The following is a 56,313-nucleotide window of genomic DNA, read 5'->3' as shown; positions in this document are numbered from 1 at the left end:
TGGCAAGGCAAAAATCGAGGAAAGCATTCATGAAATTGACCTGGTACGGCCACTCGGCGTTTCGCATCGAAACCGCTGACGCCAAGATCCTCATCGACCCCTATCTGATCGGCAATCCGTCCTGGACGGGCGGCTGGGAAGGGCCGGCCGAGGGCATCACGCATGTGCTGCTGACGCACGGTCACAGCGACCACATCAGCGGTGCGCTGGAAGTGCTGGGCAAAACCGGCGCCCAGTTGGTCGCCAATTTCGAAATCTGCATGTACCTGGTGGGCAAGGGCGCCAGCGACAAGAAGATCAACCCGGGCAACATCGGCGGCACCGTCGATTGCGGCGGTTTCACGACCACCTTTGTCCAGGCGCTGCACTCCTCATCGTTCCCGGGCGATGGCGGCCAGAACACCTATCTCGGCAATCCGGGCGGCCTCGTCCTGCATTTCCCGGAAGACCGAACGCTCTATCACATGGGTGACACCGACATCTTTTCCGACATGGCGCTGATCAACGAGTTGCATGAGCCGAAGATTGGCATCGTGCCGATTGGCGACCGCTTCACCATGGGCGGTGCGGTGGCCGCGCTCGCCTGCCGCCGCTTCTTCAAATTCGAAACCGTGGTTCCCTGTCACTTCGGCACGTTTCCGATGATCGATCCGACCGCCGATAAGTTCGAGGCGGGCCTTGAAGGATCCGGCGTGAAGGTGGCATTGCCGAAGATCGGTGAGACGATTACGATTTAGACGCAGCCAAAGCGGAATGAAACCATGGCCTTGAGGCAGTCTCTTTGCGTGTCCATGTTGGTGCGGCGTCACCCGCGCTCGCCGCTGACGATTTCATCGAAGGCGTCTACCTCCAATCCGAGGAGCTTTGCACACAGGCCAGGAAGGCTACGCTGCAGACGCTGATCGACGCTGGCAACATCGTGCTTTCGGCGCATGGCCTGCAAGGTGTCGAATACAATTGCGAGTTCGTACAGATCAGCAAGGCGACAGCCTCGCCAAGCTGGGCGGTGACGGCCATCTGCCAGGAACCGGGTTATGTGTTTCCCGACGTCCTTTCAGTGACCCAGATGAGCTCGACGCAGATCGATCTCGTCTCGGTCCGGCCGGCCGATGACGAAAGCGAGGCGAACGGCAACAGCGGCAGCTACTATCTGTGCGAGGGCGTTGCCCTGCCATAGACAGCATCTAGACGGTAGACCGATGACAGAAGAGCTGGGCCGACGCCTGGTGCTCTCGCACGATGCAGGTTGCGCCGCGCGCGCGGCGCCGCTATAGCCCGAACTGGTTTTCCCCGAGGCAAAACATGTCCGTTGACGTCAAGACAGTGAAGCGCGTCGCGCGTCTCGCCCGCATTGCGGTGAGCGAAGAAGATGCCGAACGCATGACCGGCGAGCTGAACGCCATCCTCGGCTTCGTCGAGCAGTTGAACGAGGTCGACGTTTCCGGGGTCGAGCCAATGACCTCGGTGACGCCTATGGACATGAAGAAGCGCCAAGACGTCGTCACCGACGGCAACAAGGCCGCCGATATCGTAGCCAACGCACCGGCGACCGAAGAGAATTTCTTCCTCGTGCCGAAGGTCGTGGAGTAGCGCGCCGATGGCTATCGAGATCGCCGTTGAAACGCCGCTGCAGGACGACGTGCGCGGTCTGGTCAACGAGCTCAACCAAACGCTGCTCGAACTGACGCCGCCGGAGCACTGCTACCACCTGACGGTTGAGCAGATGGCCGGTGAGGATACGACCGTTTTCATCGCCCGCGACAACCGCCTGGCCATCGGTTGCGGCGCGCTGAAGCGTCATGACGGCGCCATCGGCGAGGTCAAGCGCATGTACACGCGGCCTTCGCACCGCGGACGCAAGATCGGCGCAGGGATCGTCGAGCGGGTCGAGACGCTGGCGCGCAAGGAGGGGCTGAAACGTCTGGTGCTGGAGACGGGCGATCGTCATCCAGCCGCGTGGACCGTCTACGAACGCGCCGGGTTTTCGCGCTGCGGCCCGGTGCTGGATTATCCCGATTCCGAACGGTCGGTGTTTTACGAAAAGAGCCTTTGATGAGCGACCTGACCCAGCTGACGATTTCGCAGGCCCGCACCAAGTTGCGCGGCAAGGAAATCACCGCGACCGAAATCACCGAGGCCTATCTCGCGGCCATCGATCGCGCGAATCCGGTGCTCAATGCCTATGTGGCGGTGACCGGCGACAGAGCGCGGGACATGGCGAAGGCGTCCGACGCCAAACTGGCGAAGGGCGAGGGCGGTGCGCTGGAAGGCATCCCGCTCGGCATCAAGGACCTGTTCGGCACCGAAGGCGTCCATACCCAGGCCTGCAGCCATGTGCTCGACGGGTTCAAGCCGCGCTACGAATCGACCGTTACCACCAATTTATGGACCGACGGCGCGGTCATGCTGGGCAAGCTCAACATGGACGAGTTCGCCATGGGCTCGTCCAACGAGACGTCCTACTATGGCCCGGTCATCAACCCGTGGCGGCGTTCGCGCCTCGACACGGTGGTGATGCCGACCACGCATCAGGGCGACGGCGGCTTCGTATCGGCTGGCGGCACCAGGACCGCGCGCAGCCTGGACAATGCGCACCTGGTGCCTGGTGGTTCTTCCGGCGGTTCGGCAACCGCGGTCTCGGCTTTCCTGTGCGCCGGCGCGACGGCGACTGATACTGGCGGCTCGATTCGCCAGCCCGCGGCCTTCACCGGCACCGTCGGCATCAAGCCGACCTATGGCCGCTGCTCGCGCTGGGGCATCGTCGCCTTCGCCTCGTCGCTCGACCAGGCCGGACCGATCGCCCGCGATGTGCGCGATGCCGCGATCCTGTTGAGATCGATGGCCTCCGTCGACCCGAAGGACACGACCTCCGTCGACCGGCCGGTGCCGGACTATGAGGCGGCGATCGGCAAGCCGATCAAGGGCATGAAGGTCGGCATCCCCAAGGAGTACCGCGTCGACGGCATGCCCGAAGAGATCGAGGCGTTGTGGCAGAAGGGCATTGCCTGGCTGAAGGACGCCGGCGCCGAGATCGTCGATATTTCCTTGCCGCACACCAAATACGCGCTGCCGGCCTATTACATCGTGGCGCCCGCCGAGGCGTCATCCAACCTCGCGCGCTACGACGGCGTCCGCTACGGGCTGCGCGTGCCGGGCAAGGACATCGTCGATATGTATGAGAAGACCCGCGCCGCCGGTTTCGGCCGCGAGGTCAAGCGCCGCATCATGATCGGTACCTATGTGCTGTCGGCGGGCTATTACGACGCCTACTATCTGCAGGCGCAGAAGGTGCGCAATCTGATCAAGCGCGACTTCGAGAATGTCTTCGCCACCGGCGTCGATGTCATCCTGACCCCGGCGACACCATCCGCCGCCTTCGGCATCGCCGATGAGGACATGGCGGCCGATCCGGTCAAGATGTATCTGAACGACATCTTCACCGTCACCGTGAACATGGCCGGCCTGCCGGGCATCGCCGTGCCGGCGGGTCTGGACGCCAAGGGCCTGCCGCTGGGCCTGCAACTGATCGGCCGGCCGTTCGATGAGGAAACCCTGTTCCAGACCGCCGCCGTCATCGAGCAGGCGGCCGGCACATTCCAGCCGGAGAAGTGGTGGTAAGGATGTCGCTCGTCCAACGGGGTTGAGCGATGTTCTTCTATCTTTCCAAAGTCTTCTGGTTCTTCATCCAGCCGCTCAACCTGACGATCTTCCTTCTGCTGGCGGGATTGGTTGCCGCAAACATCGGCCGCCGGCGGCTTGCCGTCACCGGCAGCGTGCTGGCGTTTCTGATCCTTGGGCTGTCGGCCTGGACGTCGCTTGGTGCGATGATGCTCAACCCGCTGGAGGAGCGTTTCGCGCGCCCGCCACTGCCGGAAAAGGTCGACGGCATCGTCGTGCTCGGCGGCGGCTTCGAAGGTGCCATCAACCTGGTGCGCGGCGGCTATGAATTGAACAGCGGCGGCGACCGGATGGTCGAGACCGCGATTCTCGCCCGGCGCTTTCCAACCGCGAGGGTGGTCGTCTCCGGCGGCACTGGCGAACTGTTCCTCGAAGGCGAGGGCGACGCAGCCACGGCACCCCGATTGCTCACTGCACTTGGTGTGACGGCCGATCGCCTGATCCTCGAGAACAAGTCCCGCAACACCTATGAGAATGCCGTCTTCACCAAGGAGCTGGTAACACCGAAGCCCGGCGAAACCTGGCTGCTGGTGACCTCGGCCTTCCATATGCCGCGCGCCAAGGCGCTGTTCGACAAGGCCGGTTTTGCAACCATTCCCTGGCCGGTCGACTACCGCACCACGGGGCGGGAAGGCATCGGCCTGTTCCGCGACAATCCGGCCGATTCGCTGCAGGTCACCACAATGGCCATCCGTGAATGGATCGGGCTCTTCGCCTACTGGATATCGGGCCGGATCGATCAGCCTTTTCCCGCGCCCGGCGGCTGACCGATCACCGCGTGTCTGGCCGCCGAGAAGAACTGGCGCCGCACCAGCACGGCCAGGAGCAACAGCGTCGACAAAACGAACACCGTGGGATCGACGAACCAGCCGAGATAGCCGATCGAGAAGAACACGCCGCGCAGGCCGGAATTGAAATGCTTTCCGGCCAGCATGTTCATTTGCGTAGCACGCCAGACCGCTGTTTCGGTGACCGGGTTGCGTGACGCTTCACCATGCAGGATCGGCACGGCGCCGATCAGGATCGTGCAATAGTTGAACAGCCGGTACGCCCAGCCGAATTTGAAGAACGAAAACGCCAGGATCAGGACCAGTCCGAACACTTTTATCTGAAAGGCCGCGCGCGACGGGGCGTCGCCCAGGGGCAGGTCGCTCAGCACCTCAAGAACCCGGTCGGATGCGCCGAGCAAGGCAAAGCAACCGCCGATCGCGATCAATGAGCTGGAGGCGAAGAAGGCGGTTCCCTGTTGCAACCCGCTCATGATGGCGGTGTCGACGATGCGGATCTCGCGTTCGGCCATGGTGCGCATCCAGGCTTGCCGCTGCGTGTTCATCGCCGTTGTCAGCGACACGCGGCTGACCAGCTTGCCGTCGGAGGCAAGCGTGTGCAGCAGCCACGCGACGAGGAAGAAAGCCAGCGCCGCGAGATCGGCTGTCGAAAGATCGAGGGAATCGCCCATAGTCCGAATTTATCACATTCAGTGCGATCGCTTCGATGCCCGCCAGAGAGCGATCGAACCAATGTCGCTGCCGGAGCAAACAAGGTCGGCAGGCGATGCGCCGCGATTTCCAAAAGAGCGGAAACATCCTGGGAATTCCTATATATAGTCCTTGACGTGACTCCAGGAGACAGCGCCGCGTGTTCCTTTCGGTTTTCGACCTGTTCAAGATCGGCATAGGACCCTCGAGTTCGCACACGATGGGTCCTATGACCGCCGCAGCGCGGTTTCTCGACGAGGTCGCGGGAACTGACTGGCCGCGTCCGGCGGGCGTCAAGGTCGACCGTCTCGCCGCCAGCCTGCATGGCTCGCTCGCCTACACAGGCATCGGCCACGGCAGTGATCGCGCGGTCGTGCTCGGCCTTGCCGGCCTGACGCCGCAGACTGTCGATCCCGATCAGGCTGATGGCATTGCCAGCCGCATCACCGCGGAGAAGCGCATTTCGCCGCCCGGCCATCCGTCCTATCGTTTCGACCCGGCCACCGATCTGGTGCTGGACCGCAAGACGCCGCTCACCGGCCACGCCAACGGGATGGCGTTCTATGCCTATGATGCGGGCGACCGCCTGCTGCTCAAACGCATCTACTATTCGATCGGCGGCGGCTTCGTGGTTTCGGAAGAAGAGCTGCAGCGGATGAAGGCCAAGGGGTCGGTGACGACCGAAGGCAAGAAGGTGCCGTATCCCTTCAAGAATGCGGTCGAGATGCTGGCGATGGCTAGCAAAAGCGGCCTTTCCATCGCCGACATGAAGCGGATCAACGAAGAGACGCAGATGTCGCGCGAAAAGCTCGACGCCGGCCTCGACGGCATCTGGAGCGCCATGAAGGGCTGCATCGACCGTGGCCTGTCACAGGACGGCATCATGCCGGGCGGACTGAAGGTGCGCCGGCGCGCGCGGATGCTGCATGACAAGCTGCAGGAGCAGTGGCAGCAGAACAGACCCAATCCCTTGCTCGCCAACGACTGGCTGTCGATCTACGCGATGGCGGTCAACGAGGAGAACGCCGCCGGCGGCCGCGTCGTCACCGCGCCGACCAATGGTGCGGCCGGCACCCTGCCGGCGGTGCTGCGCTACTGGCTGCATTTCCATCCCGAGGCCGATCAGCCGAGCATCCGCGACTTCCTGCTGACGGCTGCCGCCGTTGGCGGCATCATCAAGACCAATGCCTCGATCTCCGGCGCAGAGGTCGGCTGCCAGGGCGAGGTCGGGTCGGCATCCGCGATGGCCGCGGCTGGCTTGTGCGCCGTCATGGGCGGCACGCCAGAACAGGTCGAAAATGCCGCCGAGATAGCGCTCGAACATCATCTCGGGATGACCTGCGATCCGGTCGGCGGGTTGGTCCAGGTGCCTTGCATCGAGCGCAATGCGCTGGGTGCGGTCAAGGCGGTGACGGCTGCGTCACTGGCGATCAAGGGCGACGGCATCCATTTCGTGCCGCTCGACGCGGCGATCGAGACGATGCGCCAGACCGGCCTCGACATGAACGAGAAGTACAAGGAAACCAGCCTTGGCGGGCTCGCCGTCAATGTCGTGGAGTGCTGAGAGGCCGTTTGGAAACCCACTCCGGCGGCCATCTGGCGGCGTTTTCTGCGCTTCCAGTGCTCACGGACCCAAATGTCCGCTGCGCTCCGGTTCTCGAAAACACCACCATATGACTAGCCAGAGCGAATTTCGAAACGGCCTCTGGGCACCACAGGCTTGGTGTCTGGGTGCTGGCACTGTGGAGAAGTCGATCAGGCCGTTGACGCATCCGCGCGCCGGACTAAACCTTAGGCGATGTCTCTCAATCTCATAAAACTCTGTGTCGGCTGCGACAGCGTCGAGGATCTCGAAGAGTGGATCGCCTTTCGCCTCGACGAGCGGCGGCGCGCCGGTGAGCCGGTCGAGCAGTATCACACGACGCGAATGGTGCCGACGCGCGGCGCCGAGATCACCGACGGCGGTTCGCTCTACTGGGTGATCAAGGGCAATGTGCAGTGCCGGCAGTTGATCACCGAGATCCGGCCGTTCACCGACAGCGAAGGCATCGGCCGCTGTCATCTCATTCTCGATCCGCAAGTCGTGCGCACCGACTGGCAGCCGCGCCGGGCCTTCCAGGGCTGGCGCTATCTGAAACCGTCGGACGCGCCGGCCGATCTCGGCAAGGGCAAGGTCGGGCTGATCGAGATGCCGCCGAAGCTCAGGCGCGAGCTTGCCGATCTCGGCCTGCTGTAAGCCATCGCACTCTCAAGGGGTTGTCTGCTTCAATTGCGGCTGGTTTGCTGGCCCTCAAACTTGCGTCGCACTGGACTTGCAAGCGGCGCGACAACGCCACATCTTGTTTTCATGAGCGACAAAAAGCAGCCCGTGCCCGCAAGGGCCAATCCTGCGCCGGTCAAACCTCAATCCAACGCCGGCGAGATCGAAGCGTTTCTTCGGCAGGCAAGGACGCTGGCTGCGTCGGCGATGGGGTCAGGCAGGCTGATCCTTTCGCTCGACGCGACGATGAGCCGCCAGCCGACCTGGGATCTGGCTTGTGAGCTGCAGGGCCAGATGTTCGATGCCGTCGGCAAGGCCGGAACCCTCAGCGTCCAACTGGTCTATTTTCGCGGCCTGGGCGAGTGCCGTTCGTCGGCTTTCGTGGCCGACACCAATGCCTTGAAGCAACTGATGACGCAAATCGAATGCCGCAGCGGCAACACCCAGATCGGCAAGGTGCTGGCGCATGCGCTGAAACAGACGGCCACGGCCAAGGTCAATGCGCTGGTCTATATCGGCGATGCGATGGAAGAGAACATCGACGATCTGGCTGAAAAGGCCGGCAGCCTCGGCCTGCATGGCGTTCCTGTCTTCGTCTTCCAGGAGGGGCATGATTCCGGCGCAGAAAAGGCGTTTAAGGAAATCGCGCGGTTGTCCAAAGGGGCTTGGTTCCGATTTGATCGGCGGGCTGCCGCGACCCTGGCAGGACTGCTCTCGGCGGTCGCGGTGTTTGCAACCGGTGGGTTGAAGGCGCTCGAAGCCAGGGGCAGGCCGGAAGACCGGCTTATGATTGAGCATCTGCGGGGTGGCGGGAACTGATGGGCGCAATCATCGCATTGGTGGCATTGCTTTTGGTGCTTCTCGGCGTGGCCACGATCTTCCTTCGCGCCGACCCGGCAAAATTGGCCAGCGGCATGAAGACACTTGGGCCGGTCCTCCTAGGGCTGGTCGGCATCGCTATGGTTGCGGTCGGGCGCGAAGGCATTGGCGGCATAATTCTGTCGGCGGCAATCGCCTGGTATGGTTCCATGCGGATGAAGCAGCCGACGGCAAAGCTCGCGCCGGGCAAGCGTTCGACGGTGCGCACCGCAGCACTCGAAATGGAGCTTGATCACGATACCGGTGGCCTCGAAGGACTGGTCCTGGCTGGTCGCCACGAGGGCAAGATGCTTGGCGCGATGGGGCTGGCAGAACTGCAGCATCTCTACCGCGAACTCTCCGGCGATCCGGAGAGCCGGCAACTGCTAGAGACGTATCTTGACGGCAGATTTCCCGTCTGGCGCAAAAACGCTGATACGAACGGTGGCGAAGGGCTGGGTGTTGCGCCAGGTTCGGGCGCCATGACTAAGGAGGAGGCCTACAAGGTCCTTGGTCTTGAAGCGGGGGCCGCCGCGGCGGATGTCCGCAAGGCGCACCGCCGCCTGATGCAGCGCCTGCACCCCGATATCGGCGGCACGTCTTTCCTGGCGGCGCGGATCAATGAAGCCAAGGACGTCTTGCTCTCCAATCACAATTAGTTCTCCTTCGACGCAGAATTTTTCCGGGAGATTGTTTCCACGCCGTCCTACTGCTGGACGGCGTAGCACTCGATGTTCTTCTTCTTCAAAGCCGTGCAGGCCTTCCACGCAGCAGTCTTGGAACCAAAGCCACCGAAGCGGGCGCGGTAATAGGTGACGCCGTCCTTGTCGAAGGCGACGGTGAAGCCGGAAGCGTCAGCCACCGCCTTGGGTGCCTGCTTGGTCGTCTTGTCGAGGAAGGCCTGGGCTTCGGACTGCTTGGGCGACGAAGCAACCTGGATGGCCCAGCCTGACGGCACCGACGCGGTGTTGACCGGGTCGACAGTCGGCGTCGGCGCCGGTGTCGGTTCGGCATAGGCCGCCACGACCTGGGCCGTGGCCACCTGCGGCGCCGATACGATGACGGTCTTGACCTTTTTCGCCTTGACGACAGGGGCAGCGTCTTCGGCAGCCTCTTCGCTCGGCTCGCTCGGCGCGGTGCTGTCCTCCGCTACAGTGGCGTCCTCGGCAACGGTCGCATCGTCCTGGGTCGCGTCATCTTGCGCCACCACCGGCTTGTCGTCCGGCGTTGGCGCGTCGTGCTTGGGCAGCAGGACCTTGGCAAGGGCGGTGATCGGGTTGCTGCCGCCGGCCTTGGCGACCAGATCGCCGCCACCACGGGTCGATGCGCGCGGCATATAGGTGTTGATCAACGCAGCCATCTGGTTGTCGCGGCTGCCGCCCGAGGTGCCACCCATGACGACGCCGACGATGCGGCGATTGCCGTCGGAAACCGACGAGACGAGGTTGAAGCCGGAGGCGCGGGTGTAGCCGGTCTTGATGCCGTCGACGCCCTTGATGCGCCCAAGCAGGCGGTTGTGACCATTGATGCGCTGGCGCCCGTAGAGAAAGGAGCGCTGCGAGAAATAGCCGTAATACTGGGGGAAATGCTCCCGCAGCGCGATGCCGAGCGTCGCCATGTCGCGCGCGGTGGTGAATTGGCCGGGATTGGGCAGGCCGTTGGCATTGCGAAACACGGTGCCATTCATGCCCAGGGCACGCGCCTTGGCGGTCATCATGCGGGCGAAATTGGTTTCATTGCCACCGAGCATTTCGCCGAGCGCGGTCGCCGAGTCGTTCGCCGATTTGGTGACCATCGACAGGATCGCGGTCTCGACCGTGACCGAGCCGCCCGGCTTCACGCCAAGCTTCGTCGGCGGCTCGGCGGCGGCGTTGGCCGAAAAAACGACTTGCGAGTTCCGGCTGATCTTGCCTTTCGCTAGCGCCTCGAAGGTCAGATAGAGCGTCATCATCTTGGTCAGCGAGGCCGGATAGCGCCTGCCATCGGCATCCGCCGAATAAAGCACCTTGCCGGTCTTGGCGTCGATGACGATTGCCGCGGACCTCGCCGCCAGCGACGAGGCAACGTCGCCGCAGACGACTGTCATCGCCAAAGCGAAGATCATCATCGTTTTGAGAGGGGAGGTGGATTTGGAAACGATGCCCAACAACGCCTGACGCACTGGTACTTCCCTTGGATTCTTCGTTGCGCTGGAGGCGGCAAAGGGTCCTGCCTCACTTCCAGCCAAAGCTACCGGGGCAGCGTTACCAATCCGTTTATGGTAACCGCCGCGTTCACCATTTTCTTCGGGCTTGAAGCTCTCTTTATTCGATTTTTAGCCATTGACTGCGCAGGCGGTGTCTGGACGCCGGCGAAATGTTGACTTTTGTGCGGTGCACAATATATTAGCGTGCATTGCACAAGAGCGCCCCGAAGAAGGACGCTTCAACCCAAGGGAATGCGTGAAATGACCCAGACCTATGAGGACTTCAGCAAATACGGCAAAGAGTTTGCCGATACCGGATTGAAGAGCTTCGCTTCGCTCTCCAAGGGCGCGCAGGCGATCGCCACCGAAGCTGGCGAATACACCAAGAAGAGCTTCGAAGCAGGCAGCGCCGCCGTCGAAAAGATGTTTTCGGCCAAGTCGCTGGAAAAGGCGATCGAGATCCAGTCCGATTATGCCAAGCAATCGTATGAGGCGTTCGTAGCCGAGGCTACCAAGATTGGCGACCTCTATGCCGAACTTGCCAAGGAAGCCTACAAGCCGTTCGAATCGATCGTTGCCAAGGCAAAGTAATTTCGCCTGACGTGAGCAATATCCGGCCCTTTGGGCGCGGGACAAAACCCGGTCGCGGAAGCGTGGCCGGGTTTTTTCATGTCAATTTCCGCTCCAAGGCCTCGCGCCCCTTCACGATTGCGAAAATCGGCCAAGTTTGGTCACCTAGCCATATTGTCAGCTAAACAGAAGGGCTTAAAATCGTCCATCGAACACCTACATGTCGAACTCGCATGGGGATTCGAAGAGGCAGGAATACGTGACGATCGATTTGACTGCCACGAGACGCGTGGCGCGGATGCAAAACGGCGGCGGCGACGGCAATGAGGCCGGCCGCGGGACGGCCGTTATCACGCGCACCAAAACCAAGACCAAGAAGCCCAGCCTTTACCGGGTCCTCATCCTCAACGACGACTACACGCCCATGGAGTTCGTGGTTCACGTGCTGGAGCGTTTTTTCCAGAAGGACCGCGAAGCCGCCACACGCATCATGCTTCATGTTCACAATCATGGAGTGGGCGAGTGCGGGGTCTATACATTCGAGGTGGCCGAGACCAAAGTGTCTCAGGTCATGGATTTCGCCCGACAGAATCAGCATCCGCTGCAATGCGTGATGGAGAAGAAGTGAGGTAACATGCCGGCTTTCTCCCAAGGCCTGGAAAAGGCGCTTCACCAGGCGCTGACGCTCGCCAATGAGCGGCACCATGAATATGCAACCCTTGAACATTTGCTGCTCGCGCTCATCGACGACACCGAGGCGGCCGCCGTCATGCGCGCCTGCAATGTCGATCTCGACGAGCTGAAGCACACGGTTCTCACCTATATCGACACCGAGCTCGACAATCTGGTCACCGGTTACGACGAGGATTCCAAGCCGACCGCCGGTTTCCAGCGCGTCATCCAGCGCGCGGTCATCCACGTGCAGTCGTCCGGCCGCGAGGAAGTGTCGGGCGCCAACGTGCTCGTCGCCATCTTCGCCGAGCGCGAGAGCCATGCCGCTTATTTCCTGCAGGAACAGCAGATGACCCGCTACGACGCGGTCAACTACATCTCGCACGGCATCGCCAAGCGTCCGGGCGCGTCGGAAACTCGTTCGCCGCGCGGTGCCGATGACGAGCAGGGCGGCCAGAACGGCGCCGAGCCGCAAGAGGAAGGCGGCAAGAAGAAGCAGCAGCAGGATGCGCTGACCGCTTATTGCGTCAACCTCAACAACAAGGCCAAGGCCGGCAAGATCGATCCGCTGATCGGCCGCGAGTCCGAGATCAACCGCACCATCCAGGTGCTGTGCCGCCGCTCCAAGAACAATCCGCTCTATGTCGGTGATCCCGGCGTCGGCAAGACGGCGATCGCCGAAGGCCTCGCCAAGCGCATCGTCGAGGGCGACGTTCCCGAAGTGCTGCACAATGCCACCATCTTCGCGCTCGACATGGGCACGCTGCTCGCCGGCACGCGATATCGCGGCGATTTCGAGGAGCGGCTGAAGCAGGTCGTCAAGGAACTCGAGGACTACCCCGGCGCGGTGCTGTTCATCGACGAGATCCACACGGTGATCGGGGCAGGGGCAACATCAGGCGGCGCCATGGACGCGTCGAACCTGTTGAAGCCGGCCTTGTCGTCGGGTGCGATCCGCTGCATCGGCTCGACCACCTACAAGGAATTCCGCCAGTTCTTCGAGAAGGACCGTGCCCTGGTGCGACGCTTCCAGAAGATCGACGTCAACGAGCCGACCATCGAGGACGCCATCGAGATCATGAAGGGCCTCAAGCCCTATTATGAGGAATTCCACAAGGTGAAATTCACCAACGAGGCGATCAAGGCCTCAGTGGAGCTGTCGGCGCGCTACATCAACGACCGCAAGCTGCCGGACAAGGCGATCGACGTGATCGACGAGACCGGCGCCTCGCAGATGCTGGTGCCGGAAGCCAAGCGCAAGAAGACGATCGGCATCAAGGAGATCGAAGCGACGATCGCCACCATGGCCCGCATCCCGCCGAAGACGGTTTCGGCCGACGACGAGAAGGTGCTGCAGGGTCTCGATATCGAGCTGAAGCGCGTCGTCTATGGCCAGGATACCGCGATCACCGCGCTGACCTCGGCGATCAAGCTGGCGCGTGCCGGCCTGCGCGAACCGGAGAAGCCGATCGGCTCCTACCTGTTCTCCGGCCCGACCGGCGTCGGTAAGACCGAAGTGGCCAAGCAGTTGGCTGCATCGCTCGGTGTCGAGCTGATCCGCTTCGACATGTCGGAATATATGGAACGCCACACCGTATCGCGGCTGATCGGCGCGCCTCCCGGCTATGTCGGCTTCGACCAGGGCGGTCTGCTGACCGACGGCGTCGACCAGCATCCGCACTGCGTGCTGTTGCTGGACGAAGTCGAGAAGGCGCATCCGGACCTGTTCAACATCCTGTTGCAGGTGATGGACCACGGCAAGCTGACCGACCATAACGGCAAGCAGATCGACTTCCGCAATGTGATCCTGATCATGACCACCAATGCGGGCGCGTCGGATGCGCAGCGTGCGGCGATCGGCTTCGGTTCGACCAAGCGCGAAGGCGACGACGTCGAGGCGATCAACCGGCTGTTCACGCCGGAATTCCGCAACCGTCTCGATGCGATCATCCCGTTCGGCTCGCTGCCGGTGCCGGTCATCCATCAGGTGGTGCAGAAGTTCGTCATGCAGCTCGAGGCCCAGCTTTCCGAGCGTGGCGTCACCTTCGACCTGTCGCCCGATGCCATCGCCTGGCTCGCCGACAAGGGTTACGACGAGCGCATGGGCGCGCGGCCGCTCGGCCGTGTCATCCAGGAGCACATAAAGAAGCCGTTGGCCGACGAGGTGCTGTTCGGCAAGCTCAAGAAGGGCGGCACGGTGCGCGTCACCGTCGAGAAGAAGGAAACCGGCGAGACCGGCCTGAAGCTCGAATCGCTCGCCGACGAGGCGCCGGTGAAGCCGAAGAAGGAAGAGCCGGAAGAAACGCCGAAGCCGACAAAGGCTGTCGCGAAAAAGCCCGCGGCCAAGAAGCTGGTGGCGCAGAAGCCCGAAGCCAAGGGCAAGGACGGCGGCAAGCGCAGCCTCGTGCCGCAATTGCCCAGAAAGAACTGACCTTAAAGCGCGACGCATCGAAACGGATTCGGGCGACGCGCTTTAAGTTTCTTTTTACGCCTGTCGTTGCCCCAAAACCGGAGCCACTTTTGGGCGACATGCATTGGCGAAAGTCGAAAAAGCCCCGGAGACGGGGCTTTTTTCATTGGAGCAATGAGGGACGCATGGCCGGGCAGATCGTCATCCTGAACGGTGCGCCGAGATCGGGAAAATCAAGCATCGTCCAGGCCATCCAGGAGAATCTTGATGGTGTCTGGATCAATCTCGGTGTCGACGTTTACGAACAGGCCACGCCACAACGCTATCGGCCTGGAATAGGCTTGCGGCCGGGCAGCGAGCGTCCGGACCTTGAAGGCCTGGTGCCCGATTTCTACGCCGCGCTTTACGAATCGATCGCCGCCCACAGCCGGCTGGGGCTGAACGTCGTGGCGGATGTCGGCCACCATGATGCCTATTCAAAACCCCTCGATTGCCTCGCCGATTGCGCGCGCCGTCTCGCTGGCCTGCCGGTGACCGGCTCGTCCGACGATCCCGTGCCATTGCCCGTGCGTCTGTGGCAGGAGGAGGTGCACCGGCCAGGCGTTTACGACCTGGACGTCGACACCTCCCTGCTGAGCCCCACGCAATGTGCCGATGCGATCCGCCAGCGGCTGGAGCAAGGGATCGTTCTGCCGAGCGCGATCGAGCAACTGGCTCAAACCACCGCCAGGTAAAATTGCTTGGTCGCAAAGCGACGTGCGGCGTCAGCTTCGCAGCGCCGCTCGTATCTTTTCGGCGTTTTTGGCCAGCACTTCCGGCTTCTCCATCCCGCCCGTGTGCGGCTTCAGGGGAATGCCGTCGAAGCGTGGGATGACATGCACATGCAGATGATAGACGGTCTGCCCCGAGGCGGGCTCGTTGAATTGCATGACGGTGACGCCGTCGGCGCCAAAACCTTGTTTGACGGCCCGCGCCACTTTCTGGACGACCGTGAAAAGCGGTCCGAACGTTGACGGGTCGGCGTCGAGCAGGTTGCGCGACGGCGCCTTCGGCACCACCAGCGTATGGCCCGGCCCCTGTGGCATCACATCCATGAAGGCGACGATCGCTTCGTCCTCGTAGACGCGGTGCGAGGGAATTTCACCGCGCAGGATCTTTGCGAAGATGTTGTCAGTGTCATAGGCGGCCTCAGCCATGGCGAACGCTCCGGATTGTGCCTTTTCGTGTAGCGAAGCCGTCGAAAGTCGGCAAGACGATCGGGTAAAGTCGCCCCGCCGATCGGGGCAGGCCGATCGCTACTCCTCCAGATCCCTGCGGAATGGGGTGTGCTCTTCCAGATATTCGCTCATCCGCTCCACCTCATGCCGTTCGCGCCTGAGATAGTCGGCAACGGCGTTGCGCAGGCCGGGGTGCGCGATGTAGTGCGCGGAATGCATGGTCACCGGGCGGTAGCCGCGCGCCAGCTTGTGCTCTCCTTGGGCGCCGGCCTCGACAACCCTGAGCTTGCGCTCGATGGCGAAGTCGATCGCCTGATGGTAGCAAACCTCGAAATGCAGGAAGGGATGGTCCTCGATGCAGCCCCAGTTGCGGCCGTAGAGTGCGTCGGAGCCGATGAAATTGATGGCGCCGGCAATGTAGCGCCCGTTGCGCTTGGCCATCACCAGCAGGATGTCGTCGGCCATGCGTTCGCCGATCAGCGAGAAAAACTGGCGGCTGAGATAAGGCCGACCCCATTTGCGGCTGCCGGTGTCCATGTAGAAGGCGAAGAAGTCGTCCCAGGCCTTTTCGGTGAGATCCTTGCCGGTCAGCCAGTCGATCGAGATGCCGTTGGCCAGCGCCTCGCGCCTCTCCTTCTTCATCGCCTTGCGCTTGCGCGAGGCAAGGGTGGCGAGGAAGTCGTCATAGGTTGAAAAGCCTTCGTTGAAGAAATGGAACTGCTGGTCGGTGCGATGCAGGAACCCTGCCGCTTCCAGCACCTCCACGTCGCTTTCCTGGGCGAAGGTCACATGCGCTGACGAGACGCCGAGTTTTTGCGTGACCGCCTTCAGGCCCGCCGCCAGTCCGGCTTTGACGGCGCCGACATCCTCGCCCTTGGTGACCAGCAGGCGAGGGCCGGTGACCGGTGTGAACGGCACCGCGCATTGCAGTTTTGGATAATAGCGGCCGCCGGCGCGTTCGAAGGCATCCGACCAGCCATGATCGAACACATATTCGCCCTGGCTGTGCGACTTGAGATAGCACGGGACCGCCCCGTGCAGCTTGCCCTGCGCGGTCTCCAATCGCAAATGATGACCTTGCCATCCTGTGCGCCGCACGGCGCAGCCTGAGTCTTCAAGTGCACTCAGAAAAGCGAATGAAACGAGCGGGTTGTAGCCGTTCTCTGCGTTGCCTCGCGTGGTTCCGCTGAGGCTGTTCCACTCGTCCGGGGTGAAAGCGCCGATGCCAGCGGCGATGCGGATCAAATAGTCCGCATTCGCCATCTGGTCATCGCCATCGTCGCCTTGATCCATGGGGCTTATTTAAGCTCCGTCCGGCCGGGTACAAGTCACGTTTCAGACACCGACTTCAGGCGACTTTGACCAGGTCAGGTTCGAACCCCTCGAACGTCATCTGGTCGGCATATTTGAAAGTCAGGTCGACCGCCGGCTGGTCATGCACCGTCCAGGTGATGACCGGCATTTTCAGCTTTTCACGGACGAAGCTGACGAACCGGTTGGGCAGGTCGCCGGCGGCATAGGAGGTGAAGGCGATCTCATGCGCCAGCATGGCGAAATGCGCCTCGATCAGCTTGACGTCCTTGCCGTAGGCGGTCAGTCCGGCCGGAATGCCCGGCGCGTGTTTCGGAAAATCGCGGATCAGCCAGTGGTCGAACGACATGATAGCCGACTTGCCCTTGTAGCGCTTGAGCATCTTGCCGACGATCGCCACGAGACCCTCGTCGCGGCCCGGGATGCCTTTCAGCTCAACGACCATCGGCACGCGGCCATCGACCAGGTCGAGCGCTTCCTGCAGCGTCGGTACATGATCCGACGTGCCGCCGACCTTGAGCGCCGTGAGCTCCGCCGCGGTACGCTGCCAGACGAAACCGTCCTGACCGGTCAGCCTCTGCAGATCGTCGTCATGAATGATGACGGGAACGCCGTCCAGCGACAGGTGCACGTCGCATTCGATGGCGTAGCCGCGCTCGGCCGCCGCGGCGAAGGCGGAAAGCGTGTTTTCCCAGCGCGTCTTGTTCATGTCGTGGAAACCGCGATGGGCGACAGGCCGGGCGGTCAGCCAGGATAGGTCGGTCATGGTCGTCTCCTGGCTCACTCGACTTCGAAGACCGCTTCGATTTCCACTGCGGCATTAAGTGGCAGCGAGGCGGTGCCGACAGCGGAGCGGGCATGCTTGCCGCGCTCGCCAAGTGCCGCAACAAGGAAATCGGAGGCACCGTTGGCAACCAGATGCTGCTCGACAAAATCCGGCGTCGAGGCGACGAAAACGGTGATCTTCACCAGGCGAAGGATTTTCTCGAGGTCTCCGAGAGCGGCCTTGGCCTGCGCCAGGATATTGATCGCGCAGTATTTTGCCGCGTCCTTGCCGGCCCCGGTGTCGACGTCGCGACCGAGCAGGCCGCTCGCCTGCAGCTTGCCGTCCTTGAGAGGCAACTGCCCGGCGGTGAACAAGAGGTTGCCGGTCCTGCAATAGGGCACATAGTTGGCGGCGGGCGCGGCGGCGACAGGAAGCGTCACGCCCAGATCGCTTAGCCGCTTTTCGATTGTTTCACTCATGGTATTTCCCTATTGCTTGGGTGACGCCGCGCTGGCCGGGCCGAAATTGCTATTTTTGCCTCGCTTCCGCCACGACTTTTTTTAAGCTGGACCATCTTCCCTGCGGCCTGCCATCAGCCGCGACGATCGGAGTACCTCATGCGCGCAACGCGCCTTGCATTCAATGCCGTCCTGTTGTCGGCGGTGTTCTCGATAGGCCCTGCTTTCGCCGTGCCGGCGCTGCAAGCCCACCGCGCTGTTTACGATCTCACCCTCAACAAGGCATCCGATCAATCCGGCATCACGGGCATATCCGGCCGCATGGTCTATGAGTTCAACGGCTCGGCCTGTGAAGGCTATACGGTGAAATTCCGTTTCGTCACCCAGATCGTCACCAACGAGAACACGAAGCTGACCGACCAGCAGACGACCACTTTCGAGGACGCTGAAGGCAAGACCTTTTCATTCGTGACGAAGTCCTTCGTCGACCAGAACCTCGACAAGGAGGTCAAGGGCATCGCCACGAAAGAGACCAAGGGGTTGAAGGTCGATATCGACAAGCCCGAAAAGAACAGCCTCGAGCTGGCCATGACCCAATTCCCGACCCAGCATCTGGTCGAACTGATCGGCAAAGCCGAAAAGGGCGAGAATTTTTACGAAACCAACCTTTTCGACGGTTCCGAAGACGCCAACAAGGTGATGACCACCACGGTCGTCGTCGGCAAGAAGACCGATGCCGACAAGGCCGACCCGGAGGCCCCGGCATTGGCGAAGCTCGCCACCGACAAATACTGGCCGGTCGACATCGCCTATTTCGACGACACCGACAAGACAGGCGAAGAGGTGCCGGAATACCGGATCAGCTTCAAGCTGCACGAGAACGGCATCACCCGCGATCTCGTCATGGACTATGGCGACTTCTCGATGACCGGCAAGCTGGTCAATCTTTCGCTGTTCGACCAGTCGAAGACCTGCCCGACCAAATAGTGCTTCAACTGGCTGGTTGATTCATCACGACACGGCGTGCCGTTGCGAACGACTTGAACGCGCCGCAATCGCCTCCCAACTTCCTCCCCAGCGTCGAGGCGCAAAAAGGGGGAGCAGCTTGAGCAGGATCGATGTCTTCGTGGCGCCGAGGCCCAACCCGGCGCTGATCAGGGCCATGACGACAGTCAACCGGATCGTCATGCTGCGGGGGATACCGGGTTTTCGTGATGTCTTGCCCTTCAACCGCCTGGCCGGGCTGCGGGGCGTCGCCAATGTCCGCCATATCGACTTTCCCCACGCCGACCTCGAGCGGCTGAGGGCCAGTTGCGGAGCGGGGAAGGCAACCTTCATCACGCCCAATCATCCCGAGTTCTTCACCGACTGGATGATCGACAAGGAGATCGTGTCGCAGGTCAGCCCGCTTGCTGCGTCCTGGGCAACGAATGGCGTCGTCAACGGGCTTGGCCGACTGATGCAGAAATTCTGGCTGGCCAACAACCTGATCGCCCAGATTCCCGGCAACAGCGGGGCAGCCAAGGAACACTCCGTCGCCTGGGCATTGAAAGGCCATGGCGTGCTGCTGCATCCAGAAGGCGGCGTCGGATGGCATGCCAACATCGTGGCGCCGTTGCTGCCGGGCGCCGTCGAGATGGGGCTTGCGGCACTCAAACGAGGTCGGGCCACGGATCCAGATTTCAAGGTCTGGATCGCGCCGGTCGTCTGGAAACTGGTCTTCACCAGGAATGTCGAAGCGGCGCTGGCGAAGGAATGCACCTATGTCGAGAAAAACCTGAAAATAGAACGCCAAGCGACCGACACGCTGCCGCAGCGCATCCACCATATCTATTCGACGCTGCTGGCCCGCGACGAAGCCGCGTGGAGCCTGTCACCCGAAGAAGGCGCAACCTATGCCGAGCGCCAGAAGGCGTTGGTCGCCGAACTCAGCCGTCGGCTTGGCCAGGACATTACTCCCGACACCGCCGTCCCCGACACCACCGAGCTTCTCAGGCTGGCGCGTCGTTGGCAGCGCGAAAACACCGGCGATGCGGACGAGCAAAAGAAGGTCCGCGCGCTCGCCGACACGATTCAGAGGCTGCAACGCGTCGGGTCCTGGGCCTCGGCCAATCCGCGTATCACGCAGGAGGAGATCGCCGAGCACCTGAAGCGGATCCGCAACGACTATTGCCGGAGCGGACTGCGCGACACGATGAACAGGCTCATTCCGCAACCGGCCGGGCCGCGTTGCGCCTACATCCGGGTACCCGATCCACTTGGCCTGCATCAGCATGCCGGCTCGGTCGACGACGCGGTTGCCGAGTTGCACCGTCGCATGCAGGCCACAGTCGCCAGCACGGTGGCTGAGCTTACGGCCGGTGGCAGCTTCATTTTCTATCCGAATCCATTCTATCGTCACTGACATTCACACGGGCCATGTGGCCGATCGTCATTCGCTTGCGAAGAATGGCGGCTGCAAAGAATGGAAGGCAGACAGCAAGCTTCATGGCAGTCTATGTCGACGCGGCGATCTGGAATTGGGCCGGCCATCGCTGGTGCCATCTGATGGCTGACGACACCGATGAGTTGCATCGCTTCGCCGCGCTACTCGGCGTCAAGCGGTCATCCTACCAGGGGCCGCCCAAGACATCGGCGCCGCACTATGACATAACCGGCTTCGAGCGCGACCGTGCGGTGCGGCTCGGCGCTTTCGAATGCAGCCGCGAGGAGATCGTCGCGATCTTCCGGCGGGTACGGGTGCCCAACGGAAAGGCTCGGCCATGACACCAACGGCATTTCTGGCTTATTGCGCCGCAATCACGCTTGCGGCTGCAACACCTGGACCGGCGATGTTCGCAGTCATCACCAACGGTGTGTCGCGCGGGTTTCTTCGTGCCTTCGTGGCCGGGGTTGGCGTCGCCGCCGGGGATGCCGTGCTGGTCACTCTGGCATTGCTCGGATTGGTGGCGTTGGCCCAGACTTTCGAATGGGTTTTTCTCCTGCTGAAATACGCGGGCGCTACGTATCTGGTTTTCCTCGGCATCAGGATGTGGCGAGCCGCCGCCACGCAATCGGATGAACCGCAGGCGTCGCAGGCGAGATTGTCACGGTCGTTCTTCCTCGGTGCATCCATTGCGCTGGGCAATCCGAAGGCGATCCTCTTCCATGCTTCGATCATGCCGCTGATCCTGAACCTCAACACCATGACCCTTGCCGACGGACTGCTGGTGGTCGCGGTCGTCATCAGCGTCAACATCCTCACCATGGGTATTTATGCTGCACTTGCCGGGCGGGCTTCGGGCTGGTTCAGGACGCCGAGACGCATGCGCCTGATGAACAGGTTTGCCGGTAGCGCGATGATCGGCACAGGAGCGCTGATTGCCGCACGCTGACTGGTGAAACGCCACACGGCTTGCGTTTGTCGCGCATCCCCTCTATATGCGCGCTCATTCCACACACGGACTTTGGTGTCTGCCCGGGAGAAATCCGGCTGAAACCTCCGGTGGCGTTCGAGGACAAAGTCCAAAAATGCCTGTGTCCGTGGAGGCTAACCGGAAAGGAACTAAGAATGGCTCTGCCTGATTTCAGCATGCGCCAGCTTTTGGAAGCTGGCATTCACTTCGGCCACCAGACCCACCGCTGGAACCCGAAAATGGCGCCCTACATCTATGGCGCCCGTAACAACATCCACATCATCGACCTCTCGCAGACGGTGCCTTTGCTGCACCAGGCGCTGAAGCAGGTTTCCGACACTGTCGCCAAGGGCGGCCGCGTGCTGTTCGTCGGCACCAAGCGCCAGGCGTCCGACATCGTCGCCGATGCGGCACAGCGTTCGGCCCAGTACTACGTCAATTCGCGTTGGCTCGGCGGCATGCTGACCAACTGGAAGACGATCTCGAACTCGATCCAGCGCCTGCGCAAGCTCGACGAGATGCTGGCCGGCGAGGCCCAGGGCCTGACCAAGAAGGAGCGCCTCAACCTCGACCGCGAGCGCGAGAAGCTCGACAAGGCGCTGGGCGGCATCAAGGACATGGGCTCGACGCCCGACCTGATGTTCGTCATCGACACCAACAAGGAAGCGATCGCAATCCTCGAGGCCAAGCGCCTCGGCATCCCGGTCGTCGCCATCATCGATTCGAACTGCGACCCGGACAAGATCGACTTCCCGATCCCCGGCAATGACGACGCAGCCCGCGCGATCCAGCTCTATTGCGACCTGATCGCCAAGGCTGCGATCGACGGCATCGCCCGCCAGCAGGGCGCGCTCGGCGTCGACATCGGCGCTTCGGTCGAAGCTCCGGTCGAACCGGCTCTCGATCCGGCTCCGGCATCGGAAGCCCCCGAAGCTTAACAATCGAAGGCCGGTTGCGGCCTTCATCTTTCTCGTATTTTGGCACGCTAAACAGACGCATCATCGAGGTTCGATGGTGCGTCGGTGCATTTAAAACAAAGAGGCGACAATGAGCATTTCGGCTGCACAGGTCAAAGAACTCCGCGACTTGACCGGCGCGGGCATGATGGATTGCAAGGCGGCGTTGAACGAAACCAACGGCAACATGGAAGAGGCCATCGACTGGCTGCGCAAGAAGGGCATTTCCAAGGCCGACAAGAAGGCTGGCCGCACCGCGGCTGAGGGCCTGATCGGCGTCGATTCCGGCCCGCGCGAAGCCGCCGTCATCGAAGTCAATTCCGAGACCGACTTCGTTGCTCGTAATGCTGCGTTCCAGGAGATCGTTGCCAATGTGGCCAAGGTCGCGCTCGCTTATGGCGGCAAGACCGAGGCGGTTGCAGCGGCCAAATATCCGGGTTCGGACAAGTCGGTCACCGACACCATCAAGGACGCTGTCGGCACCATCGGCGAGAACCTGGGCTTCCGCCGTTCGGCCAAGCTGACCGTTCCGCATGGCGCCGTCGCCACCTACGTCCACAACGCGGTTGCCGATGGCCTTGGCAAGCTCGGCGTGCTGGTCGCGATCGAGACCACGGGCAACGAGCATGCCGCCAACGCCTTTGCGCGCCAGGTTGCCATGCACGTTGCCGCCACCAGCCCGATGGCGCTGACCACCGAAGAACTCGATCCAGCGGCAATCGAGCGTGAGAAGGCGATCTTCTCCGATCAGGCGCGCCAGTCCGGCAAGCCGGAAGCGATCATCGAGAAGATGGTCGAGGGCCGTCTGCGCAAGTTCTACGAGGAAGTCGTCCTCCTGAAGCAGGCCTTCGTGCTCAATCCCGACATCACTGTCGAGAAGGCGCTGAAGGATGCCGAGAAGGACATCGGCGCCCCGGCCAAGATCACCGCCTATCTGCGCTTTGCGCTGGGCGAAGGCATCGAGAAGGAAGAGACCGATTTCGCGGCGGAAGTCGCGGCGGCGGTCAAGAAGTAAGCTGCCGCGGCAGCTGTCCTTCTGACGAATTTTATCGGCCGGGTGTCCGCAGGGATGCCCGGCTGATTTCTTGTGCGGTGTCGATGAAAGCCCTGAGCTTCGGCGCCATCGACGCCCGGCGGGGAAAATAGAGGAACAGCCCCGGCTCGTCGATCGCGGCTGCGCGCAGCACCTCGACAAGCCGGCCGGCCTGGATATCGGCCCGCACCAGCGGCTCGAACAGATAGGCCAACCCGATGCCGGCCAACGCCATGTCGCGCGCCGACAGTGGATCGGTGACGACGACGCTGCCACGCGTTTCGACGCCGATACCCTTGCCCTGGTCGGACAGATCCCAACGATAGAGCGCGCGCGATCGCAACAGCCGATAGCCGATGCAATTGTGGCTGGACAGATCAGCCAGCGTTCGCGGCTTTCCGTGGCGGCCAACATAGGCGGGGGAGGCGACGATGATCGTTCGGAACGGCTCCGTCAGCCGCACCGTCACCATATCCTCGGCAATCATCTCGCCCAGCCTTATGCCGGCGTCGAAGCCCTCGCCGACAATGTCGCTCAGACGCTCGTCGGTGAACACTTCCACCGTCACCTCGGGATAGCGCTCGGCCATTGCCGACAGGATGGGCATCAAGGCGAGCGGCAACGCCAGGCGCGGCACATTGATCTTGAGCAGGCCGCTCGCCCTGCCTTTCACCGAGCGAATCCGCTCGATCCGATCCGCGATATCCTCCAGGGCAGGCTCCGCTGCCGCCACAAGCGCCTCACCGGCCTCGGTCAAGGCGACGCTGCGCGTGGTGCGGGCAAACAGCGGCTGGCCGATCCGCTCTTCGACAAGGCGCACCGCGTGGCTGACCGCCGAAGGGCTCATGCCAAGTTCCGCAGCGGCCGACGCAAAGCCGCCGCGCCGCGCCACGGCGACGATGACGGGAAGGTGGCTGAGCAGGTTGCGATCCATTCATGCATGATATCGCATAGTCTGTGCAGATAATGCAATCTTCTCGACGCCGGCGCGCTGGCCCACATTGTCGCCAACAGATCGGCGACTGGCCGATGCGCAAAGGAGAAGAGACATGAATGCATTGAAGTACGCTACCTTCGCGGCGGGTATTGCGCTGGCGCCGGTCGACGCCGGCGGAGCCGAGCCATCCCGCGAAATGATGCTCGCCGATGAGCGCGCGGTCATCCGTATCGCCGATGCCATCGATCGTGCCGTCGATGCACAGGATTGGCGGCTGGCCCGCAGCTATTTCGCCGACCGTGTCACCGTCGACTTCAGCAGCCTGAGCGGACAGCCCTCGGCCACCATCGCCTCGGACGACCTGATCGGAACCTGGGCAGCGAATCTCAGGGGCAGCAAGACCAGCCTGCATCTGCGTACCAACCACCAGGTCGCCATCGACGCCAACGCCGCGACCGTCTCCTCGAACGGCTATGCCTGGAACCGGATGGAAGGCAATGGCGACCCGCTCTGGGAAGTCTGGGGCACTTACGAACACCACCTGACCCGTTCGGGCGCCGGTTGGATAGTGGACGGCTTCACATTCCGCATGACGCATGAGCGCGGCAATCCGTGGGTCAAGACGACCCCCGGACAGGATCGGCATTGAACAGGATCGGAACGACATCATGACCATGTCCTACTACACCCTTGGCAACAGCGGGCTGCGAGTCACCCGCCTGGCACTCGGGACCATGACCTTCGGCACCGAATGGGGCTGGGGTGCCGACAAGGAGACGGCGCGCGCGCTGGTCGATGCCTATGTCGAGGCAGGCGGGAATTTCTTCGACACCGCCGACGCCTATACCGGCGGCACCTCCGAGACCTGGCTTGGCGAGTTCATCGCCGAGCGCGGCCTGCGCGACAAGGCGGTGATCAGCACCAAGTTCAGCATGAATCTGGAGCAGGGCAATCCGAATGCCGGCGGCAATGGCCGCAAGAACATCATCCGCGCCGTCGAAAGCTCGCTGAAGCGGCTCGGTACCGACTATATCGATCTCTATATCCTGCATGCCTGGGACAGGCTGACGTCGCCGGAAGAGGTGATGCGGACGCTTAACGATCTGGTGCGCGCCGGAAAGATCCGCCATGTCGGCCTCTCCGACGTCCCCGCCTGGTACGCGAGCAGGGCGCAATCCGTCGCCGAGCAACGCGGCTATGAACCGGTTTCGGCGCTGCAGCTCGAATATTCGCTGGCCGAGCGCAACATCGAGCATGAATTCGTGCCGTTCGGTACGCGCTACGGCGCCGGCATTATGGTCTGGAGCCCGCTGGCAAGCGGCCTTCTGAGTGGCAAATATCGTTCGGATACAATCAATAAGGCCGGTGGCAGACTGGAGACGATGCGCGGCTCGAGCAATCCGGGCTTTCAGAAATTCAGCGACCGCAACTGGGCAATCGTTGCCGAACTGGAAAAGGTTGCCGGCGAGCTTGGCCGCGGCATGGCCCAGATCGCCTTGAACTGGGCGGCGACAAGGCCAGGTGTCGCCTCGGTGATCATCGGTGCGACCAGGCTGGATCAGCTCAAGGACAATCTCGGCGCGCTCGATTTCGAGATTCCGCGAGAGCTTCTGGTACGGCTCGACGCAGTCAGCCGGCCAGTCACGCCGTTTCCATATTCGTTCTTCGGACCGGAAATCCAGGGCGGCCTCACCGGGGGCCAGGCGGTCGGCGGCAAGCCGATGGGCTACTTCCCGGACCTGCTGATAGAGGGCGCTTTTGCCGGCGTCAGCTAATGATTGGCTGAGCGTCTCGATCTCGAATTTCCGGCTCGGGCGCCGCGTGACATCGCGGCGCCCTTCGTGTATCGGAACACGGCATCGCGCCATGTTTCGGGGCGGCGCCTGCGCGAGGGTAGCCACCCGGAACGCGTCACACGCAAAATGACGAGGACCAGATGACGGTGAAGCCCCTCTACCGACGTGTCTTGTTGAAAGCGTCGGGCGAAGCGTTGATGGGCGAACAGCATTTCGGCATCGACGTTTCGGTGGTGGATCGCATCGCTGCCGATATCGCCGAAGCCCGCGCACTGGGCATCGAGGTCGGCGTCGTCATCGGCGGCGGCAACATCTTTCGCGGCGTGGCCGTTGCCTCCAAGGGAGGTGACCGCGTCACCGGCGACCACATGGGCATGCTTGCCACCGTCATCAATTCGCTGGCGCTGCGCACGTCATTGAACAAGATCGGTGTCGACGCCGTGGTGCTCTCTGCGATCGCCATGCCCGAACTCTGCGAGAGTTTCTCCCAGCGCCAGGCAACCGCCTACATGAACCAGGGCAGGGTGGTGATCTTTGCCGGCGGTACCGGCAATCCGTTCTTCACCACTGATTCGGCCGCTGCACTCCGCGCGGCTGAAATCGGCGCCGACGCGCTGTTCAAGGGCACTCAGGTCGACGGTGTCTACTCGGCCGACCCGAAGAAGGACCCGGATGCGACCCGTTTCGAGCGCATCAGCCACGGCGAAGTCATAAAACGCGGCCTCTCCATCATGGATACGGCTGCGATTGCACTTGCGCGCGAAAACAACATTCCGATAATCGTCTATTCGATCCACGAAAAAGGTGGGTTTGGCGATATTCTAAGGGGCGGCGGCCGCTGCACGGTCGTCGCGGACGATTGATCCGGGGCCTGGTCCCGAAAAAGGGGATGCCGGTTTTCGAAAATCAGGCTCGAACACGGGGCCTTGCCCCGAAGCAGTGAACCCGCGCTAGACGGGTCGAGGAGATTAAGATGAGTGGTGAGTACGACGATCTCAAGCGGCGCATGGACGGGGCAATCGCCGCGTTCAAACATGATCTGGCTTCGCTGCGGACCGGTCGTGCCTCCAGCAATCTGCTCGACGCGATCCAGGTGCAGGCCTATGGCACCACCATGCCGATCAACCAGGTCGCCAACGTTTCGGTGCCGGAGCCGCGCATGATTTCGGTGTCGGTCTGGGACAAGTCGATGGTCGGCGCGGTCGACCGCGCCATTCGCGAATCCAATCTGGGCTTCAACCCGATCGTCGACGGCACCAATCTCAGGATTCCGCTGCCCGAACTCAACGAACAGCGCCGCAAGGAACTGGTCAAGATCTCTCATGGCTACGCCGAAAACGCCCGCGTCGCCGCGCGCCACGTGCGCCGCGATGGCATGGACTTCCTGAAGAAGGCGGAAAAGGACGGCGACATCAGCGAGGACGATCAGCGCAAGCGTTCCGACCAGGTCCAGAAGCTTACCGACGAAACGATCAGCACCATCGACCACCTGCTTTCCGATAAGGAAGCTGAAATCATGCAGGTTTAGGGTTTGGCCATCGGCTGACCCGAAAGCGAGAACATGGCAACGCCCGCGCATGTCGCGATCATCATGGACGGAAACGGACGCTGGGCCAAGGCGCGCGGCATGCCTCGTCTTGCTGGCCATCGGGCAGGTGTCGAAGCGCTGCGCAAGACGGTGCGCGCCGCACCTGGGCTCGGCATCTCCTTCCTGACGGTCTATGCCTTCTCGTCGGAGAACTGGTCGCGGCCGAAGTCCGAGGTCAGTGACCTGATGGGCCTGCTGAAACTGTTCATCCGCCGTGATCTCGCCGATTTGCACCAGAGCGGTGTGCGGGTCAGAATCATCGGCGACAGGGCAGGGCTGCAATCCGACATCAGGGGGCTGCTCGACGAGGCCGAATCGCTGACCGCCGCAAATGAAGCGCTGACGCTGGTGATCGCCTTCAACTATGGCGGACGCGACGAGATCGTGCGCACGGCGCGCAAGCTTGCCGCGGCCGTGGCCCGTGGCGAACTCGACAGCGAGGCGATATCAGCCGAAAGCTTTGCCGGCGCACTCGACACGCAAGGCATCCCCGACCCGGAACTGGTCATCCGCACCAGTGGCGAGCTGCGGCTGTCGAACTTCCTCCTGTGGCAGGCTGCCTATAGCGAGCTCGTCTTCCTGCCTTGCTACTGGCCCGACTTCAGCCGCGAGCATCTTGCCGAGGCCTTGCGCGAATTTGCCAGCCGCGAACGCCGATTCGGCGGACTTGGGTCGCAGGACGTTGCGTCGCGACCGGCCGCAGGATGAGCAATCTCCAGCTTCGCGTCATTTCGGCAGTCGTGCTTGCCATCATTGCCCTCAGCTTGACCTGGTTTGGGGGGCTGCCGTTCCAGTTGCTGTGTGCCGTGATGGCGGCGGTGATTTTCTATGAATGGACACGCATGTCGCGCCCAGCCGTGGCCACGGGCCTGGGTTTCCTGCCGGAAGCGCTGCTGGTTGTTTTCATTGGCGCCTTGATTGCCGGCCTTGCCGCATCGTGGCTGCTACCGCTTGTCGTGGTGGCGGTTGCCGCAGTGGCGATTGCCGCCTCGGTTCGCAAGACCGGACAATGGGACGCGGCCGGTCTTGCCTATGCCTGTGTTTCCGGCCTGTCGCTTGCCCTGTTGCGCGACGGTGACCGTTCAGGCCTCGTCGCCATCCTGTTCCTGTTCGCGGTCGTCTGGGCCACCGATATCTTTGCCTACTTCGTTGGCCGTACGGTCGGCGGCCCAAAACTGGCGCCGTCGATCTCTCCCGGCAAGACACGCAGTGGCGCGTTCGGCGGCGCCGTCGGCGGTGTTGTGGCCGGGCTCATCCTGGCCGCCATTGCCGGCGTCGGCAATCTGGCGTTGCTCGGCCTGGTGGCGCTCGTGCTGTCGATTGTCGCCCAGGCTGGCGACCTGTTTGAATCCTGGATCAAGCGCCGCCACGGCCGCAAGGATTCGGGTGCGCTCATCCCCGGCCACGGCGGCGTCATGGACCGTGTCGACGGGCTTGTCGCGGCGGCTTTCGCCCTTTACGTCATCGGCTGGATTTCGGCGACCGCCGATCATCCGGCGCAGGGGCTGTTTCCGGTTTGAGAGGCGTCATTTCAGGGTCCGATGCGCGCCGCGCCTTGGATTCGCCTGGATTGATGCCACAGTCACGGCTCTATCCGCGCCGCGGAAGAATTTGAGGGTTTATCTTGAACGAGATTCTTCACGCGCTTTTCAGCACACAAGGCTTCGTCCTTGGCACGCTCGTGCCGTTCCTCTTTGTGCTGACCGTGGTCGTGTTCGTCCATGAAATGGGCCATTACCTCATCGGGCGCTGGTGTGGCATCGGGGTCAAGGCCTTCTCGATCGGCTTCGGTCCGGAACTTTTCGGCTTCAGCGACAGCCACGGCACGCGCTGGAAACTGTGCGCGATACCGCTTGGCGGCTATGTCAAATTCGTCGGCGACATGAACGCCACGTCGAGTCAGCCGACTTCGGAAGAAATCGAGACGCTGACCGAGGAGGAGCGCAAGGTCGCTTTTCACACGCAGCCGATCTGGAAGCGCGCGGCGACGGTGGTCGCCGGGCCGCTGTTCAATTTCCTGCTGACGATCGTCGTCTTTACCGTGTTGTTTTCCTCCCATGGCCGCTATGTCGCCGAGCCGATGGTCGCAGAGGTGACCGCTGACAGCCCGGCGGCGAAAGCCGGCATCCTGCCCGGTGACCGATTCGTCAGCGTCGACGGCAGCAAGGTCGAAACCTTTGGCGACGTCCAACGCCTGGTTTCGGGCCGTGCCGGCGACACCATCACCTTCGTCATGCTGCGCGACGGCAAGGAGGTCACGGTGACCGCGGCGCCGCGGTTGATGGAACAGGAAGACGCGCTCGGCAACAAGGTCAAGGTTGCCGTGATCGGCGTCGTCAACAACAAGGAACTCGGTCAGCCCCGCCTCGTCACCTACACGCCCATCGGGGCAGTTGCAGCGGCAGTCGAGGAGACTGGGCATGTCATTCAGCGCACCGGTCAGTTCCTGCAGCGTTTCGTTGTCGGGCGTGAGGACAAATGTCAGCTGGGCGGCCCGGTGAAGATCGCCGACATGGCCGGCAAGGCAGCGAAACTGGGGTTCGAATGGCTCGTGCAACTGATTGCACTGCTGTCTGTCGGCATCGGGTTTCTGAACCTTTTGCCGATTCCCCCCCTCGACGGCGGCCATCTCTTGTTCTACGGGGTGGAGGCCGTCATTCGCCGTCCGGTGTCGGATCGGATGATGGAAATGGCCTATCGGGCCGGGTTGCTTCTGGTGCTGTGCTTCATGGGTTTCGTTTTCTGGAACGATCTGTTTGGATGCTGAAATCATGAAGAAATTTGGCTTTGGAATGGACGTTGTTGAGACGCCGTTTACCATGCCCGGGAATATGAGTGACGCGAAAGCCACGCCGCAAGGTTAAGTAAATTCAAATTAACCAGAAGCCTTGCGTGTAGGGAAAATCCGGTTAATACGGTAGGAGAAATTACCGCACGTCCGGTTTTCTCGCCGTGGGGACTACGAGAAAAGGTTATTAAGCCCGATGAAGGCAGCATCCAAGTTTCTGAGCGCCGCGTCCGCGGTGACCCTGTCTGCGGCCCTTGTGGTGCCAGGCGCGCTCGCAGTGCAGTTCGTTGCCACATCGGCGGCCGAAGCCGCTGTCGTCAGCAGAGTAGAAGTGAGCGGCAACCAGCGTATCGACGCTGAAACCATCCGCAATTACATCACCATCAAGCCGGGCAAAGCTTTCTCCAGCTCCGATATCGACAGCGCGGTCAAGGCGCTGTTCGGCACCGGCCTGTTCTCGGATGTGCAGATCAATCAGGTCGGCTCGACACTGGTGGTCAAGGTTGCCGAATACCAGGTCGTGAACCAGGTGCTGTTCCAGAACAACAAGAAGCTCAAGGACAACGCGCTTGAGATGGCGGTGCAGTTGAAGCCGCGCGGAACGTTTTCGCAGGCGACGCTCGATTCCGACGTCGAGGCGGTCAAGGCTGCCTACAGGCGCATCGGTCGCGACGATGTGACTGTGACCACGCAGGTCATGCAGCTTGGCGACAACCGCGTGAACGTCGTCTTCAACATCACTGAAGGCGACCGCACTCAGATCGCGGCGATCAATTTCGTCGGCAACAGCGCCTATTCCAGCCGCCGCCTGTCGGATGTGATCAATACCAAGCGTTCGTCCTGGGTTTCCTTCATTCTGCGCGACGACGTCTATGACGACGACAAGCTGCGCGCCGACCAGGAGCTGCTGCGCCGCTTCTATTACAATCACGGCTATGCCGATTTCCAGGTCGTGTCCGCCGTCGGCGAACTCGACAGTGCGACGAACAAGTACACGGTCACCATCACCGTCCAAGAAGGCGACCGCTACACGTTCGGCGATGTCAGCGTCGAAAGCACGATCCCGGAAGTCGACTCGAAGTCGCTGGAATCGGTGGTCGAGACCCGCAAGGGCGACGTCTACAATGCCAAGGACGTCGAGGACACCATCATCGCGCTGACCGAGAAGGTGGCCGGTTCCGGCTATGCATTCGCGCAGGTGACGCCGCGCGGCGACCGCAATTTCGAGAACCACACCATTTCGGTGGTCTACACCATCGACCAGGGCACCAAAGCCTATATCGAACGCATCGAGATCCGCGGCAACGACCGCACGCGTGACTATGTCATTCGCCGAGAGTTCGATGTCAGCGAAGGTGACGCCTTCAATCAAGTTCTCATCCAGCGCGCGAAGAAGCGCCTGGAAAACCTGAATTACTTTGAAAAAGTCGATATCTCGACCGTTCCAGGTTCGCAGCCTGACCAAGTCGTGCTGGTGGTCGATGTTGTCGAAAAATCGACCGGCGAATTCTCGGTCGGCGCCGGCTACTCGACCGGTGGAGACACGGCGGGTCCGTCCATCGAAGGATCGATCACCGAGCGCAATTTTCTCGGCCGCGGCCAATTTATCAAGCTGTCAGCAGGCGGCGGCAAGAATTCGCGCGACTACAGCCTGTCCTTCACCGAACCCTATTTCCTCGGACGGCGCATCGCCGCCGGCTTCGATATCTTCCAACAGACCCGGAATTACGATCACTACGATAGCGAGACCACGGGTGCGACGGTGCGCTTCGGCCTGCCGATCACCAACAGCATCTCGACGCAGTTGGCGTACAACATCGCACGGGAAAAGTACGAGTACGACGACGGTTGCGATGACAATGGAGACGGCGTGCTGGGCGACTGCGATGTTTCGCAGGCGATCGTCCAGGGTATCGATGAAAGCCCCTGGATCAAGTCGTCGGTCAGCCTGGGGCTGGTCTACAACACCATCGACGACATGAAGAACCCGCACGAAGGCATCTACGCCACCACGACGGCTGAATTTGCCGGCCTCGGTGGCGATGCCAAGTACGTGAAGCTGACTGGGCGCGGCAGCGTCTATCAGACGCTCTCGGAGCAGTTCGATCTGGTTGGCCTCGTCTCGGCTGGCGCAGGCCATGTCGAGGGTTATGGCGGCGACGGCGGTTTGCGTATCTTCGATCAGTTCCAGAGCAACGACCGCATGATCCGCGGGTTCGAATATGGCGGCATCGGCCCTGTGGACAGTGTTACGGGTGACCATCTCGGTGGCACGACGTATTTCAACGCCTCGGCCGAAGCCCAGTTCCCGCTGCCGGCCATTCCGGAAAGCTTTGGGCTGCGCGGCGCCGTATTTGCCGACGCTGCAACGCTCTATGGCACCCAAATCGAGAATGTGGCTGTCACCCAGACCTCGACTGATCTGAGGCTGCGCGCCTCGGTCGGCCTCGGCTTGATGTGGGCATCGCCGTTTGGTCCGATCCGTATCGACTATGCGATCCCGGTCAAGAAGGAAGCGACCGACAACGTGCAGGAGTTCAATTTCGGCATATCGACCCGCTTCTGATCGACGGCCAACGATGCTCCCGGATTTTTCAGGTCCGGGAGAGATGTTCCGACCTAGCTGGATATAGCTTCTGGAATGACCGATCCGGTGTTCTTCGCGCCATCACGCCGGTATACGGCGGGCGAAGTCGCGAATCTGACCGGCTCGGTGCTTGTCGATTCCGGCCAATCCGACGTTTCGATCGAAGCGCTCGCGCCGGCCAATGAAGGCGGCGAGAATGCGCTCGTTTTCGTTGATGGCAAGCGCAATTCCGCGCTGATGCTGTCATTGCGAGCGGCTGCGGTCCTGTGTCCGGCGGAATTCGCCAGCAAGGCGCCGGCCGGCATCGCGGTACTCGTTCATCCGCGCCCGCAACAGGCATTCGCGCTGGTCGGCCGTCTGCTTTTTCCAACGGCCGCGACACCGGGGCCAATGACCAGTGAAACCGGTCTCTCGCCGCATGCTCATATCGATCCGACCGCGCATGTCGAGACTGGTGCTGTCATCGAGGCAGGTGCCGTCATCGGGCCGGGTGCTTCGATCGGCGGCGGTACCGTCATCGCGCCCAACGCGGTCATCGGACAATCATGCCAGATCGGCCGCGACGGCTATGTCGGTCCAGGCGCCAGCATCCAGTATGCCTTGATCGGCAACCGCGTCATCATCCATGGCGGCGCCAGGATCGGCCAGGATGGTTTTGGCTTCGTCGGCGGCGCCAAGGGACCCGAACGCGTGCCGCAGGTCGGCCGTGTCGTCATCCAGGACGATGTCGAGATCGGCTCCAACACCACCGTCGATCGCGGCGCCATGTCCGATACGATCATCGGCCAGGGCACCAAGATCGACAATCTCGTGCAGATCGCCCATAACGTCCGCATCGGCCGCAATTGCATAATAGCCGGGCTTTCGGGTATTTCGGGTTCCGTGATCGTGGGTGACAATGTCACCATGGGCGGCGGCGTCGGGCTTGCGGATCACCTGACCATCGGGTCTGGGGCCAAGCTCGCCGCCAGAAGTGGGTTTATGAGCAATGTCCCTGCAGGCGAGATCTGGGGTGGTTATCCGGCACAGCCGATGGCGGAAGCCATGCGGGAGATAGCCATGCTGCGCAAGCTCGCCAGGACCCGCAAACAGGGCGAGGGAGGCAATGGCTGACATGATCGCTTCGACGACGCTGGAAGCGGTCGACATTATGGGGCTCATGAAGCTCCTGCCGCACCGCTATCCGTTCCTGATGATCGATCGCATCGTCGACATCGATGGCGACGAGTCCGCCGTCGGCATCAAGAACGTGACCATAAACGAGCCGCATTTTCAGGGCCATTTCCCCGAGCAGCCGGTGATGCCGGGAGTGCTCATCGTCGAGGCGATGGCGCAGACGGCCGGCGCCATCTGCATCCGCAGCCTGCGCACTGAAAAGCCGTCATTGGTCTATTTCCTGACCATCGACAATGCCAAATTCCGCAAACCGGTCGTTCCCGGCGACCAGTTGAGGATCCATGTCAAGAAAATCAAGAAACGCGGCAACCTGCTGAAATTCGCTTGTGAAGCCATGGTCGACGGCGCCAAGGCGGCCGAGGCCGAAATATCAGCCATGATGGTCACCAGCGACTGACGATCGAATGCTTATGAAAATCAAGACATCTATCCATGCTTCCGCTGTCGTGGAGGAAGGCGCCCAAATCGGCCAAGGCGTGCGCATTGGGCCGTTTTGTCATGTCGGCGCCGATGCGGTGATCGGCGACGGCGTCGAACTGGTCAGCCATGTCTCGGTGATGGGCGCGACCACCATCGGTGCCTCGACCAAGGTCTATCCGATGGCGATACTGGGCGGGCCGCCGCAGAACACCAAGCACAAGGGCGGCCGCACCACTTTGGTCATCGGCAAGAACTGTACGATCCGCGAAGGCGTGACCATGCATCTCGGCACCGATTCCAGCCGCGGCGAGACGACGATCGGCGACAATGGCAATTTCCTTGCCTACGCCCACATCGCCCATGATTGCGTCGTCGGCGACAATGCGACGTTCGCCAACGGAGCGACGCTGGGCGGCCACTGCGAGGTCGGCAACAACGTCTATATTGGCGGCCTGACGGCGGTTCATCAGTTTGTCCGTGTCGGCGACAATGCCTTTCTGGGCGGCTGCTCCGCGATCGTGGGCGATGTCATTCCCTATGCCATCGCGGTTGGCAATCGCGCCAGTCTGCGCGGCCTCAACATCATTGGCCTGAAGCGTTCCGGCCTGCCGAGGTCCGAAATCCATGTGCTGCGCAAGGCTTACAAGATGATCTTCGATCGCTCTCGCACCGTTGGCGAGAACATCGAATTCGCCAAGGCCGAATTCGCGTCGTCGCCGACCGCCATGAAGATCGTCGATTTCATCACCAGTCGCGGCAAGCGGCATTATGCGGTGCCGTCGCTCAAGGGCGGCGATGGCGACGATGTCGATGACGAAGACTGAGACCGCGGCAGCCGGTCTTGATCTCCCGTCGGGCGCCAGGGTCGGCATCATCGCCGGCGGCGGCAGCCTGCCGGTCGAAGTCGCGGCCAGTTCGGCGCAACGAGGCTACCCGCCCTTCGTCATCCTGATGGAAGGCGAGGTGGACCGTATGGCGGAGCTCTCCCGGTATGAGCATGAAAGCCTCGCTCTGGAAGGTATCGGCTCGCTGATACCCTTGTTGAGGCGGCACCGGATTACCCACCTGGTGCTTGCGGGCGAGATCAAGCGCAGGCCACGATTGCTTGCGCTGCGGCCCAGTCTCAGCCTGCTCGCTGTGATCCCGCTGGTGGTCATGGCGCTGGCGCGCGGTGACGATGGCTTGCTGAAGGTCGTGGCACGAGGCCTCGAAGCACGAGGCATAAAGATCGTCGGCGCCCACGAGATCGTGCCAGACCTCGTCGCCGCGGAGGGTGTCCTGACCAAGGCCTCGCCACGCAAATCGGACTGGCTCGACATCGAGGCAGGCCTTGCAGCGGCAAAGGCGATAGGGGCGCTGGATATTGGCCAGGCGGCGATCGCGGTCGGTGGCCGCACCATCGCGCTCGAAGGCATCGAGGGAACTGCCGGATTGCTCGATCGCGCCAAGCTGTTGCGTAGCCACGGCCGTATCGCGGGCAAGACCCGCGGCGTGCTGGTCAAATGCGCCAAGCCTGGCCAGGAACTGCGTGCGGATCTTCCTTCCATCGGTCCGCAGACGATCGAGGCGGTGCATGCGGCCGGGCTTGCCGGCATTGCCGTCGAGGCGGGACGTTCGCTGGTTCTCGAAGGCCCTGAAACCATCGCTCGTGCCAACGGCCTCGGCCTGTTCGTCATCGGTCTGCCTGCCGCTACGGAGCCGCATCATGCCTGACAGGGCATTGAAGATTGCGATTGTTGCCGGCGAAGAGTCCGGCGATCTGCTCGGCGCCGACATCGTGCGTTCGCTCAAGCAGGCTACCGGGCGCGAGGTGCAGCTCGTCGGCCTCGGCGGCCGCCATTTGCAGGCGCTGGGACTGGCGTCGCCATTCGATGCCGGCGAGATCGCCCTGATGGGTTTCAGCGCCATCCTACGCGACCTGCCGCGCCTGATGCGGCGGATCGACCAGCTGGCCAAAACCATTGCGGACGAGAAGCCAGATTGCCTCGTCACCATCGACAGTCCGGACTTCTCGTTGCGCGTCGCCAGGAAGGTGCGTGCGGCCAATCCGTCGATCCCGATCATCCACTATGTCTGCCCGAGCGTGTGGGCATGGCGGCCGGGCAGGGCGGTGGCAATGAAGCCCTATGTCGACCATATCCTCTGTATCCTGCCGTTCGAGGTGAAGGAACTCGAACGACTGGGCGGCCCGCCCGGAACCTATGTCGGGCATCGCCTCACCCATGATGCAGGCGTGCTCGGTGCTGCCAAGGCACAGGATCTGCCGCGCGATCTTGCTTCTCCGGATCGCGTCAAGACACTGCTCGTCCTACCTGGTTCGAGGCGCGGCGAGGTGCGACGGCTGCTCGAGCCGTTCGGCGAGACGGTGTCGATGCTGCATGCGCGCGGGCATCGCCTGCGGCTGCTGCTGCCGACCGTCCCGCATGTCGCCGACCTCGTCAGGGCCTCGGTCACACGGTGGGATGAGAAACCCGAGATCATCCTTGATCCCCAACGCAAATGGCAGGCCTTCGGCAAGGCCGATGCGGCGCTGATCGCGTCGGGGACGGTATCGCTGGAGCTGGCGCTGGCCGGTGTGCCGATGGTCTCCTGCTACAGACTCGATCCCGTCGCGCGCGTCGTGGCGCCTTACCTGTTGTCCGTCTGGTCGGCGCTGTTGCCCAACCTGATCGCGGATCGGGCGCTGGTCCCGGAATTCTATAATGAGTACGTCAAGCCGAACAATCTGACCCGGCAACTGGAAGCGCTGCTCGCCGACAGCGGGATGCGCGCCTGGCAGAAGCAAGGTTTTGCCGAGATTACCCGGCGCATGGCGACCGACAAGCCGTCCGGCGAGATCGCGGCGGGCGTCGTGCTTCGTCACATAAAAAAAGCGCCCTGACGGGCGCCTTTCTCAATCCGGAAAGCCCCGATCACCGCTTGGCGATCGGCACGTAGTCACGCTCCGGCGCACCGGTATAGAGCTGGCGCGGACGACCGATCTTCTGGCGCGGGTCCTCGATCATCTCCTTCCATTGCGCGATCCAGCCGACGGTGCGGGCGACCGCGAACAGCACGGTGAACATCGTGGTGGGGAAGCCCAGCGCCTTCAGCGTGATGCCGGAATAGAAGTCGACATTCGGGTAGAGTTTCTTCTCGATGAAATAGGGATCGGTCAGCGCGATCTTTTCCAGCTCCATGGCGATATCGAGCAGCGGATCGTCCTTGATGCCGAGCTCGCCCAGCACCTCATGCGCCGTCTTCTGCATGATCTTGGCGCGCGGATCGTAGTTCTTGTAGACGCGGTGGCCAAAGCCCATCAGCCGGAACGGGTCGTTCTTGTCCTTGGCGCGAGCGATGAATTCCGGGATGTGGTCGACATGGCCGATCTCGCCAAGCATGTTGAGCGCCGCTTCATTGGCACCGCCATGGGCCGGGCCCCACAGGCAAGCGATGCCGGCTGCGATGCAGGCGAAGGGGTTGGCACCCGATGAGCCGGCAAGACGCACGGTCGAGGTCGAGGCGTTCTGCTCGTGATCGGCGTGTAGGATGAAAATGCGCTCCATGGCGCGCGCCAGCACCGGATTGATCTTGTACTCCTCGCACGGCACGGCAAAGCACATATGCAGGAAGTTGGCGGCGAAGTTCAGCTCGTTCTTCGGGTAAATGAAGGGCTGGCCGATATGGTATTTGTAGGCCATCGCCGCGATCGTCGGCATCTTGGCGATAAGCCGCATGGAGGCAACCATGCGCTGATAGGGGTCGGAGATGTCGGTGGAGTCGTGGTAGAAGGCCGACAGCGCGCCGACCACACCACACATCACGGCCATCGGGTGCGCGTCGCGGCGGAAGCCGGTGAAGAAGCGCGACATCTGCTCGTGCACCATGGTGTGGCGCGTCACGCGGTAATCGAAATCGTCCTTCTGCGCCTTGGTCGGCAATTCGCCATAGAGCAGGAGATAGCAGACCTCGAGGAAGTCGCCGTGTTCGGCCAACTGGTCGATCGGATAGCCGCGGTGCAAGAGGATGCCGGCGTCGCCGTCGATGAAGGTGATCTCCGACTCGCAGCTTGCGGTCGAAGTGAAACCGGGATCGTAGGTGAAGGCGCCGGTGGTGCTGTAGAGCGAGGCGATGTCGATGACATCAGGCCCGACCGAGCCGCTTCGCACCTTGAACTCGTGCGTCTTGCCGGCGAATTCAAGCGTTGCCGTGGCCTCGTGGGTGTTGCCGCCCAAATCCAGTTTTTTCGCAGCTTCGGTCATTGCAAACTCCTTCTTGTTTCCTCATGCCGGCAAAGGCAAAATTCCGCAGAGCGACACGTCGAAATCACCGCAATGCGCGTATTCGCCACCGCATTCTAGGAGGTGCGTGCCAGATTGGGCCAGGGCCCAATGTTGCACTGCGAAACGCGCCTTTCAATGCCAATCTTCTTGGGCCAGTTCGCTCCTAATCGATTTGATCCGCTATGCGCGCCAGGCTTTCCTCGCGGCCGAGCACCGCAAGCACGTCGAACACACCCGGCGAGGTGCTTTTGCCAGTCAGGGCGGCGCGCAAAGGCTGGGCCACGGCGCCAAGCTTGTGGCCGCCGGCCTGCGCATAGTCGCGCACCGCGGCTTCAGCCGCAGTGGCCGTCCAGTCACCTGACAGGGTCGTCAAAGCTTCGTGAGCGCCGCGCAGGATCTTGCGCGCGTCTTCATTGAGCAGCAGTGCCGCCTTGTCGTCGATCGGGAGCGGCCGGGTGGCAAACAGGAAGGCGGCGCCGTCGACAAGTTCGACCAGTGTCTTGGCGCGCTCCTTCAGGCCGGGCAGCGCGGCCAGCAGCTGCGCCTTGTTCCTGTCGTCGAGGCGCGCGGCCATCGCCGGCCCCCCCTCGAGATAGGGCAGGGTGGCGATGAAGATGTCGAACAGCTCAGCATCGCTCATGCGGCGCATATGGACGCCGTTCAGCGCCTCCAGCTTGGCGAAGTCGAAGCGGGCGGCGCCCTTGTTGACATCGCCGATGTCGAACCAGGAGATCATGTCCTTGATCGACATGATCTCGTCGTCACCGTGGCTCCAGCCGAGGCGCGCCAGGTAGTTCAGCAACGCCTCCGGCAGGTAGCCCATGGCGCGATAGGCCTCGACGCCGAGCGCACCGTGCCGTTTCGACAGCTTGGCGCCATCGGCGCCGTGGATCAGCGGGATATGCGACATGGACGGCACGTCCCAGCCCATGGCGTCGTAGATCACCGTCTGGCGGGCGGCGTTGGTCAGATGGTCGTCACCGCGGATGATGTGGGTGACGCCCATGTCGTGGTCGTCGACGACGACGGCATGCATATAGGTCGGGTTGCCGTCCGAACGCAGGATGATGAAGTCGTCGAGATCCTTGTTGGGGAAGCGCACCTCGCCCTGGACACGGTCGTGCACCACCGTCTCGCCCGCGGTCGGCGCCTTGATGCGGATGGCGCCCTTGGCGCCTGCGGGCGCCTGGGAGGGGTCCCGGTCACGCCAGCGGCCGTCATAGCGGGGCGGCAGGCCCTTGGCGCGTGCTGCCTCGCGCATTGCCTCGAGCTCGGCAGGCGTCTCATAGCTGTAGTAGGCCTTGCCCATGCGCACGAGCTCCTCGGCCACCTCGCGATGACGCGGCGCGCGCTCGAACTGCGAGACGGCCTCGCCATCCCAGGAGAGGCCGAGCCAGGAAAGCCCGTCGAGAATGGCTGCGGTCGCGGCATCGTTGGAGCGCTCGCGATCGGTGTCCTCGATGCGCAGCAGCATCGTGCCGTCAGTGTGCTTTGCGTACAGCCAGTTGAACAGCGCCGTGCGCGCGCCGCCTATGTGCAGGTAACCGGTGGGCGAGGGGGCAAAACGGGTGACGACCTTGTCGGACATGAAACTCTCGGAAACCATCTGAAGCGGGGTGTGGTTGCATGGACTTTCGCGCATTGCGCGTTCATGTAGCATAGGGTGTCGAGGGCGCAAGGGGCAGACCCGATGGCTGGACGGGGCCGGGGCTCGGATCAGGGCGAGGACGCCGCTATTGGCGTCAGCGAACGGTCCCTGTTTGCGATGCCGCTGCCGACTACGTTGCCACCGCCATCACCCATGTTGCCGGACCCCGGCAACCCGCCGTTGCAAGCGGATGTCTCCGTCCCCGTCCCTGTTGCCGAAGCCGGCAGGATCGTGCGCGTGCGCCGGCAAATCGGCCGGATATCGCTGCCTCGGCTGCGGCACAGCGTGGCCACGGCAGCGGGCCTGGAGCTTGATCGAGGCGTAGCCTTCCTGCTGGTGCCGGTCTGCCTGGCGATCGGAGCGATCGGCTATTTTTCGCTGACGGTGGAACCAGATTTTGCAAAGCCTGTCGCGGTCGTCGTTCTGACGGGGCTCTGCGCGTTCGTCTCGCGTTCCAGGCCGAAAACCCATCTGTGTTTCATGGCTGCGCTGCTGTGCACGCTCGGCCTGCTCGCCGGCAAGGTCGAGACATGGCGGGCGGGAACGCAGATGCTGGGTTCGGAAATCTCGACTCAAGTGACCGGCCGCGTCGTCTCGCTTGACCGAATGGAGACCGGCCGCATCCGGCTGACCATCGACGTGACGTCGACCGCCAGGCCGAAATTGCGCTATGCACCAGAGCGGGTTCGGCTTTCGGCACGAAAGATCCCGGCAGAGATAACCGCAGGCTCCCTGGTCACCGGCTACGCCAAGCTGTTGCCGCCCACCGGCCCGGTGCGGCCGGACAGCTACGACTTCTCCTTCGACAGCTATTTCGCCGGCATCGGCGGCAGCGGGTTTTTCCTCAGCAATCCGAAGCTTGTCGCCGGCAATGACGACGACATGCCGCCTTCGGCCCGCCTTGCCTCGGGGATAGAAAATGCCCGCGAAGCCATCGCCGACCATATCAGGGGCAGTGTCGGTGGCGCCGAAGGCGAGATCGCCGCGGCGCTGATCGTCGGCGTGCGCGCCGGCATTCCCGATGAGATCAACGAAGCGATGCGGCGCACCGGCATCTACCACGTCATCTCCATTTCAGGGCTGCACATGGCGCTGGTGGCCGGCACCATCATGATGCTGATGCGCAGCGCCTTCGCCCTGTTTCCTGACTTTTCCGCGCGCAGACCGGTCAAGAAATACGCGGCCGCCGCCGCACTTGTCTCGATCGCCGCCTATCTCGTGATCTCAGGCATCGTCGTTGCCGCCGAGCGCAGCTTCATCATGCTGGCCGTGATGCTGATTGCCGTGCTGTTTGATCGGGCGGCGCTGACCATGCGCAACCTGGCGATCTCGGCGATCGCGGTCATTGCGGTGTCGCCGCATGAAGTGGTCGGCCCAAGTTTCCAGATGTCGTTCGCGGCGACCTCGGCGCTGGTCGGTGCCTATGCCGGCTGGTCTGATCATCGTGCGGCGAAAACGAAACCGCCGCCGCCACGGCGATCTCTGCCTGACTTTCTCACCAGAAAATTCCTGTCGGCGATGGGCGGCCTTGCCATGACCTCCATCATCGCCGGCTCTGCCACGGCGCTGTTTGCCATCTGGCATTTTCAGCGGGTGTCGCCGCTCAGCCTGTTCGCCAATCTCGCCATCATGCCAATCGTCTCGTTGGTTGTGATGCCTTTCGCCGTCCTCAGTGCACTGGCGATGCCCTTTGGCGCAGATGGTCCCTTTCTTTACGTGATGGGCAAAGGCCTGACGGTGATGATCGCTATGTCCGGATGGATTTCCGAGCGCTCGCCGGTCGACGCGGTCGGTTTGATTTCGCAGCAGTCCGTCCTGCTGGTGGCGATTGCCTTGGTCATCGCGACGATGGCCACGACATGGCTACGGCTCGCAGCCCTTCCGTTCGCGCTTGCCGGCCTGTTGACCGTCTCGGACACGCGCGCACCGGACGTGCTGATCTCGGAGGACGCCCGGCTGGTTGCGCTGCCGATCGGGGGTGGCGAACTCGCCGTCAGCCGGGCACGCCCGAACGAATTCACGGTCGACAACTGGAAACGCGCGCTGACATCCGAAACCATCGTCATGCCGGAGGTGTTCAGCAAAGGAGACGGGCAATTCGAGATAGCCGATGCCGCCGAGCTGCCGTCGGGCGCGCCTTTCTATTGCACATCAGGCATTTGTCTCGCCAAGCATCCGTCTGGTGCGATCATCGCGCATGTCGAAGACCGAAAGGACGCCTGGATGGCCTGCGGCTTCGCCGACCTGATCGTCATCAATGACGCCACGGCCTATGACCCCTGTCACAATCCGCTGGTGCTCGTCATCACCAAGCGACAACTGGCCCGCAAGGGTAGCGCGGCCGTCTTCTTCGATCGCCAATCGGCGATCACGCCTGCGACGATCAGCTTCGCGGTGGACAGCCCATACCGGCCCTGGCACACGCAGCGCAAGTTTTCGCGCGAGGCGAGGGGCCTGCCACCCTACCGCAAACCCGAAAAGCCGGTCGCAAGCCCTGCTCAGTAGCGCCTGATCAGCCCGACGAGCTTGCCTTGCACCTTGACCCTGTCCGGTCCGAAAATGCGGGTTTCATAGGCCGGGTTGGCGGCTTCGAGAGCAATCGAGGCACCCTTGCGGCGGAACCGCTTCAGCGTCGCTTCCTCTTCATCCACCAGCGCCACAATGATCTCACCCGGGCTGGCTGTATCGGCGTTGCGGATGATGACGGTATCGCCGTCGAAGATGCCGGCCTCGATCATCGAGTCGCCCTTGACCTCCAGGGCATAGTGTTCGCCGCCCATGATCATGTCCGGCGGCACCGAGATCGAATGCGTCTGGTGCTGGATGGCGTCGATCGGCACACCGGCCGCGATGCGTCCCATGACCGGGATCGACACGGCGGAAACCACGTCGTCGTCATTGCCGGCCGAAGGCATCCGCGAAGACGCAGGCTTGAGTTGCCGGCCAAGGCCGCCTTGACCGAGGCTGCCCTGGATGACGCTTGGCGAGAACTTCTTTGCCGCGTTGAGGCCTGGCGCGATCGAATCCGGTAGCCGCAGCACTTCCAACGCGCGCGCCCGATTGGGCAGGCGGCGAATGAAGCCGCGCTCCTCCAGCGCCGTGATCAGCCGGTGGATGCCGGATTTGGAGGCAAGGTCGAGCGCTTCCTTCATCTCGTCGAAGGATGGCGGAATGCCGCTTTCCTTGAGCCGTTCATGAATGAACATCAGCAGTTCGTGTTGTTTGCGCGTCAGCATGGCAGCCCCCAGGTTACCCAAAACCAGAATCGGAAAAACAAACCCAGAACAAACACTATCTGTTCCAGTTGTGTTCCGCAACCGTTTAAAGTTTAATGAACTTGTTAAGGCGGCTGAAATTATTCGGCGCCCCGGCAGTGGGTCGCATCGACGCTTGCCTGCCACCGCCGAGCGCTTGTTGGATTGAAATTGCTATGGTTAATGGCCTGTGGCCCACCCTGTGTCGGGCTTGGCCTCGGCTAACGCTGGAGCTCGACAAGAGGGCTCGGTTCACTTCACCGGTCGTGGCTCCCGTGAACGAAAGGGAACCAAAATGCCAACTTTGGCGGGAGGAAATTGCCCATTTCGCCTTTGCCTTGTTCCTCGTCGCATTACCGCTTGTTTGTGATGCCGCCGCCGGCATGGACATAGACATGCAGCGTGTAGCCGATGTGGGCAACCATCAGGGTTTTCGCGCGCTCGATGTCGCGATCCAGCGCCGCTTCCATGAGCGCGGTATGATGTTCGATCGCGACGGCCTGGCGCAACGCCTCCATGGCCTCTTCGTAGCCATGCTGGAGACCGGCGGCCGCCCGCAAGGTTGGCGCCAGGCCAAGAAAGCGGTGATGGCGACGAAACTGATCCGCGATCGTGGAGTGGAAGGTCAGCAGCCAGGGGGACGCCGCCGCGCTGAGCAGTGCCGCGTGGAAAGCCTCGTGCTTTTCATCCCATTCGTCGACCACTTCGTCGGACGGGTCGTCGACCGCGGTCCTGCTGCGCGACAGCCGGTAATGGGCGGCAACGACGGCGTCCTCCCATTCACGGCCGCCTTTCTCCATCGATTCCTGGAGCAGAGGCAGTTCAACCACCAATCTGGCGCGTGACAGATCTTCCAACTCGTTGCGCGAGACCGGAGCGACGGCAAAGCCGCGATTGCTGATGGCGGTCACCAGGCGCTCGGCCTCCAACCGCGAGAGTGCCTCGCGCAGCGGTGTCCAGCCGATGCCGTAGCTGTTGCGCAACGCGCTGAGCTTGAGCGGTGCGCCGGGCTTCAAACGGGTGGTGAGGATATCGCGGCGCAGCAGCCTGTAGGCTGCTTCTGTCTTCGAGAAGTGCTCGTCGTCCAGCATAGCCGTCCATCCGTACCGCTTGGTCGGGTGATTATATATGAAATCCTTTCATTGCGTAAATTATATATAATGTTTGACAACTCCCAAGGGACTTGCCCATGATCGCCAACGGTTTCACCTGATATGTTCATCTGAGCACGCTCATGCGCGGGGATAAGTCGACCATGAATGCAACTCCCGATCTCGCTGAAATCGAGGTGATGGATGCCGCGGACCCGCTACGCGCCATGCGCGATCGTTTCGTCTTGCCGCAAGGGGTGATCTACCTCGACGGCAATTCGCTTGGTGCGGCTTCACCCGCCGTCTTCGACGAACTGAACAAGGCCGCGACACAGGAATGGGCGCAGGACCTCATCCGTGCCTGGAACACCGCCGGCTGGTTCGACATGCCGGTCGAGCTCGGCGACCAACTCGGACGCCTGATCGGCGCCGCGGCCGGCCAAACTGTGGTCTGCGATACGACGTCGATCAACATCTACAAGGTGCTACATGCGGCGCTCGCAATGCGGCCGAATCGGTCGGTCATCGTCGCCGAGGGCGACAGCTTCCCGACCGATCTCTATATGGCCGAGGGCGTTGCTTCGACGCGGCCGGGTACGGTCCTGCGGCTCGAGGGCGTCGATGCGCCTGATATCGAGGACCTGATCGACGAGCGCGTCGCCGTTATCCTGGTCAACCACGTCAACTACAAATCCGGCCAGTTGCGCGACATGGCGGCGCTGACGCGCAGGGCCCATCAGGCCGGTGCGCTGATCGTCTGGGATCTCTGCCACACCGCCGGTGCGCTGCCAGTCGAACTCGACGGCGCCAATGCTGATTTCGCCATCGGCTGCACCTACAAGTACCTCAATGGCGGCCCGGGTTCGCCAGCCTTCATCTATGCTGCAAAGCGGCACCATGGTGATGTCTATCAGCCGCTCAGCGGCTGGTGGGGGCATGCGCGGCCGTTCGCCTTCGAACAGGGCTATGCCGCCGGCATCGGCATCCGCCGGTTCTTGTGCGGCACGCAGCCGGTGTTGTCGATGCGGGCGCTCAAGGGCGCCCTGGACCTCTGGAACGACGTCGACATGGCGGCGGTGCGCCAAAAGAGCATCGCGCTGACCGATCTGTTCATCCAGCTGGTCGAAGCAAGGTGTGGCGCCTACGGGCTCGAGCTTGAAAGTCCGCGCAACGGCAACGAGCGCGGCAGTCAGGTGTCATTCATCCACCCCAGCGGCTACCAGGTGATGCGGGCCTTGATCGAGCGCGGCGTGATCGGCGATTTCCGCGCGCCTTCGACTATCCGCTTCGGCTTCACGCCGCTCTATGTCGGCTACAAGGATGTCTGGCAGGCGGTCGAGGTGCTGGAAGATATCCTGCGCACGGGTGCCTGGCAGGATGCGCGCTTTGCGGTCAAGACTGCAGTCACGTGAGAGTACGTCGCCCAAAAATGTGTAGCGGTTTTGGGTCAACGACATACGCAAAGCGGAAACAGATCAGAGCCGGGTGCGAACTGTCCAGAGCTCCGGAAACAGGACGACCTCGAGCATCTTCTTCAGGTAGGACGCACCCGACGTGCCGCCGGTGCCGCGCTTCAGGCCGATGATGCGTTCGACCGTGGTCACATGATTGAAGCGCCAGCGGCGGAAATAATCCTCGAAGTCGACCAGTTTTTCAGCCAGCTCGTAGAACATCCAGTAGCGCTGCGGGTCGCGGTAGACTGCCTGCCAGGCGACCAGGACCGCTTCATTCTCCGTGCGCGTCTCACGCCAGTCGATACGGTTGGCGTCGGCACCGATGTCGAATCCGTTGCGGGCGAGCAGCAGCAGCGCTTCGTCGTAGAGCGACGGTTCGGCCAGGATCGCATCAAGTTTCCCGCTGAGGTCCGGCCGGTGCTTGTGCGGGCCGAGCATGGCGAGGTTGCGGTTGCCGGCCATGAACTCGATGGCGCGATACTGCCAGGACTGGAAACCCGAGGACTGGCCGAGCGCGTCGCGGAACTCGGTGTATTCGCTGGGTGTCATCGTCCGCAGCACGTCCCAGGCGTTGTTCAACTGCTCGAAGATGCGGGCGACGCGCGACAGCATCTTGAAGCTCGGCTCGAGGCGGTCGGCGCGGATCGAGCGGATCGCGGCACCGATCTCGTGCAGAGCAAGCTTCATCCAGAGCTCGGAGGTCTGATGCTGGATGATGAACAGCATCTCGTCATGCGCCGACGACAGCGGCGTCTGGGCTTCCAGCACTTTCTCCAGGTGCAGATAGTCGCTGTAGGACATGCGCTCCTTGAACGACATCTGTGCGCCTTCGGACGCCGGATCGTATGGCTCGCTCAACTGATTTTCTCCGTGCGCAGTCGGAAGCGCTGGATTTTGCCGGTCTGCGTCTTGGGCAACGCAGCAATGAACTTCACAGATCGCGGATATTTGTAGGGCGCGATCGTCGCTTTGACATGGTCCTGCAGGCGCTTGATGGTCATCGCGTCAGGTGCCACACCTTGCGCCAGCACGACATGCGCCTCGACGATCTGGCCGCGTTCGGCATCCTCAGCGCCGGTGACAGCGCATTCGGCGACGTCCGGGTGCGCCAGCAGCGCTGCCTCGACCTCGGGGCCGGCGATGTTATAGCCGGCGCTGACGATCATGTCGTCGGAGCGCGCGGCGAAATGGAAGAAGCCGTTCTCGTCCTGGCTGAAGGTGTCGCCGGTGAGGTTCCAGCCGTCGCGAACGTACTCCTTCTGCCTGTCGTCAGCCATGTAGCGGCAGCCGGTCGGGCCGCGCACCGCCAGCCTGCCGGTCGCGCCGCGCGGCACCTCGTGCATCTCGTCATCGACAATGCGAGCCTCGTAGCCGCCCACCGGCTTGCCGGTCGACGCAGGCTTCATATCGTCGAAGCGGTTGGAGATGAAGATGTGCAGCATTTCAGTGGCGCCGATGCCGTCGAGGATCGGCTTGCCGGTCTTTTGCGTCCACTCCTCGAAGACCGGAGCGGGCAAGGTCTCGCCGGCCGAAACGGCAACGCGCAGCGATGATAGGTCGGCACCCTCATCCATGGCCTTCAGCATGGCGCGATAGGCGGTCGGCGCGGTGAAGGAGATGGTCGCTTTGTAGGTCTCGATGATGTGGATCATGTTGGGTGGCGTCGCCTGTTCGAGCAGCGTCGCCGCCGCACCGAAGCGCAGGGGAAAGATGGCGAGGCCGCCAAGGCCAAAGGTGAAAGCCAATGGCGGCGAGCCCACAAAGATGTCGTCCGGCGTCACCTGGAGGATTTCGCGGGCATAGGCGTCGGCGATGATCAGGAGGTCGCGGTGGAAATGCATCGTAGCCTTCGGCACGCCTGTCGTGCCCGAGGTGAAGCCAAGCAGCGCGACGTCGTCGCGGCCAGTGTTGACGGCGCTGAAAACGACCGACTTGTCGAGGGCCGCGCGATCAAGTTCGGCATCATGGTTGGCGGTGCCGTCGAAGCCGATGACCTGCTTGAGGAATGCGCTGTCCTTGGCGCAAGCGGTCATCTCGTCCATCAGCCTGGTGTCGCAAAGCGCGATCGTGATTTCCGCCTTGTCGACGATCTTGGCGAGCTCGCCGGCGCGCAGCATCGGCATGGTGTTGACGACCACGGCTCCGACCTTGGTGGCGGCCAGCCAGCAGGCGACCATGGCGGGGTTGTTGGCCGAGCGGATCAGCACCCGGTTGCCCGGCTTGACGCCGTAGTTCTCGACCAGCGCGTGGGCCAGCCTGTTCGTCCAGTCGGACAGTTCCTTGTAGGTGCGGCGGCGGCCATTGCCGATCAGGGCGGTGTGGTCACCCAGGCCCTTCTCGACCAGCCTGTCGGTGAGTTCGACGCCAGCGTTGAGATGTTCGGGATAGTCGAAACCGTCTAGCAGGAAGTCCGGACATTGCTCCGGCGGCGGCAGGTGATCGCGCGTGAACGTGTCGATATGCGCTGAAGGCCCAAGCATGTCGCCGCTATCCTGTCTGCTGCCTGGCCAGTGCGCGAGGCGCCTGGCTTGTTGGGGTGGATATCAAGGTCCTGCTTTTGAGGAGGTTTTTGTGTTGCCAGTCGCACCTTGCTCGACGCCACCCGAAAGGGTGGACATTGCAGGTTTGGGCAGCACAGCAAACCTCCCATTGTCGGCTGTTCGTGACGGCAGGATCGCACCAGTCGAAATTTGTTTCAAGCCTAAAATGTTTTTGTTCTAAAGCATTGACGCATGGCGTGGCGGTGGCCATTGCTAACGCAGAAACGATGCCGTTTTGGGGGAGGGTGCCGATGCCTGGACATCGCATTGCCGATTGGGACAATGCTTATGCCAACAGCGCGAACATCGCCGGCAGCGACCGGTGGCCGGCCGCATGGGTGGAGCCGGCGCAAGCGTTTCGTGACGCGCTTTCGGCAGAGGGCCGGGCACGGCTCGACATCGCCTATGGCGGCGGGCGGCGCAATCGCCTCGATCTTTTCCTACCCAGTGCCACACCCAAGGGATTGGTGGTGTTCATCCACGGCGGTTACTGGATGGCGTTCGACAAGAGTTTCTGGTCGCATCTCGCCAACGGTGCCGTCAGCAGCGGCTTTGCCGTGGCGATGCCCTCCTACACGCTCTGCCCCGAAATCCACATCGCCGGCATCGTCCAGGAGATCGGCGAGGCGATCGGCAAGGCGGCAGGACTGGTCGACGGGCCCCTGATGTTGACCGGCCATTCGGCCGGCGGACATCTCGCCAGCCGCATGGTGACGGCGACAACGCCTCTGGCGTCCGATGTGGCGCGGCGCATACGCCACGTCGTGTCGATTTCAGGCCTCCACGACCTGCGCCCGATCATGCGCACCGAGATGAACGCGACACTGGCAATCGACGAGCAGGAGGCGCTGGCCGAAAGCCCGGCGCTGTTGCGTCCCATGGATGGTGCCCGGATCACTTGTTGGGCCGGTGGTGGTGAACGCGCGGAGTTCCTTCGCCAGAACGCCTTGCTTGCCAATATCTGGACCGGCCTCGATGCCACGACCTCTACCGTGGTCGAGCCCGACCGGCACCATTACAGCATCGTCGACGGCCTTGCCGATCCGGCGCATCCACTGACCCGGACCTTGATCTCGGAATAGCGCCGAGTCCATTTTCGGCTTGTCGTCAATGGCTTGTTGGCGAATCTTCAGCGTAACATCAGCACGCTGCAGGCTTCGCCAGCGTCCGCTGCGGGGGCAAACGGTGCCCGCACGATCAGCCCGTTGGCATCAGCCAGCATTCTTAGCATCGAAGAATCCTGTATGCCGAACGGCGTCGCCACCGGCCCGCCGTCATCGTCCCGGACCACCGCCCGCACATAGTCCTGGCGCAAATCATTGGCCGGCATTGCAGCGCCCAGTCGCGCCGGACGAATGTCCTGGCGGTGTTCGCGGCCGCCAAGTCGCGCCAGCAGTGGCTTCAGGAACAGCTGCGAGCAGACCAGGCTTGCCACCGGATTGCCTGGCAGGCCGATGCATCTGATGTCGCCGAGGCGGCCGAACATCAGCGGCTTGCCGGGGCGCATGGCGATCTTCCAGAAGCCGAGCGTCATGCCTTCGCCGGTCAGCACGTCGTGAATCAGATCATGGTCGCCGACCGAGGCACCACCCAGCGTGACGATGACGTCCGCGCCGGCCGCGACCGCTTTCCGCACCAGCGCGGCGATGGCCTCCTTGCGGTCGGCGGCAATGCCGAGATCGAGAGCACGAGCGCCGACCGACTGCGCCGCCGCGGCGACACCATAGGCATTGGACGAGATGATCTGGTCCGGCCCGAGTTCGCTGCCGGGCGGCAACAATTCGTCGCCAGTGGCGATAATGGCGACCAGCGGGCGTTTCATCACGTTGACCCGTGGATGGTTGGCCGACGCCGCCAGCGACAATGCCGCCGGATCGAGCACGCGGCCTTTTTCCAGCAGGACGTCGCCTTTCGAGAAGTCGAGGCCGACGCGGCGGATGTTGCGCCACTCCGCCGTCCGTTCGATGACTTCGACGTCACCACCACCGAGGTCGCGGACGTTCTCCTGGATAACGATAGTGTCGGCGCCTTCGGGCAGCGGCGCACCGGTGAAGATACGCACGGCCTGTGCCTTGCCGACCGTGCCGTCAAAGCCACGCCCGGCAGGCGCCATGCCGATCACGGAAAGTCTGGATGGCACCGACGCCACATCGACGGCGCGCACCGCGTAGCCATCCATGGCGGAAGCGTTGAAAGGTGGCTGGGTGCGGAGCGCTACGACCGGTTCGGCCAGCACGCGATCCACAGCCTCGAACAGCGGAACGCTTTCGCCCGCCAAAGGTGCTGCACCCTGAAGCAGGCGTTCGAGCACCTCGTCGACCGGAACCAGCGCCATCAGGCGTCCACTTTGTAGTCGCCCGACTTGCCGCCGGTCTTTTCGACCAATCGGATGCCGGAGATGACCATGGCGCGGTCCACCGCCTTGGCCATGTCGTAGATTGTGAGGCAGGCTACCGAAGCGGCGGTCAACGCTTCCATCTCGACGCCCGTCTTGCCGGTGACACGCGCCAGCGCCGTGACCTTCAGGCCAGGCAAAGCTTGGTCGGGCTCGATGTCGACGGAAACTTTCGTCAGGAGCAGCGGATGGCAGAGCGGAATCAACTCATGCGCTTTCTTCGCCGCCATGATGCCGGCGATGCGCGCAGTCCCAAGCACATCGCCCTTCTTGGCGTTGCCTTCGAGGATCATGGTCAGCGTCTCGGACTGCATCGCGACGAAACCCTCGGCGATTGCGGTACGCGTCGTCTCCGCCTTGTCGCCGACATCGACCATGTTGGCCTCGCCCTGCGCGCCGAGATGGGTGAGGGCGGCCGCCATCGTCAGACGGCCTCGGCCGGCGCCTTGCCCGTCAGAAGCAGGCGCGTCGCCGTGGTGACGTCCTGTTGCCGCATCAGGCTTTCGCCGACAAGGAAGGTGCCGATGCCGCTCTTTTGCATTCTGAGGCAATCGTCATGCGAGAAAATGCCGCTTTCGCTGACCAGCAGGCGGTCGGCCGGTACCATCGACGCCAGTCGCTCGGAGGTTTCGAGGCTGGTCTCGAATGTCCTGAGATTGCGGTTGTTGATGCCGATCAGCCGCGACGACAGTTTTTGCGCGCGCTGCGTCTCGGCTTCGTCATGCACTTCGACCAATGCATCCATGCCGAGTTCTAACGCCGTCGATTCGAGGTCGCGGGCCAAAGCATCGTCGACGCTGGCCATGATGATCAGGATGGCGTCCGCGCCCCAGGCGCGGGCTTCGTAGACCTGGTATGGGTCGAACAGAAAATCCTTGCGCAAAGCGGGCAGGGCGACGGCGGCTCGCGCCCTGGTGAGAAATTCGGGCGCGCCCTGGAACGACGGCGCGTCAGTCAGTACCGAAAGACAGGCGGCGCCGCCTTTCGCATAGGCCTGCGCCAATGCCGGCGGGTCAAAATCGGCGCGGATTAGGCCCTTGGAGGGGCTTGCCTTTTTGATCTCGGCGATCAGCGCGAAGGCGCCGGATTTGCGCTTGGTCTCGAGCGCGGCAAGAAAGCCGCGCGGTGCCTCGGCATCTTTGGCCCGCGCCTTGATCTCAGCCAGCGGCACGCGTGCCTTTGCCGCCGCGATCTCGTCGCGCTTGTAGGCCTCGATCTTGCGAAGAATGTCAGACACGCTCTACCCGTTCGAAATCTCGATCAGCCGGTCAAGCACCTGCAGCGCGCGGCCACTGTCGATGGCTTGCGCGGCGAGCGCGATGCCGTCGCCAAGTGTCGTCGCCTTGCCCGCGACCACAAGTCCGGCGCCGGCATTCATCAACACGGTGTCGCGATAGGCGCCGGCAGCGCCACTCAGCATATCGCGCAATGCGTCGGCGTTGTAGGCTGCGTCGCCGCCACGCAATTCATCCTTGCTGTGGCGCGCCAGTCCAACCGCTTCCGGGGTCAGCGTAAAGCTGCGGATCTCGCCGCCGATCAGTTCGGCGACATGGGTCTCGCCGGTGGTCGTGATCTCGTCATAGCCATCGCCATGGGCAACCCAGGCATGCTCGGCGCCCAGCGCTTTCAGCGTCTCGGCCACCGGCAGGATCCATTCGGGCAGGAACACACCCACCATCTGCCGCTTGACGCCAGCCGGGTTGGAGAGGGGCCCAAGCAGGTTGAAGATGGTGCGGGTGCCGAGTTCGACGCGGGTCGGGCCGACATGCTTCATCGCCGGATGGTGTGCGGGCGCGAACATGAAGCCGACGCCCGTCTCATGGATGCAACGGCCGATGAATTCGGGCGATATGTCGATCTTGACCCCGAGCGCGACCAGCACGTCGGCGGCCCCGGTCAGCGACGACAGCCCGCGATTGCCGTGCTTGGCAACCGGCACGCCGCTGCCGGCGATAACAAACGCCGATCCCGTCGAGATGTTGACGCTGTGGGAATTGTCACCTCCGGTGCCGACAATATCGATGGCGCCGGCCGGCGCGTCGACGCGCAGCATCTTGGCACGCATGGTGGCGACGGCGCCGGAAATCTCGCTCACCGTCTCGCCGCGCACGCGCAGCGCCATCAGGAAGCCACCGATCTGGCCGGGCGTTGCGTCGCCCGACATGATGATGTCGAAGGCCTCGCGCGCTTCCTCGAAGGAAAGCGCGCTTCCGGTCGCGACCTTGGCGATATGGGTTTTCAGCGCGCTCATCTTGTCGAGGCTTGGGCGACGGCGGCCTGGTCGATGCGAACGTCGAATTGCGTCTGCAACTGCGCCACCAACTGGTCGAGTAGATCGTCCGACATGCCGGAGGTGAAGGATTTCTGTGCGTCGTCAGGCACGGAGCTGGCGTCAGCTCCGGCGGGCTCGAACACTTCGGCGACCTTGTACAGGATCTGTCCGTCGCCGGTGGGCGAGGGGATCAGCCCGGTGCCGCCTTCGCCGACGCCGAACATCGCTGCGGCGCCCTCCTTGCCGAAGTCGACATCGTCGGCCTCGCGCTTGACGCCGCGCTTGGTTTGCTTTTCCAGCTTCAGTTCGCCGGCGATAACGTCGAGCGTTGCGCCGGCCTTGAGCCGCTTTTCGAGTTCGCCTGCCTTGGCGGTGAGGCGCTTGGTTGTTTCGGCCGCGGTCCAGTCGGCGACGACTTTCTGGCGAGCCTCGTCCAGCGTGCGGTCGCGAGCCGGTGTGATGGAAGCCACTTCGTAGAAAACGAAACCGTTGTCCGCCGTGGTCAAGGCGTCGTTTTCCGTGTTGGGTTCAGCGTCGAAGACTGCCTTGATCAATTCCGGCGATTGCGGCAGGTCCTTGACAATGCTTGCGTCAGGTCTCAGGCCACTGCGATCGATGGCGTCGATGGTGACGATCTTCAGCTTCAACTTGGTGGCGGCGTCGGCCAGCGAGCCGCCAGCAGCACGGGTGTCTTCGTAACTGTCACGCACATCCAGAAGGATGCGACTTGCCTCGCCCAGCGCCAGATCCTTGCGGATCTGGTCGGACACTTCGGCCAGCGGCTTCACCACCTGGGGCTTGATTTCGGTGACGCGCAGCAGCACCGGACCGAAGGCGCCTTGCACGACCTGGCTGACTTCATTCGCATTGAGTGCGAAGGCCGCTTCGGCGACGGCCTTGTCGGCGATCTTGTCCTTGGCCAGCGTGCCGAGCAACGTATCGGCCGGGGTCTTGCCCTCCGCGGTGACAAGCTTGTCGAAGGTGGCGCCGGCCTTGAGCGAATCGAGCGCGGCCTTGGCCGCGTCAGGCGTCTTGAACACAAGCTGCTCGATGGTGCGCAGTTCCGGCGTCGTGTAGCGCGCCTTGTTCTTGTTGTAATCGTCGCTGACCTGTTGGTCGGTGACGGCGGTCGTATCCATGATGTCGACCGGTTCGAGGCGGACATAGGAGAATTTGCGGTATTCGGGTGCCGCGTACGTCTTCTTGTTGGCGTCGAAATAGGCCGAGAGCACGCTGTCGGACGGCGCCTCGATCGGCTCGACCAGTGCCTTGGGCAGCGTCAAATAGTCGATGGTGCGGTCTTCGCCGCGATAGAGCGCGACCGCCTTGAAGAAAGTATCCGGCGCCTTGAGGCCATCCGAGACCGCCTCGACGATCTGCTGGCGCACCGCCACCTGGGCACGGTTCTTCAAATAATCCTCAGGCCGCATGCCGATCTGCTGCAACATGTATTCGAAGGTTCGCCTGTCGAACTGGCCGCCAGGGCCCTTGAAGGCCGGATCTTCGCGCGTCAGCTCGGCCAGCCGGTCCTTGGAGAGGCCGAGGCCCAGCTTGCGGGCCTGTTCGTCGAGAACGGCTCCCGAGACGAGCTGCGCCAGAACCTGGTTGTCGATGCCGAGCGCCTTTGCCTGCTCGTGGGTGAGGCGCTGGCCGAACTGCTGCGACATAACCGCGAGTTGGCGGTCATAGGCGAGACGGTATTCTTTGATCGACACCTTGGTGCCACCGGTGACTATTACCGAATCATGGCCGGCGAAACCGCCCATCAGCTTTCCGGAAATGCCCCAGGCGGCAAAACTCACCACCAGAAGCGAAAGCAGCGTCTTCGCGACCCAGGTACCCGCCGCGCTTCTCAATACACCAAGCATCGTTACTTCCGATTTATGCGCATTTTCGCATGCGCCGAGTCTGAAACAAGCGCAATAGCGCCCTTCCGGTCCACTGTCGATTGCTTTGTGGGCTGATTTTGGTAGTGAGGGCCAGAGCCTGATATCGCCCGGAGAAGCAAACCCATGACGCCAGGAATTCGCCCGCTCGTCGCCGGCAACTGGAAAATGAACGGCACCAGTGCCTCGCTCAACGAGCTCAGGATGATCGGCAACGGTTTCATGAGCGGGCTCGATGCCGAGACCGAGGCGCTGGTCTGTGTTCCGGCTACCTTGCTTGCCCACGCCGCGGAGATCCTGTCGCGCACGCCGGTCCATGTCGGCGGCGAGGATTGCCACACCAAGGAAAGCGGCGCCTACACAGGCTGCATCTCGGCTGAAATGCTGAAGGATGCCGGCGCGAGCCATGTCATCGTCGGCCATTCCGAGTGCCGCGAACAAGCGGGCGAGGATGACTCGACGGTCCAGGCCAAGGCCTCAGCCGCCTGGCGCGCCGGGCTTGTGGCCATCATTTGCATCGGCGAAACGCAGCAGCAGCGTGAAGCCGGCGCCACGCTCGACGTGCTGTCCCGGCAGGTCGCCGGCTCGGTCCCGCCAAGCGCCACTCCGTCCAACACCATCATTGCCTATGAGCCGGTGTGGGCGATCGGCACCGGCCTGACGCCGACCGCGACCGATGTGGCCGACGCACATGCACATATCCGCGAAAAGCTGTCGGAAAAACTCGACGGCGTTGCGGCCAAGATGCGCATTCTCTATGGCGGCTCGGTCAAGCCCTCCAACGCGGCCGAACTGCTCGGTGTCAAGAATGTCGACGGCGCGCTGGTCGGCGGCGCCAGCCTGAAAGCGGCGGACTTCCTTGCCATCGCCGAGGCTTATCGCAACATCGCCTAAGGCTTGTTGAGATTCAGGATTCCGCCTGAGATTGGATTGTGATTCAAGCTTTGGATGGAACGATTCGTGCTGACGGAC

Annotated in this window: 54 protein-coding genes and 1 pseudogene; 37 read left to right on the top strand and 18 right to left on the bottom strand. The window is 62.6% G+C overall.

All coding sequences use genetic code 11. The annotated features are described in order from the left end of the window. The first annotated feature begins 29 nt into the window (after positions 1–29). From AC07FD_RS30975 to AC07FD_RS30950, 6 genes and pseudogenes are all read left to right on the top strand, one after another. Complete coding sequence (locus tag AC07FD_RS30975; protein WP_478352937.1) at positions 30–737, top strand: metal-dependent hydrolase; 708 nt, start codon at positions 30–32, stop codon at positions 735–737. A 24-nt stretch (positions 738–761) separates the two neighbouring features. Next, a pseudogene (locus AC07FD_RS30970) lies at positions 762–1,177 on the top strand (hypothetical protein). A gap of 125 nt (positions 1,178–1,302) precedes the next feature. Beyond that, complete coding sequence (gene gatC, locus AC07FD_RS30965) at positions 1,303–1,590, top strand: Asp-tRNA(Asn)/Glu-tRNA(Gln) amidotransferase subunit GatC (protein WP_095091833.1); 288 nt, start codon at positions 1,303–1,305, stop codon at positions 1,588–1,590. A 7-nt stretch (positions 1,591–1,597) separates the two neighbouring features. Then, a complete protein-coding gene (locus AC07FD_RS30960; protein ID WP_478352936.1) occupies positions 1,598–2,053 on the top strand; it encodes a GNAT family N-acetyltransferase in 456 nt (151 codons plus the stop codon). Then, complete coding sequence (locus AC07FD_RS30955) at positions 2,053–3,618, top strand: amidase (protein ID WP_478352935.1); 1,566 nt, start codon at positions 2,053–2,055, stop codon at positions 3,616–3,618. The genes AC07FD_RS30960 and AC07FD_RS30955 overlap by 1 nt, the downstream gene beginning before the upstream one ends. Positions 3,619–3,647: 29 nt before the next feature. After that, positions 3,648–4,445 (top strand): YdcF family protein, encoded by a 798-nt coding sequence (locus AC07FD_RS30950; RefSeq protein ID WP_478352934.1) that lies wholly within the window; start codon positions 3,648–3,650, stop codon positions 4,443–4,445. Here AC07FD_RS30950 and AC07FD_RS30945 read toward each other — a convergent pair. After that, positions 4,418–5,137 carry a DUF599 domain-containing protein gene (locus tag AC07FD_RS30945; protein ID WP_095091829.1) on the bottom strand — a complete coding sequence of 240 codons (720 nt, stop codon included), beginning with the start codon at positions 5,135–5,137 and terminating at the stop codon, positions 4,418–4,420. The genes AC07FD_RS30950 and AC07FD_RS30945 overlap by 28 nt on opposite strands. A gap of 179 nt (positions 5,138–5,316) precedes the next feature. On the opposite strand from AC07FD_RS30945, the gene AC07FD_RS30940 reads away from it, so the two are divergent. The 4 genes from AC07FD_RS30940 to AC07FD_RS30925 all read left to right on the top strand — a co-directional run bounded on the left by AC07FD_RS30940 (position 5,317) and on the right by AC07FD_RS30925 (position 8,933). Then, entirely contained in the window at positions 5,317–6,720 is a 1,404-nt protein-coding gene (locus AC07FD_RS30940) for an L-serine ammonia-lyase (RefSeq protein WP_478352933.1), read from the top strand. A gap of 234 nt (positions 6,721–6,954) precedes the next feature. Then, complete coding sequence (locus AC07FD_RS30935; protein WP_095091827.1) at positions 6,955–7,392, top strand: DUF1489 family protein; 438 nt, start codon at positions 6,955–6,957, stop codon at positions 7,390–7,392. 111 nt (positions 7,393–7,503) lie between these two features. Beyond that, positions 7,504–8,235 carry a vWA domain-containing protein gene (locus AC07FD_RS30930; protein ID WP_478352932.1) on the top strand — a complete coding sequence of 244 codons (732 nt, stop codon included), beginning with the start codon at positions 7,504–7,506 and terminating at the stop codon, positions 8,233–8,235. Further along, positions 8,235–8,933 carry a DnaJ domain-containing protein gene (locus AC07FD_RS30925; RefSeq protein WP_478352931.1) on the top strand — a complete coding sequence of 233 codons (699 nt, stop codon included), beginning with the start codon at positions 8,235–8,237 and terminating at the stop codon, positions 8,931–8,933. The genes AC07FD_RS30930 and AC07FD_RS30925 overlap by 1 nt, the downstream gene beginning before the upstream one ends. A 47-nt stretch (positions 8,934–8,980) precedes the next feature. On the opposite strand, the gene AC07FD_RS30920 is transcribed toward AC07FD_RS30925, so the two are convergent. Further along, entirely contained in the window at positions 8,981–10,435 is a 1,455-nt protein-coding gene (locus tag AC07FD_RS30920; RefSeq protein WP_478352930.1) for an SPOR domain-containing protein, read from the bottom strand. Positions 10,436–10,720: 285 nt separating this feature from the next. Here AC07FD_RS30920 and AC07FD_RS30915 point away from each other — a divergent pair, with 285 nt between their 5' ends. From AC07FD_RS30915 to AC07FD_RS30900, 4 genes are all read left to right on the top strand, one after another. Next, the gene (locus AC07FD_RS30915) at positions 10,721–11,050 is read left to right on the top strand and encodes a phasin family protein (protein WP_184874143.1); all 330 of its coding nucleotides are present in this window, start codon (positions 10,721–10,723) and stop codon (positions 11,048–11,050) included. A 277-nt stretch (positions 11,051–11,327) separates the two neighbouring features. Continuing rightward, positions 11,328–11,657, top strand: coding sequence for an ATP-dependent Clp protease adapter ClpS (gene clpS, locus AC07FD_RS30910; protein ID WP_010909565.1), 330 nt, complete (start codon positions 11,328–11,330; stop codon positions 11,655–11,657). Positions 11,658–11,663: 6 nt separating this feature from the next. Further along, a complete protein-coding gene (gene clpA, locus AC07FD_RS30905) occupies positions 11,664–14,132 on the top strand; it encodes an ATP-dependent Clp protease ATP-binding subunit ClpA (RefSeq protein WP_478352929.1) in 2,469 nt (822 codons plus the stop codon). 164 nt (positions 14,133–14,296) lie between these two features. Then, entirely contained in the window at positions 14,297–14,845 is a 549-nt protein-coding gene (locus tag AC07FD_RS30900; protein WP_478352928.1) for a chloramphenicol phosphotransferase CPT family protein, read from the top strand. Between the two features lie 30 nt (positions 14,846–14,875). Here AC07FD_RS30900 and AC07FD_RS30895 read toward each other — a convergent pair whose 3' ends face one another. The 4 genes from AC07FD_RS30895 to AC07FD_RS30880 all read right to left on the bottom strand — a co-directional run bounded on the left by AC07FD_RS30895 (position 14,876) and on the right by AC07FD_RS30880 (position 17,884). Continuing rightward, on the bottom strand, positions 14,876–15,307 hold the full coding sequence (locus tag AC07FD_RS30895) for an HIT family protein (protein ID WP_478352927.1): 432 nt from the start codon (positions 15,305–15,307) through the stop codon (positions 14,876–14,878). Between the two features lie 99 nt (positions 15,308–15,406). After that, on the bottom strand, positions 15,407–16,621 hold the full coding sequence (locus tag AC07FD_RS30890; protein ID WP_478352926.1) for a GNAT family N-acetyltransferase: 1,215 nt from the start codon (positions 16,619–16,621) through the stop codon (positions 15,407–15,409). 55 nt (positions 16,622–16,676) lie between these two features. Next, the gene (locus AC07FD_RS30885; protein ID WP_478352925.1) at positions 16,677–17,405 is read right to left on the bottom strand and encodes a glycerophosphodiester phosphodiesterase; all 729 of its coding nucleotides are present in this window, start codon (positions 17,403–17,405) and stop codon (positions 16,677–16,679) included. A 14-nt stretch (positions 17,406–17,419) separates the two neighbouring features. After that, positions 17,420–17,884: a RidA family protein gene (locus tag AC07FD_RS30880; protein WP_478352924.1), complete on the bottom strand. Its 465-nt coding sequence runs from the start codon at positions 17,882–17,884 to the stop codon at positions 17,420–17,422. 138 nt (positions 17,885–18,022) lie between these two features. Between AC07FD_RS30880 and AC07FD_RS30875 the strand changes: the two genes are divergently transcribed. From AC07FD_RS30875 to tsf, 6 genes are all read left to right on the top strand, one after another. Next, positions 18,023–18,850: a cell envelope integrity EipB family protein gene (locus AC07FD_RS30875; protein ID WP_477415703.1), complete on the top strand. Its 828-nt coding sequence runs from the start codon at positions 18,023–18,025 to the stop codon at positions 18,848–18,850. A gap of 118 nt (positions 18,851–18,968) precedes the next feature. Then, positions 18,969–20,267: a lysophospholipid acyltransferase family protein gene (locus AC07FD_RS30870; protein WP_478352923.1), complete on the top strand. Its 1,299-nt coding sequence runs from the start codon at positions 18,969–18,971 to the stop codon at positions 20,265–20,267. 83 nt (positions 20,268–20,350) lie between these two features. After that, positions 20,351–20,629, top strand: coding sequence for a DUF4031 domain-containing protein (locus tag AC07FD_RS30865; RefSeq protein WP_478352922.1), 279 nt, complete (start codon positions 20,351–20,353; stop codon positions 20,627–20,629). After that, complete coding sequence (locus tag AC07FD_RS30860) at positions 20,626–21,237, top strand: LysE family translocator (RefSeq protein ID WP_095081466.1); 612 nt, start codon at positions 20,626–20,628, stop codon at positions 21,235–21,237. Before AC07FD_RS30865 ends, AC07FD_RS30860 begins: the two co-directional genes overlap by 4 nt. A 176-nt stretch (positions 21,238–21,413) precedes the next feature. Next, the gene (gene rpsB / locus AC07FD_RS30855; protein WP_023777441.1) at positions 21,414–22,196 is read left to right on the top strand and encodes a 30S ribosomal protein S2; all 783 of its coding nucleotides are present in this window, start codon (positions 21,414–21,416) and stop codon (positions 22,194–22,196) included. Positions 22,197–22,305: 109 nt separating this feature from the next. Continuing rightward, the gene (gene tsf, locus AC07FD_RS30850; RefSeq protein WP_478352921.1) at positions 22,306–23,229 is read left to right on the top strand and encodes a translation elongation factor Ts; all 924 of its coding nucleotides are present in this window, start codon (positions 22,306–22,308) and stop codon (positions 23,227–23,229) included. A 31-nt stretch (positions 23,230–23,260) separates the two neighbouring features. Here tsf and AC07FD_RS30845 read toward each other — a convergent pair whose 3' ends face one another. Then, entirely contained in the window at positions 23,261–24,181 is a 921-nt protein-coding gene (locus AC07FD_RS30845) for a LysR family transcriptional regulator (RefSeq protein ID WP_478352920.1), read from the bottom strand. Positions 24,182–24,296: 115 nt separating this feature from the next. Here AC07FD_RS30845 and AC07FD_RS30840 point away from each other — a divergent pair, with 115 nt between their 5' ends. From AC07FD_RS30840 to lpxB, 13 genes are all read left to right on the top strand, one after another. Continuing rightward, complete coding sequence (locus tag AC07FD_RS30840; protein WP_478352919.1) at positions 24,297–24,833, top strand: nuclear transport factor 2 family protein; 537 nt, start codon at positions 24,297–24,299, stop codon at positions 24,831–24,833. A 19-nt stretch (positions 24,834–24,852) separates the two neighbouring features. Continuing rightward, positions 24,853–25,959, top strand: a complete 1,107-nt coding sequence (locus AC07FD_RS30835; RefSeq protein WP_478352918.1) for an aldo/keto reductase — start codon at positions 24,853–24,855, stop codon at positions 25,957–25,959. Between the two features lie 161 nt (positions 25,960–26,120). Beyond that, entirely contained in the window at positions 26,121–26,843 is a 723-nt protein-coding gene (gene pyrH, locus AC07FD_RS30830; protein ID WP_478352917.1) for a UMP kinase, read from the top strand. 110 nt (positions 26,844–26,953) lie between these two features. Beyond that, positions 26,954–27,508: a ribosome recycling factor gene (gene frr / locus AC07FD_RS30825; protein WP_015317784.1), complete on the top strand. Its 555-nt coding sequence runs from the start codon at positions 26,954–26,956 to the stop codon at positions 27,506–27,508. Positions 27,509–27,541: 33 nt separating this feature from the next. Next, positions 27,542–28,276, top strand: a complete 735-nt coding sequence (locus tag AC07FD_RS30820) for an isoprenyl transferase (protein ID WP_095081447.1) — start codon at positions 27,542–27,544, stop codon at positions 28,274–28,276. Next, positions 28,273–29,088 carry a phosphatidate cytidylyltransferase gene (locus tag AC07FD_RS30815; RefSeq protein ID WP_478352916.1) on the top strand — a complete coding sequence of 272 codons (816 nt, stop codon included), beginning with the start codon at positions 28,273–28,275 and terminating at the stop codon, positions 29,086–29,088. The genes AC07FD_RS30820 and AC07FD_RS30815 overlap by 4 nt, the downstream gene beginning before the upstream one ends. A gap of 104 nt (positions 29,089–29,192) precedes the next feature. Further along, the gene (gene rseP / locus AC07FD_RS30810; RefSeq protein ID WP_095081442.1) at positions 29,193–30,335 is read left to right on the top strand and encodes an RIP metalloprotease RseP; all 1,143 of its coding nucleotides are present in this window, start codon (positions 29,193–29,195) and stop codon (positions 30,333–30,335) included. A gap of 217 nt (positions 30,336–30,552) precedes the next feature. Next, on the top strand, positions 30,553–32,922 hold the full coding sequence (bamA, locus tag AC07FD_RS30805) for an outer membrane protein assembly factor BamA (RefSeq protein ID WP_478352915.1): 2,370 nt from the start codon (positions 30,553–30,555) through the stop codon (positions 32,920–32,922). Between the two features lie 75 nt (positions 32,923–32,997). After that, a complete protein-coding gene (gene lpxD, locus AC07FD_RS30800) occupies positions 32,998–34,056 on the top strand; it encodes a UDP-3-O-(3-hydroxymyristoyl)glucosamine N-acyltransferase (RefSeq protein WP_478352914.1) in 1,059 nt (352 codons plus the stop codon). Continuing rightward, on the top strand, positions 34,049–34,516 hold the full coding sequence (fabZ, locus tag AC07FD_RS30795; protein ID WP_095081436.1) for a 3-hydroxyacyl-ACP dehydratase FabZ: 468 nt from the start codon (positions 34,049–34,051) through the stop codon (positions 34,514–34,516). Before lpxD ends, fabZ begins: the two co-directional genes overlap by 8 nt. 13 nt (positions 34,517–34,529) lie before the next feature. Then, entirely contained in the window at positions 34,530–35,363 is an 834-nt protein-coding gene (lpxA, locus tag AC07FD_RS30790; protein WP_478352913.1) for an acyl-ACP--UDP-N-acetylglucosamine O-acyltransferase, read from the top strand. Further along, the gene (locus AC07FD_RS30785) at positions 35,335–36,252 is read left to right on the top strand and encodes an LpxI family protein (protein ID WP_478352912.1); all 918 of its coding nucleotides are present in this window, start codon (positions 35,335–35,337) and stop codon (positions 36,250–36,252) included. Before lpxA ends, AC07FD_RS30785 begins: the two co-directional genes overlap by 29 nt. Beyond that, a complete protein-coding gene (lpxB, locus tag AC07FD_RS30780; protein WP_478352911.1) occupies positions 36,245–37,420 on the top strand; it encodes a lipid-A-disaccharide synthase in 1,176 nt (391 codons plus the stop codon). The genes AC07FD_RS30785 and lpxB overlap by 8 nt, the downstream gene beginning before the upstream one ends. Positions 37,421–37,451: 31 nt before the next feature. Here the strand turns inward: lpxB and gltA are convergent, their stop codons facing one another. Continuing rightward, positions 37,452–38,780 (bottom strand): citrate synthase, encoded by a 1,329-nt coding sequence (gene gltA / locus AC07FD_RS30775; RefSeq protein WP_095081430.1) that lies wholly within the window; start codon positions 38,778–38,780, stop codon positions 37,452–37,454. 184 nt (positions 38,781–38,964) lie between these two features. Further along, complete coding sequence (gltX, locus tag AC07FD_RS30770) at positions 38,965–40,389, bottom strand: glutamate--tRNA ligase (protein WP_478352910.1); 1,425 nt, start codon at positions 40,387–40,389, stop codon at positions 38,965–38,967. Between the two features lie 102 nt (positions 40,390–40,491). On the opposite strand from gltX, the gene AC07FD_RS30765 reads away from it, so the two are divergent. After that, positions 40,492–42,954, top strand: coding sequence for a ComEC/Rec2 family competence protein (locus tag AC07FD_RS30765; RefSeq protein ID WP_478352909.1), 2,463 nt, complete (start codon positions 40,492–40,494; stop codon positions 42,952–42,954). Here AC07FD_RS30765 and lexA read toward each other — a convergent pair. Both lexA and AC07FD_RS30755 read right to left on the bottom strand, forming a co-directional pair. Further along, positions 42,948–43,685 (bottom strand): transcriptional repressor LexA, encoded by a 738-nt coding sequence (gene lexA, locus AC07FD_RS30760; protein WP_095081425.1) that lies wholly within the window; start codon positions 43,683–43,685, stop codon positions 42,948–42,950. The genes AC07FD_RS30765 and lexA overlap by 7 nt on opposite strands. Positions 43,686–44,056: 371 nt before the next feature. Then, positions 44,057–44,794: a GntR family transcriptional regulator gene (locus AC07FD_RS30755; RefSeq protein WP_478352908.1), complete on the bottom strand. Its 738-nt coding sequence runs from the start codon at positions 44,792–44,794 to the stop codon at positions 44,057–44,059. A gap of 164 nt (positions 44,795–44,958) precedes the next feature. Here AC07FD_RS30755 and kynU point away from each other — a divergent pair, with 164 nt between their 5' ends. Further along, a complete protein-coding gene (kynU, locus tag AC07FD_RS30750) occupies positions 44,959–46,206 on the top strand; it encodes a kynureninase (protein WP_478352907.1) in 1,248 nt (415 codons plus the stop codon). A 63-nt stretch (positions 46,207–46,269) separates the two neighbouring features. Here kynU and kynA read toward each other — a convergent pair whose 3' ends face one another. Both kynA and AC07FD_RS30740 read right to left on the bottom strand, forming a co-directional pair. After that, a complete protein-coding gene (gene kynA, locus AC07FD_RS30745; protein ID WP_478352906.1) occupies positions 46,270–47,106 on the bottom strand; it encodes a tryptophan 2,3-dioxygenase in 837 nt (278 codons plus the stop codon). Beyond that, positions 47,103–48,728, bottom strand: a complete 1,626-nt coding sequence (locus tag AC07FD_RS30740; protein WP_478352905.1) for an AMP-binding protein — start codon at positions 48,726–48,728, stop codon at positions 47,103–47,105. Before AC07FD_RS30740 ends, kynA begins: the two co-directional genes overlap by 4 nt. Before the next feature lie 311 nt (positions 48,729–49,039). Between AC07FD_RS30740 and AC07FD_RS30735 the strand changes: the two genes are divergently transcribed. After that, positions 49,040–49,870, top strand: coding sequence for an alpha/beta hydrolase (locus AC07FD_RS30735; RefSeq protein ID WP_478352904.1), 831 nt, complete (start codon positions 49,040–49,042; stop codon positions 49,868–49,870). Positions 49,871–49,917: 47 nt separating this feature from the next. Here AC07FD_RS30735 and AC07FD_RS30730 read toward each other — a convergent pair whose 3' ends face one another. From AC07FD_RS30730 to AC07FD_RS30710, 5 genes are read right to left on the bottom strand one after another with little or no spacing between them, the layout of a single operon-like run. Then, on the bottom strand, positions 49,918–51,123 hold the full coding sequence (locus AC07FD_RS30730; RefSeq protein ID WP_478352903.1) for a molybdopterin molybdotransferase MoeA: 1,206 nt from the start codon (positions 51,121–51,123) through the stop codon (positions 49,918–49,920). Continuing rightward, a complete protein-coding gene (gene moaC, locus AC07FD_RS30725; protein ID WP_478352902.1) occupies positions 51,123–51,605 on the bottom strand; it encodes a cyclic pyranopterin monophosphate synthase MoaC in 483 nt (160 codons plus the stop codon). Before moaC ends, AC07FD_RS30730 begins: the two co-directional genes overlap by 1 nt. A 2-nt stretch (positions 51,606–51,607) precedes the next feature. Further along, positions 51,608–52,420: an indole-3-glycerol phosphate synthase TrpC gene (gene trpC, locus AC07FD_RS30720; protein ID WP_478352901.1), complete on the bottom strand. Its 813-nt coding sequence runs from the start codon at positions 52,418–52,420 to the stop codon at positions 51,608–51,610. 3 nt (positions 52,421–52,423) lie between these two features. Continuing rightward, on the bottom strand, positions 52,424–53,434 hold the full coding sequence (trpD, locus tag AC07FD_RS30715) for an anthranilate phosphoribosyltransferase (protein ID WP_478352900.1): 1,011 nt from the start codon (positions 53,432–53,434) through the stop codon (positions 52,424–52,426). Beyond that, on the bottom strand, positions 53,431–55,323 hold the full coding sequence (locus AC07FD_RS30710) for a SurA N-terminal domain-containing protein (protein WP_478352899.1): 1,893 nt from the start codon (positions 55,321–55,323) through the stop codon (positions 53,431–53,433). The genes trpD and AC07FD_RS30710 overlap by 4 nt, the downstream gene beginning before the upstream one ends. 144 nt (positions 55,324–55,467) lie before the next feature. Here AC07FD_RS30710 and tpiA point away from each other — a divergent pair, with 144 nt between their 5' ends. Further along, complete coding sequence (gene tpiA / locus AC07FD_RS30705; protein ID WP_478352898.1) at positions 55,468–56,235, top strand: triose-phosphate isomerase; 768 nt, start codon at positions 55,468–55,470, stop codon at positions 56,233–56,235. Positions 56,236–56,313: the final 78 nt, after the last annotated feature.

This window comes from Mesorhizobium waitakense (assembly GCF_056431085.1).
The sequence above is the reverse complement of the archived record's forward strand: the minus strand, read 5'-3'. Positions and strand labels throughout refer to the sequence as shown.

Coding starts and splice junctions, on each gene's coding strand:
- AC07FD_RS30975 (WP_478352937.1), top strand. CDS start 30: ATGAAATTGACCTGGTACGGCCACTCGGCGTTTCGCATCGAAACCGCT.
- gatC (WP_095091833.1), top strand. CDS start 1,303: ATGTCCGTTGACGTCAAGACAGTGAAGCGCGTCGCGCGTCTCGCCCGC.
- AC07FD_RS30960 (WP_478352936.1), top strand. CDS start 1,598: ATGGCTATCGAGATCGCCGTTGAAACGCCGCTGCAGGACGACGTGCGC.
- AC07FD_RS30955 (WP_478352935.1), top strand. CDS start 2,053: ATGAGCGACCTGACCCAGCTGACGATTTCGCAGGCCCGCACCAAGTTG.
- AC07FD_RS30950 (WP_478352934.1), top strand. CDS start 3,648: ATGTTCTTCTATCTTTCCAAAGTCTTCTGGTTCTTCATCCAGCCGCTC.
- AC07FD_RS30945 (WP_095091829.1), bottom strand. CDS start 5,137: ATGGGCGATTCCCTCGATCTTTCGACAGCCGATCTCGCGGCGCTGGCT.
- AC07FD_RS30935 (WP_095091827.1), top strand. CDS start 6,955: ATGTCTCTCAATCTCATAAAACTCTGTGTCGGCTGCGACAGCGTCGAG.
- AC07FD_RS30930 (WP_478352932.1), top strand. CDS start 7,504: ATGAGCGACAAAAAGCAGCCCGTGCCCGCAAGGGCCAATCCTGCGCCG.
- AC07FD_RS30925 (WP_478352931.1), top strand. CDS start 8,235: ATGGGCGCAATCATCGCATTGGTGGCATTGCTTTTGGTGCTTCTCGGC.
- AC07FD_RS30915 (WP_184874143.1), top strand. CDS start 10,721: ATGACCCAGACCTATGAGGACTTCAGCAAATACGGCAAAGAGTTTGCC.
- clpS (WP_010909565.1), top strand. CDS start 11,328: ATGCAAAACGGCGGCGGCGACGGCAATGAGGCCGGCCGCGGGACGGCC.
- clpA (WP_478352929.1), top strand. CDS start 11,664: ATGCCGGCTTTCTCCCAAGGCCTGGAAAAGGCGCTTCACCAGGCGCTG.
- AC07FD_RS30900 (WP_478352928.1), top strand. CDS start 14,297: ATGGCCGGGCAGATCGTCATCCTGAACGGTGCGCCGAGATCGGGAAAA.
- AC07FD_RS30895 (WP_478352927.1), bottom strand. CDS start 15,307: ATGGCTGAGGCCGCCTATGACACTGACAACATCTTCGCAAAGATCCTG.
- AC07FD_RS30890 (WP_478352926.1), bottom strand. CDS start 16,621: ATGGATCAAGGCGACGATGGCGATGACCAGATGGCGAATGCGGACTAT.
- AC07FD_RS30885 (WP_478352925.1), bottom strand. CDS start 17,405: ATGACCGACCTATCCTGGCTGACCGCCCGGCCTGTCGCCCATCGCGGT.
- AC07FD_RS30880 (WP_478352924.1), bottom strand. CDS start 17,884: ATGAGTGAAACAATCGAAAAGCGGCTAAGCGATCTGGGCGTGACGCTT.
- AC07FD_RS30875 (WP_477415703.1), top strand. CDS start 18,023: ATGCGCGCAACGCGCCTTGCATTCAATGCCGTCCTGTTGTCGGCGGTG.
- AC07FD_RS30865 (WP_478352922.1), top strand. CDS start 20,351: ATGGCAGTCTATGTCGACGCGGCGATCTGGAATTGGGCCGGCCATCGC.
- AC07FD_RS30860 (WP_095081466.1), top strand. CDS start 20,626: ATGACACCAACGGCATTTCTGGCTTATTGCGCCGCAATCACGCTTGCG.
- rpsB (WP_023777441.1), top strand. CDS start 21,414: ATGGCTCTGCCTGATTTCAGCATGCGCCAGCTTTTGGAAGCTGGCATT.
- tsf (WP_478352921.1), top strand. CDS start 22,306: ATGAGCATTTCGGCTGCACAGGTCAAAGAACTCCGCGACTTGACCGGC.
- AC07FD_RS30845 (WP_478352920.1), bottom strand. CDS start 24,181: ATGGATCGCAACCTGCTCAGCCACCTTCCCGTCATCGTCGCCGTGGCG.
- AC07FD_RS30840 (WP_478352919.1), top strand. CDS start 24,297: ATGAATGCATTGAAGTACGCTACCTTCGCGGCGGGTATTGCGCTGGCG.
- AC07FD_RS30835 (WP_478352918.1), top strand. CDS start 24,853: ATGACCATGTCCTACTACACCCTTGGCAACAGCGGGCTGCGAGTCACC.
- pyrH (WP_478352917.1), top strand. CDS start 26,121: ATGACGGTGAAGCCCCTCTACCGACGTGTCTTGTTGAAAGCGTCGGGC.
- frr (WP_015317784.1), top strand. CDS start 26,954: ATGAGTGGTGAGTACGACGATCTCAAGCGGCGCATGGACGGGGCAATC.
- AC07FD_RS30820 (WP_095081447.1), top strand. CDS start 27,542: ATGGCAACGCCCGCGCATGTCGCGATCATCATGGACGGAAACGGACGC.
- AC07FD_RS30815 (WP_478352916.1), top strand. CDS start 28,273: ATGAGCAATCTCCAGCTTCGCGTCATTTCGGCAGTCGTGCTTGCCATC.
- bamA (WP_478352915.1), top strand. CDS start 30,553: ATGAAGGCAGCATCCAAGTTTCTGAGCGCCGCGTCCGCGGTGACCCTG.
- lpxD (WP_478352914.1), top strand. CDS start 32,998: ATGACCGATCCGGTGTTCTTCGCGCCATCACGCCGGTATACGGCGGGC.
- fabZ (WP_095081436.1), top strand. CDS start 34,049: ATGGCTGACATGATCGCTTCGACGACGCTGGAAGCGGTCGACATTATG.
- lpxA (WP_478352913.1), top strand. CDS start 34,530: ATGAAAATCAAGACATCTATCCATGCTTCCGCTGTCGTGGAGGAAGGC.
- AC07FD_RS30785 (WP_478352912.1), top strand. CDS start 35,335: ATGGCGACGATGTCGATGACGAAGACTGAGACCGCGGCAGCCGGTCTT.
- lpxB (WP_478352911.1), top strand. CDS start 36,245: ATGCCTGACAGGGCATTGAAGATTGCGATTGTTGCCGGCGAAGAGTCC.
- gltA (WP_095081430.1), bottom strand. CDS start 38,780: ATGACCGAAGCTGCGAAAAAACTGGATTTGGGCGGCAACACCCACGAG.
- gltX (WP_478352910.1), bottom strand. CDS start 40,389: ATGTCCGACAAGGTCGTCACCCGTTTTGCCCCCTCGCCCACCGGTTAC.
- AC07FD_RS30765 (WP_478352909.1), top strand. CDS start 40,492: ATGGCTGGACGGGGCCGGGGCTCGGATCAGGGCGAGGACGCCGCTATT.
- lexA (WP_095081425.1), bottom strand. CDS start 43,685: ATGCTGACGCGCAAACAACACGAACTGCTGATGTTCATTCATGAACGG.
- AC07FD_RS30755 (WP_478352908.1), bottom strand. CDS start 44,794: ATGCTGGACGACGAGCACTTCTCGAAGACAGAAGCAGCCTACAGGCTG.
- kynU (WP_478352907.1), top strand. CDS start 44,959: ATGAATGCAACTCCCGATCTCGCTGAAATCGAGGTGATGGATGCCGCG.
- AC07FD_RS30740 (WP_478352905.1), bottom strand. CDS start 48,728: ATGCTTGGGCCTTCAGCGCATATCGACACGTTCACGCGCGATCACCTG.
- AC07FD_RS30735 (WP_478352904.1), top strand. CDS start 49,040: ATGCCTGGACATCGCATTGCCGATTGGGACAATGCTTATGCCAACAGC.
- AC07FD_RS30730 (WP_478352903.1), bottom strand. CDS start 51,123: ATGGCGCTGGTTCCGGTCGACGAGGTGCTCGAACGCCTGCTTCAGGGT.
- moaC (WP_478352902.1), bottom strand. CDS start 51,605: ATGGCGGCCGCCCTCACCCATCTCGGCGCGCAGGGCGAGGCCAACATG.
- trpD (WP_478352900.1), bottom strand. CDS start 53,434: ATGAGCGCGCTGAAAACCCATATCGCCAAGGTCGCGACCGGAAGCGCG.
- AC07FD_RS30710 (WP_478352899.1), bottom strand. CDS start 55,323: ATGCTTGGTGTATTGAGAAGCGCGGCGGGTACCTGGGTCGCGAAGACG.
- tpiA (WP_478352898.1), top strand. CDS start 55,468: ATGACGCCAGGAATTCGCCCGCTCGTCGCCGGCAACTGGAAAATGAAC.